This is a genomic window from Sporomusa intestinalis, assembly GCF_055383785.1.
On sequence record NZ_AP042390.1, the window covers coordinates 782,501 to 840,171 of the forward strand.

Annotated in this window: 41 protein-coding genes and 2 rRNA genes (2 of these 43 running past the window's edge); 42 read left to right on the forward strand and 1 reads right to left on the reverse strand. The window is 51.5% G+C overall.

Annotated elements, in window-relative coordinates; all coding sequences use genetic code 11:
• From ACZ481_RS03710 to ACZ481_RS03900, 39 genes are all read left to right on the forward strand, one after another.
• Positions 1-2,992: ribosomal RNA gene (locus ACZ481_RS03710) — 23S ribosomal RNA — on the forward strand (it extends 436 nt beyond the left edge of the window).
• 100 nt (positions 2,993-3,092) lie between these two features.
• Positions 3,093-3,209, forward strand: a 5S ribosomal RNA gene (gene rrf, locus ACZ481_RS03715).
• A 623-nt stretch (positions 3,210-3,832) separates the two neighbouring features.
• Positions 3,833-4,645, forward strand: coding sequence for an SDR family NAD(P)-dependent oxidoreductase (locus tag ACZ481_RS03720; protein WP_464768831.1), 813 nt, complete (start codon positions 3,833-3,835; stop codon positions 4,643-4,645).
• Between the two features lie 238 nt (positions 4,646-4,883).
• Positions 4,884-5,825, forward strand: coding sequence for an AEC family transporter (locus ACZ481_RS03725; protein ID WP_464768832.1), 942 nt, complete (start codon positions 4,884-4,886; stop codon positions 5,823-5,825).
• Between the two features lie 202 nt (positions 5,826-6,027).
• Positions 6,028-7,038 (forward strand): formimidoylglutamase, encoded by a 1,011-nt coding sequence (hutG, locus tag ACZ481_RS03730; protein ID WP_464768833.1) that lies wholly within the window; start codon positions 6,028-6,030, stop codon positions 7,036-7,038.
• A 461-nt stretch (positions 7,039-7,499) separates the two neighbouring features.
• Positions 7,500-9,164 carry a dihydroxy-acid dehydratase gene (ilvD, locus tag ACZ481_RS03735; protein WP_464768834.1) on the forward strand — a complete coding sequence of 555 codons (1,665 nt, stop codon included), beginning with the start codon at positions 7,500-7,502 and terminating at the stop codon, positions 9,162-9,164.
• Positions 9,165-9,206: 42 nt separating this feature from the next.
• Entirely contained in the window at positions 9,207-10,040 is an 834-nt protein-coding gene (gene panB / locus ACZ481_RS03740) for a 3-methyl-2-oxobutanoate hydroxymethyltransferase (RefSeq protein ID WP_464768835.1), read from the forward strand.
• Between the two features lie 50 nt (positions 10,041-10,090).
• Complete coding sequence (gene panB, locus ACZ481_RS03745) at positions 10,091-10,945, forward strand: 3-methyl-2-oxobutanoate hydroxymethyltransferase (RefSeq protein ID WP_464768836.1); 855 nt, start codon at positions 10,091-10,093, stop codon at positions 10,943-10,945.
• A 320-nt stretch (positions 10,946-11,265) separates the two neighbouring features.
• A complete protein-coding gene (locus tag ACZ481_RS03750) occupies positions 11,266-12,525 on the forward strand; it encodes a four-carbon acid sugar kinase family protein (RefSeq protein WP_464768837.1) in 1,260 nt (419 codons plus the stop codon).
• 4 nt (positions 12,526-12,529) lie between these two features.
• Positions 12,530-13,540, forward strand: coding sequence for a 4-hydroxythreonine-4-phosphate dehydrogenase PdxA (gene pdxA, locus ACZ481_RS03755; protein ID WP_464768838.1), 1,011 nt, complete (start codon positions 12,530-12,532; stop codon positions 13,538-13,540).
• A gap of 47 nt (positions 13,541-13,587) precedes the next feature.
• Complete coding sequence (locus tag ACZ481_RS03760; RefSeq protein WP_464768839.1) at positions 13,588-14,868, forward strand: nickel-dependent lactate racemase family protein; 1,281 nt, start codon at positions 13,588-13,590, stop codon at positions 14,866-14,868.
• 33 nt (positions 14,869-14,901) lie between these two features.
• On the forward strand, positions 14,902-16,197 hold the full coding sequence (larAH10, locus tag ACZ481_RS03765; RefSeq protein ID WP_464768840.1) for an NPN-dependent 2-hydroxyacid racemase, LarAH10 family: 1,296 nt from the start codon (positions 14,902-14,904) through the stop codon (positions 16,195-16,197).
• Positions 16,198-16,493: 296 nt separating this feature from the next.
• Positions 16,494-18,062 carry a histidine kinase gene (locus ACZ481_RS03770; RefSeq protein ID WP_464768841.1) on the forward strand — a complete coding sequence of 523 codons (1,569 nt, stop codon included), beginning with the start codon at positions 16,494-16,496 and terminating at the stop codon, positions 18,060-18,062.
• A gap of 40 nt (positions 18,063-18,102) precedes the next feature.
• Positions 18,103-19,668: a response regulator transcription factor gene (locus tag ACZ481_RS03775; protein WP_464768842.1), complete on the forward strand. Its 1,566-nt coding sequence runs from the start codon at positions 18,103-18,105 to the stop codon at positions 19,666-19,668.
• A gap of 39 nt (positions 19,669-19,707) precedes the next feature.
• Entirely contained in the window at positions 19,708-20,601 is an 894-nt protein-coding gene (locus tag ACZ481_RS03780; protein ID WP_464768843.1) for a dihydrodipicolinate synthase family protein, read from the forward strand.
• A 140-nt stretch (positions 20,602-20,741) separates the two neighbouring features.
• Entirely contained in the window at positions 20,742-21,527 is a 786-nt protein-coding gene (locus ACZ481_RS03785; protein WP_464768844.1) for an IclR family transcriptional regulator, read from the forward strand.
• A gap of 94 nt (positions 21,528-21,621) precedes the next feature.
• Positions 21,622-22,503, forward strand: a complete 882-nt coding sequence (locus ACZ481_RS03790) for an acetaldehyde dehydrogenase (acetylating) (protein WP_464768845.1) — start codon at positions 21,622-21,624, stop codon at positions 22,501-22,503.
• Positions 22,503-23,516 carry a 4-hydroxy-2-oxovalerate aldolase gene (gene dmpG, locus ACZ481_RS03795; protein ID WP_464768846.1) on the forward strand — a complete coding sequence of 338 codons (1,014 nt, stop codon included), beginning with the start codon at positions 22,503-22,505 and terminating at the stop codon, positions 23,514-23,516. Before ACZ481_RS03790 ends, dmpG begins: the two co-directional genes overlap by 1 nt.
• Positions 23,517-23,540: 24 nt before the next feature.
• Positions 23,541-25,220, forward strand: coding sequence for a dihydroxy-acid dehydratase (gene ilvD / locus ACZ481_RS03800; protein WP_464768847.1), 1,680 nt, complete (start codon positions 23,541-23,543; stop codon positions 25,218-25,220).
• Positions 25,221-25,264: 44 nt separating this feature from the next.
• Positions 25,265-27,193, forward strand: coding sequence for a sigma-54 interaction domain-containing protein (locus ACZ481_RS03805; protein ID WP_464768848.1), 1,929 nt, complete (start codon positions 25,265-25,267; stop codon positions 27,191-27,193).
• Between the two features lie 217 nt (positions 27,194-27,410).
• Positions 27,411-28,673 (forward strand): four-carbon acid sugar kinase family protein, encoded by a 1,263-nt coding sequence (locus tag ACZ481_RS03810; RefSeq protein ID WP_464768849.1) that lies wholly within the window; start codon positions 27,411-27,413, stop codon positions 28,671-28,673.
• A gap of 38 nt (positions 28,674-28,711) precedes the next feature.
• Positions 28,712-30,442, forward strand: coding sequence for a dihydroxy-acid dehydratase (ilvD, locus tag ACZ481_RS03815; RefSeq protein ID WP_464768850.1), 1,731 nt, complete (start codon positions 28,712-28,714; stop codon positions 30,440-30,442).
• 45 nt (positions 30,443-30,487) lie between these two features.
• On the forward strand, positions 30,488-31,339 hold the full coding sequence (gene panB / locus ACZ481_RS03820; RefSeq protein ID WP_464768851.1) for a 3-methyl-2-oxobutanoate hydroxymethyltransferase: 852 nt from the start codon (positions 30,488-30,490) through the stop codon (positions 31,337-31,339).
• A 299-nt stretch (positions 31,340-31,638) separates the two neighbouring features.
• Complete coding sequence (locus ACZ481_RS03825) at positions 31,639-32,967, forward strand: MFS transporter (RefSeq protein ID WP_464768852.1); 1,329 nt, start codon at positions 31,639-31,641, stop codon at positions 32,965-32,967.
• Positions 32,968-33,039: 72 nt separating this feature from the next.
• A complete protein-coding gene (locus ACZ481_RS03830; RefSeq protein WP_464768853.1) occupies positions 33,040-33,813 on the forward strand; it encodes an SDR family NAD(P)-dependent oxidoreductase in 774 nt (257 codons plus the stop codon).
• Positions 33,814-33,839: 26 nt separating this feature from the next.
• Positions 33,840-35,159: a nickel pincer cofactor-dependent isomerase, group 22 gene (locus tag ACZ481_RS03835; RefSeq protein ID WP_464770570.1), complete on the forward strand. Its 1,320-nt coding sequence runs from the start codon at positions 33,840-33,842 to the stop codon at positions 35,157-35,159.
• A 201-nt stretch (positions 35,160-35,360) separates the two neighbouring features.
• Positions 35,361-36,629, forward strand: coding sequence for a TolC family protein (locus ACZ481_RS03840; protein ID WP_464768854.1), 1,269 nt, complete (start codon positions 35,361-35,363; stop codon positions 36,627-36,629).
• A gap of 21 nt (positions 36,630-36,650) precedes the next feature.
• The gene (locus ACZ481_RS03845) at positions 36,651-37,748 is read left to right on the forward strand and encodes an efflux RND transporter periplasmic adaptor subunit (RefSeq protein ID WP_464768855.1); all 1,098 of its coding nucleotides are present in this window, start codon (positions 36,651-36,653) and stop codon (positions 37,746-37,748) included.
• Between the two features lie 31 nt (positions 37,749-37,779).
• Positions 37,780-38,463, forward strand: coding sequence for an ABC transporter ATP-binding protein (locus ACZ481_RS03850; RefSeq protein WP_464768856.1), 684 nt, complete (start codon positions 37,780-37,782; stop codon positions 38,461-38,463).
• A 1-nt stretch (position 38,464) separates the two neighbouring features.
• A complete protein-coding gene (locus ACZ481_RS03855) occupies positions 38,465-39,682 on the forward strand; it encodes an ABC transporter permease (protein ID WP_464770571.1) in 1,218 nt (405 codons plus the stop codon).
• A gap of 350 nt (positions 39,683-40,032) precedes the next feature.
• Positions 40,033-41,901 carry a sigma 54-interacting transcriptional regulator gene (locus tag ACZ481_RS03860; protein WP_464768857.1) on the forward strand — a complete coding sequence of 623 codons (1,869 nt, stop codon included), beginning with the start codon at positions 40,033-40,035 and terminating at the stop codon, positions 41,899-41,901.
• Positions 41,902-42,276: 375 nt separating this feature from the next.
• A complete protein-coding gene (locus tag ACZ481_RS03865; RefSeq protein WP_464768858.1) occupies positions 42,277-43,680 on the forward strand; it encodes an FAD-binding oxidoreductase in 1,404 nt (467 codons plus the stop codon).
• Between the two features lie 16 nt (positions 43,681-43,696).
• On the forward strand, positions 43,697-45,001 hold the full coding sequence (locus ACZ481_RS03870; protein WP_464768859.1) for a (Fe-S)-binding protein: 1,305 nt from the start codon (positions 43,697-43,699) through the stop codon (positions 44,999-45,001).
• 35 nt (positions 45,002-45,036) lie between these two features.
• Entirely contained in the window at positions 45,037-46,302 is a 1,266-nt protein-coding gene (locus ACZ481_RS03875; protein ID WP_464768860.1) for an SLC13 family permease, read from the forward strand.
• A gap of 29 nt (positions 46,303-46,331) precedes the next feature.
• Positions 46,332-47,099, forward strand: coding sequence for a sugar phosphate isomerase/epimerase family protein (locus ACZ481_RS03880; RefSeq protein WP_464768861.1), 768 nt, complete (start codon positions 46,332-46,334; stop codon positions 47,097-47,099).
• A gap of 185 nt (positions 47,100-47,284) precedes the next feature.
• Positions 47,285-48,274 carry a GGDEF domain-containing protein gene (locus tag ACZ481_RS03885; RefSeq protein ID WP_464768862.1) on the forward strand — a complete coding sequence of 330 codons (990 nt, stop codon included), beginning with the start codon at positions 47,285-47,287 and terminating at the stop codon, positions 48,272-48,274.
• A complete protein-coding gene (locus ACZ481_RS03890) occupies positions 48,274-49,101 on the forward strand; it encodes an HD domain-containing phosphohydrolase (protein WP_464768863.1) in 828 nt (275 codons plus the stop codon). Before ACZ481_RS03885 ends, ACZ481_RS03890 begins: the two co-directional genes overlap by 1 nt.
• Positions 49,098-51,119, forward strand: a complete 2,022-nt coding sequence (feoB, locus tag ACZ481_RS03895; RefSeq protein ID WP_464768864.1) for a ferrous iron transport protein B — start codon at positions 49,098-49,100, stop codon at positions 51,117-51,119. The genes ACZ481_RS03890 and feoB overlap by 4 nt, the downstream gene beginning before the upstream one ends.
• A 199-nt stretch (positions 51,120-51,318) precedes the next feature.
• Positions 51,319-52,455 (forward strand): cation:proton antiporter, encoded by a 1,137-nt coding sequence (locus tag ACZ481_RS03900; RefSeq protein ID WP_464768865.1) that lies wholly within the window; start codon positions 51,319-51,321, stop codon positions 52,453-52,455.
• Between the two features lie 278 nt (positions 52,456-52,733).
• On the opposite strand, the gene ACZ481_RS03905 is transcribed toward ACZ481_RS03900, so the two are convergent.
• Entirely contained in the window at positions 52,734-54,119 is a 1,386-nt protein-coding gene (locus ACZ481_RS03905; RefSeq protein ID WP_464768866.1) for an NAD(P)/FAD-dependent oxidoreductase, read from the reverse strand.
• 274 nt (positions 54,120-54,393) lie between these two features.
• Here ACZ481_RS03905 and ACZ481_RS03910 point away from each other — a divergent pair, with 274 nt between their 5' ends.
• The 3 genes from ACZ481_RS03910 to ACZ481_RS03920 all read left to right on the forward strand — a co-directional run.
• Entirely contained in the window at positions 54,394-54,873 is a 480-nt protein-coding gene (locus tag ACZ481_RS03910; RefSeq protein ID WP_464768867.1) for an ATP-binding protein, read from the forward strand.
• Between the two features lie 315 nt (positions 54,874-55,188).
• Positions 55,189-55,950, forward strand: a complete 762-nt coding sequence (locus tag ACZ481_RS03915; RefSeq protein WP_464768868.1) for a redox-sensing transcriptional repressor Rex — start codon at positions 55,189-55,191, stop codon at positions 55,948-55,950.
• 358 nt (positions 55,951-56,308) lie between these two features.
• Positions 56,309-57,671: the 5' portion of a TonB-dependent receptor plug domain-containing protein gene (locus ACZ481_RS03920; protein WP_464768869.1), read on the forward strand. The gene runs 665 nt beyond the window's last position; only the first 1,363 of its 2,028 coding nucleotides appear in the window; its start codon is at positions 56,309-56,311; its stop codon lies beyond the right edge, outside the window.

Sequence of the window (57,671 nt, forward strand, 5' to 3'; positions counted from 1 at the left end):
AGAAGGTAACAGCCCTGTAAGCGAAAGGCAGAGCGAAATGGCCGGAATCCAGAGTACCACGGGACACGAGGAACCCTGTGGGAAGCAGGGGGGACCACCCTCCAAGGCAAAATACTCGAGGCGACCGATAGCGCATAGTACCGTGAGGGAAAGGTGAAAAGCACCCCGGGAGGGGAGTGAAAAAGAACCTGAAACCGTATGCCTACAAGCAGTCGAAGGCCCGTAGGAGGCTGACGGCGTGCCTATTGAAGAATGAACCGGCGAGTTACAATATCCAGCAAGGTTAAGTGGAAGACACGGAGCCGAAGCGAAAGCGAGTCTAAAAAGGGCGAAAGTTGGATAGTGTAGACCCGAAACCGCAGTGATCTATCCATGGCCAGGTTGAAGCGCAGGTAAAAATGCGTGGAGGACCGAACCCGTGAGCGTTGAAAAGCTTTGGGATGAGTTGTGGATAGGGGTGAAATGCCAATCGAACGCGGAGATAGCTGGTTCTCCCCGAAATAGCTTTAGGGCTAGCCTCAGGAAGTAAGTACAGGCGGTAGAGCACTGATAGGGCTAGGGGCCTAATGGGTTACTGAACCTTGTCAAACTACGAATGCCTGTAGTGGAATCCTGGGAGTCAGACTACGAGTGATAAGACCCGTGGTCAAGAGGGAAACAGCCCAGACCATCAGCTAAGGTCCCCAATGCCGTACTAAGTGGCAAAGGATGTGGAGATACAAAAACAACCAGGATGTTGGCTTAGAAGCAGCCACCATTAAAAGAGTGCGTAATAGCTCACTGGTCGAGTGTCGCTGCGCCGAAGATGTCCGGGGCTAAAGTACGGAACCGAAGCTATGGCTTTTCGACAGTCGACTTTTGACGTTCGACATTCGATAGGAGTGTGAATGATGTCTGGATATAAAGACTTAGCGATATATCAAAAGTCATATGATGCATCACTAAGGATTCATAGATTGACGATCACATTTCCAAAACATGAAATGTATGAACTAGGTAGCCAAATGCGTAGAGCAGCTATTTCCATACCGCTAAATATAGCAGAAGGATATGGGCGAAAAATACATCAAAATGATTTTAAATCATTTTTGATAAACGCATTAGGCTCCTGTAATGAAATGCAAGTTCTACTGGAAATGATTAGAGATCTTGGTTATATTGGCCAAGAATATGATGAATTAGAAGATATATACGATCATTTAGGTAGACAAATAACGAAGTTTATACAAGTCATGCAATAATCGAAAGTCGGAAATCGAGAGTCGACTGTCGAGAGGGGTAGGGGAGCGTTCTATACCCAGAGAAGGTATACCGTAAGGAGTGCTGGAGAGTATAGAAGTGAGAATGCCGGTATGAGTAGCGAAAAGACAAGTGAGAATCTTGTCCACCGAAAGCCTAAGGATTTCTGAGGAAGGATCGTCCGCTCAGAGTCAGTCGGGCCCTAAGCCGAGGCAAAAAGCGTAGGCGATGGACAACTGGTAAATATTCCAGTACCACCTAGGATCGTTTGAGCGAAGGAGTGACACAGGAGGGCAGGCAAGCGCGAGGATGGAAAATCGCGTCTAAGCTTGTAGGGTGTATCACAGGCAAATCCGTGATACTGGAACCTGAGGAGTGATGGGTAGCTGTTAGAGATAATGGCGAAATTGCTGATCCCAGACTGTCAAGAAAAGCTTCTAGTGAGAGACTAGGTGCCCGTACCGTAAACCGACACAGGTAGGCGGGGAGAGAATCCTAAGGTGCGCGGGAGAACCCTCGTTAAGGAACTCGGCAAAATGTCCCCGTAACTTCGGGAAAAGGGGAGCTTGTAGACCGTGTAGACCAGAAGCGGTCGAAGCGGGAATGAGTTGCAAAAAAGAGGCCCAAGCGACTGTTTACCACAAACACAGGTGCCTGCTAAAGCGAAAGCTGACGTATAGGTGCTGACACCTGCCCGGTGCCGGAAGGTTAAGAGGAGAGCTTAGCGCAAGCGAAGGTTTGAATTGAAGCCCCGGTAAACGGCGGCCGTAACTATAACGGTCCTAAGGTAGCGAAATTCCTTGTCGGGTAAGTTCCGACCCGCACGAAAGGTGTAACGACTTGGGCACTGTCTCAACGAGGGACCCGGTGAAATTGAAATACCTGTGAAGATGCAGGTTACCCGCGACTGGACAGAAAGACCCCATGGAGCTTTACTGCAACCTGACATTGAGTTTTGGTAAATGATGTACAGGATAGGTGGGAGACTGGGAAGATGGGACGCAAGTCTCATTGGAGTCAATGTTGGGATACCACCCTTTATTTACTGGAGTTCTAACTCAAGGAGTAACGAAACTGAGGACAGTGTCAGGCGGGCAGTTTGACTGGGGCGGTCGCCTCCGAAAGAGTAACGGAGGCGCCCAAAGGTTCCCTCAGCGCGGATGGAAATCGCGCGAAGAGTGTAAAGGCAGAAGGGAGCTTGACTGCAAGACAGACAAGTCGAGCAGGGACGAAAGTCGGGCTTAGTGATCCGGTGGTACCGAGTGGAAGGGCCATCGCTCAACGGATAAAAGCTACCCTGGGGATAACAGGCTAATCTCTCCCAAGAGTCCATATCGACGGGGAGGTTTGGCACCTCGATGTCGGCTCATCACATCCTGGGGCTGAAGTAGGTCCCAAGGGTTGGGCTGTTCGCCCATTAAAGTGGTACGTGAGCTGGGTTCAGAACGTCGTGAGACAGTTCGGTCCCTATCCATCGCGGGCGTAAGAGACTTGAAGGGAACTGCTCCTAGTACGAGAGGACCGGAGTGGACGGACCGCTGGTGTACCAGTTATCCCGCCAGGGGTAGAGCTGGGTAGCTACGTCCGGAAAGGATAAACGCTGAAAGCATCTAAGCGTGAAACCAGCCTTAAGATGAGGTCTGTCATTCGCAAGAAGTAAGGCCCCTTGGAGAAGACAAGGTTGATAGGCCAGGAGTGGAAGTGGAGTGATCCATGGAGCGGACTGGTACTAATAGGCCGAGGACTTGACTTACACCTCGTTTGCATGAAGTGCAAACATCGATGACTAATGCGCAAATCTTTCTTCTGTGAAGTTTTCAGGGAACATACTCTAACGAGATGTTCACCTAGTATCCAGTGACGATAGCTGTGGGGCTCCACCTGTTCCCATACCGAACACAGCAGTTAAGCCCACAAACGCCGAAGGTACTTGGCTGGAAACGGCCCGGGAGATTAGGAAGTTGCTGGTTAACAAATAGCACTCACGCCAGTGAGTGTTTTTTATTTATGGAAAGCGACAGGCTTAGACCGTTCAGAGTGCCCCAGCTGCGAGGCGGAGCGAGGACGTCGCCGTAGTCGTACTGGGAAGTACGTCGGAGGTGGTGCCCGCAGTGACAACGAAGCAGGTGGGGTGCTATGGACGGTCGTAGGAGCCGAAGGTACTTGGCTGGATGGGCCCGGGAGATTAGGAAGTTGCTGGTTAGAACAAAGCACTCACTTTTTGTGAGTGTTTTTTTTATTTACTGTGCGGCTTTGCCTGGCAGACAGATATTTTATGGCTGTTACACTTTGTCTCTGGTTTGTAGCAGCTTGCTTATTTATTATGGGACAGTATAAAACAAATACGCAACCCCGTCTGTTTTATCCTATTTAATTACATACCCTTTTGTGGGCTTTTATGTTGAATTATAGTTTTTTTACAGCAGATGTTCAGGGATTTTAGTCAAAACCTATTTTGAACCGAGCGATTTTATTATTTGATGACTTGGCACGCTACTTGCTCTGTTTAAACAGAGAAAAGGAGGACAGCAAATTACGGAGGCTTCAATGGGTGGCAGGAAGACACTATTTCAACAAGAAAGGGGTTTTTAGCATGTCGTTGCAAGGAAAGGTTGCCTTAGTTACCGGGGGCGGAACTGGTATCGGCAAAGGGGTGGTGGCGGCTTTGGCGCGGGAAGGGGCGCTAATCGCTATTGCGGCAGTGGATTTCGTCGATTCCAGCGCCAATCAATATGGAACTAAACATATTGGCGGGTATACGGCAGCCCGGAAATTGGCTGGTGAATTGCAGGCCCAAGGCGCTGAGGTTATCGTTATTGACGCCAATATCACAAAAACGGCGGACATGGAGCAGGCAGTTAAAGCTACAGTAGAACGTTTTGGCAAACTAGATATTCTGGTCAATGTTGCCGGTCTCATAACCTGTAAGCAGGTGGTAGACTTAACAGAAGACGACTGGGATTCTGTTGTTGATACCAATGCCAAAGGTACTTTTGTTACTAATAAAGCAGTGCTGCCGCAAATGAAAAAACAGGGCGGCGGCAGGATAATAAACTTTACGTCGATAGCAGGCAAAACCGGTTACCCCGGTCTGGCTCATTATTGCGCCTCCAAGTTTGCGGTAATAGGTTTTACGAACGCATTGGCAAAAGAATTGGTGAATGATAACATAACCGTTAATGCCGTTGCTCCCGGCATTGTTGCCACGGAAATGTGGGTTAATCTCCGCCAGGCATGGGCACTGCCAGGAGAAACGGAGGCAGAAAGCTATAAGCGTTGTGTAACCAGCATGATTCCTCAAGGTGTGGACCAAACCCCGGAAGACATGGCGAAAGCCGTACTGTTCTTTATTGACAACCCCTGTGTTACCGGACAGACTCTACATGTTGACGGAGGCTGCGCTTAGCATAAATCCTGTTTTTTACAGGAGCCTGAAAAAATAAATTTTACAGAGAGTTAAAAATGAGCACCGCCAAAAAGCCGGTATTCATGCTGAAATTTCTGCATGATTGCCGGCTTTTTAGCATAACAGCCTAAATAAGTCGGTATTTTCTTCTTTTGCATAACGGTAATTTTAATGTTAAACTAGGAAACATACGGAAAAATTGCTATATATTAATCCTTGCAAAGAAGAGAAGGTATATATGGATCTTAAAGTAAAATTAGCTTATTTTTTTATCGATTTATTAGTCCCCCTGGGTGTGGGCTATTGGCTGCGCATTAAACCTATATTTGGTGAAGGTTTTTTTGTCAGTATGGCCAACTATAACATGCTGCTGCTGTACCCGGCTCTTTCCGTATTGAGTTTTTGGGTTTTGCCGTTTAGCTGGGAATTAATATGGTTACCGTTATTCGGCATCATTCTTTGCATTATTCCCGGCTTGGCCGCTTATTTGATTTCAACTAACAAATATAGCAGCATGCTTGATACGGGGAGCTATATTTTGTCGGCCATATTATCCAATATTGGCACATTAGGCGGCTTGTGCGTCTATATTTTGTATGGTGAAACTGGCTTTGCCTATACACAGCTGGTAGTGTTGCTGCAAGTGGCGGTAATTTTTTTAATCTGTTATCCTTTAGCCCAGTATTATTACCGACGAGCACAGGCGGCAAGTATGGAAAAAGTATCTTTTACGAAACTGTTTTTAAACCGGAACCAAGTGCCTGTATTGGCTTTGGCAATTGGTTTTGCCTTGTATTATTTCAATATACCGCGCCCGGTCATACTAGGTCAGCTGTTTGATCCGCTGGTCCATATCGCGGCCTGGACTGCATTGATGCCAGTAGGCCATTCCCTTGATTTTTCAGCAATCCGGAAGTATTATCTGAGTACGTTTGACCTGGTCCCGATAAAATTCCTTGTTACCCCGCTGGTGGTCTATATCATCGCCAGGCTGGTATTTGATGATCCGAAAATAATCAATACGGTATTGATTCTGGCCAGCATGCCAACGGCGATCAGTGCGGTTATTGTTGTAAAGATCCATCATTTGAATATTCATATCGCCAATGCCTCTTTCATCCTGACCACGGCTTTGTTTCTCCTGGTCGTATACCCTCTGCTTTTTTGGGGCTTACAATGAGCTAGATGTGTAGTACAGGCGGAACGGCGGATAGCGCCGGGGAAAGTCGCATAAACAAGGCTCCCGGCCCAACCGGTGTTGCCGACCGGCTGGGCCAGGAGTCTTGTTGTTTGGCCGGGCAAGTGGTTTGACGTTTAGTTGACGCCAATATGGTACATTGTTTGCTAAAGTTACCAGATAAATTGAGAGGCTTGGTAAAGAGATGAATAATCAGTATAAACCTGCAGATATGGCGCTGTGGGCAGGGCGCACTGACAGCCAGGAGAATTATGATGCTTTCAGATGGCATCAGTGGATGCGGGAGCTGAACCTTAACCGTACCGGCAGCTTGCTGTTGGAGGGCAAGCTGGGGTTTGCCCTGCTGGGTTTTTGCTGTGATGAGGGTGTGAGACGCAATCATGGCCGGACAGGGGCCGCGAAGGGTCCTGAGGCTATCCGCCGGGAGCTGGCTAATCTGCCCTGTACCTTTACGCCGGAGGTTGCCCTGTTTGATGCCGGCAATATTACCTGTACCGATGGCAATCTGGAAGCAAGCCAGGCTGCCCTGGCGCGGGCGGTAACCCAAATCCGCCGGTTCGGTTTGTTTCCTTTAGTATTGGGAGGAGGCCATGAGCTGGCCTTGGGGCATTACCGCGGCCACCGGGATTATATGCTGGCGGGTGAGCAAATACCGGATATCGGTATTATTAATTTTGATGCGCATTTTGACCTCCGGCCGTTTGCCGGCGGCAGCAGTTCAGGCACAATGTTCAGGCAGATTGCCGAGGAGGCCGCCGATTCGGGCTGGCCATTCCGTTACCTATGTATAGGGATTCAACGGTTCAGCAACACGCTGGAGCTTTTTAAAACAGCCGCGCAATATGGGGTGGTTCATATACCGGCGGCAGAGGTGATTGGCCAAGGCGACCGGCATGTGATCGAAAAGCTAGATGCATTCATGAAATCAACCAAGCATATTTACTTAACCATATGTGCCGATGTTTTTTCCACAGCCTTCGCCCCCGGCGTCAGCGCCGCCCAGCCGCTGGGCCTGCATCCTGAAGCTGTTTTGCAATATCTTAAACATATCTTACGCTCGGAAAAGGTAATTGGTTTTGACATTGCCGAAGTATCACCCAGGTTTGACCATGACAGCACAACGGCCAGTCTGGCCAAAGTGCTGATCTTCTCGGTAGTAAATACCATTTGCAGTAGGAAAGGGCTTGCCCGCTAATCAGGCCGGCGGGTCTTGGCAAACAAGGGGGCATTTCCCTGTGGCCGCCAGCGGCTGCGCATAGCCGGTTCAAACTATCGCGGGTGGCCAACGGCTGGCCGCGGCGATTTTTTATCCGGCAGGAAAGCATAATTTTCCTACCGGCTGAGGCAAACATCGGTTTGTGCCTGCGTTAAGGCTCGGCGCAACTGATGTTTTTATATTTTCCCGGCCTCCAGCGGGCCAGCCCGCAGGGGGCGGCGACTGAATTTCTCTGCCGGCGGCAGGGGATGTCTCCCCGGGCGAGGCATGAACCTGCTAAAAGGACAAGATTCCTCATGGCAATGTCAAAAAATTCAGAAGGTAAAAACAGCGTTTTCAAGGAATTGCTTAGTTAAGATTAAAGAACCCCAGTCCTGGAGCTGGGTTGAGTGTGGCATCATTGCAGAATCGACAATAAACAAGAGGAGGCAGAATTTACTATGAGGAGCCATATTACCACAAGGGGATTAGAGCGGGCAACACACCGCGCCTTATATTACTCTATGGGACATTTGCCGGAAGATCTGGATAAGCCGTTGGTGGCTATTGTCAATACCCAGAATGAGACAATGCCCGGCCATATGCATTTGGACAGTATCGCCAAAGCTGTCCGGGAAGGGGTTATTGCCGCCGGCGGTACGCCGATAGAGTTTCCGACAATCGGTCTTTGCGACGGTATTGCCCAGGGGAACTATGGCATGCATTACCCCCTGGCCAGCCGGGAGTTAATTTGCGATTCAGTGGAATGTATGGTCAACGGCCATCAATATGACGCCATGGTGCTGATTACCAACTGTGATAAGATTACCCCGGGCCTGTTGATGGCTGCGGTCCGCCTGAATATTCCGGCCATCATGATCAGTGGCGGCCCTATGGCTACCGGCTGTGTTGACGGTCAGGAAATCGGCTATACAGACCTGATGGCCGCGCAGGGGGATGTGGCCAGGGGGATTATCACCCGCGAAGAATTGTCAAAGAGGGAAAGAGATGCCTTGCCGGGCTGTGGCGCCTGTAATCTGCTGGGAACAGCCAATACGATGAATTTCCTGACAGAAGCCCTGGGCATGTGTCTGCCGGGTTCCACCTGTCTGGCCGGAACCGGCCGGCGGCTGGCGCTGGCCAAGCAAACCGGGATGAAGATTATGGAACTATACAATAAATCGATTCTGCCCCGCCAGATTGTAACGAAAGAAGCCATCGAAAATACAATTACCGTTGATTTGGCTATCGGCGGCTCAACGAATACTATCTTGCACTTAACTGCTTTAGCCAAAACCGCCGATATTGATTTTGATATTAATTGCTTTGCTGAACTGGCGAAAAAGGTTCCCCATTTGGTAAAAATCAGGCCGGCCAACAATGGCCATTACCCGGCCGATGTTCATAATGCCGGCGGTATAACCGCATTAATGGGGCAGTTATGCCAGGATGGATTATTGCACAAGGATGTGTTAACCGTTACCGGCCAGACCGTCGCGGAGAATGTACGTGATGCGAAAGTAATTAATAACACGGTTATCCGGCCGCTGGACAATCCTTACTCGGCCCAGGGCGGCCTGCAATTGCTGTATGGCAATCTGGCGCCGGAGGGCTCGGTGTGCAAGAGTGCGGCGGTTGTGCCGGAGATGCATCACCACAAAGGCCCGGCGAGAATTTTTAATCAGGAAGAGCCGGCGGTGGCTGCCATCTATGGGGGGCAGATCAAACCCGGTGATGTAGTCGTAGTGCGGTACGAAGGCCCGAAAGGCGGCCCCGGCATGCGGGAAATGCTCACAGCTACCGCCGCTATTGTTGGGATGGGGCTGTCCAAAGAGGTGGCACTGGTCACTGACGGCCGTTTCTCGGGGGCTACTGCCGGTGCTGCGGTAGGCCATGTTTCGCCTGAAGCCGCAGAAGGCGGTCCTATTGCCTTGATTGAGGAAGGGGATATGATTGAGATCAATATTCCTGAAGGCAAAATTCACCTGCATGTAACCGAGGAGGAGCTGGCTCGCCGGCAAGCGGCCTGGCAGCCGGCAGCACAGGATCATGTAATTAAGGGCAGCTATCTTGACCGCTATGCGAAGATGGTGTCATCCGCTATGGCTGGTGCTGTTTTCAAATAGAAGACTAAGATAAACATCAAAAAACAGGAGGGAATATAATTAATGGCAAAAGTGAAAATTACAATCCCGGAAATTCTTGCAACCAAGCATAATGGTAAAAAGTTCAAAATGATCACAGTCTATGATTTTCCGATGGCAGGCATTGTTGACCGCTCCGATGCGGAACTGATCCTGGTTGGTGATTCTCTGGGCATGGTTATCCAGGGGCATGACGGCACAATCCCGGTAAATCTCGAAGATATATTATATCATCTCAAGCTTGTCCGCCGGGGCGCTCCCAATACCTTTGTTGTCGGTGACATGCCGTTCCTGTCCTATCAGGTCAACCGGGACGAAGCGATCCGCAATGCCGGCACCCTGCTTAAAGCCGGCGCTGACTGCGTGAAGATGGAAGGGGATATTAAGATCGCGGCCACGGTTAAAGCCGTAGTCGATGCCGGCATTCCGGTTATGGGCCATATCGGCTTAACCCCGCAAACAGCGGCGCAGATGGGCGGGTTTAAGGTCCAGGGCAAGAGTGCCGAAGCGGCTGAAAAGCTGCTGGAAGCGGCAATTGCCATTGACAATGCCGGTGTATTTGCCATGGTCTTAGAGTGCATGCCGGCTTCCTTATGCAAGCTGATCACAGAGCGCGTCAAATGCGCTACCATCAGCGTCGGCGGCGGCAAGGACTGCAACGGCCATAACCTGAATGCCTACGATCTTGTCGGTATTTTTGATAAATTCGTGCCGAAGTTTGTTAAGCAATATGCCCAAATGGGGCCGCAAATGGTCGAAGCGTTTAATACCTGGTGCAAAGAGATTGATGACGGCACCTTCCCGGAAGAGAAGCATTGCTTTACGATGAACGATGAGGACCTGAAACGTTTATACTAATCTATTTATATTAATTTACTCTAATTTATTGAAAAAAGAGGTGCTGGAAAATGGCAAGAAAAACAATTAACGATTTTGCCCAAATGGTGAGCAAAGGGGAGAAAATCGTATACCTTACCGCTTATGATTACCTTACTGCCAAGATGCAGGAAAAAGCGGGCGTCGATATGATTCTGGTCGGCGATTCGCTGGGGATGGTTACTCTGGGGTATGATACCACTTTCCCGGTTACCATGGATGATATGGTCCGCCATTGCCAGGCTGTGCGGCGCGGCGCCCCTAATACCTTTATTGTCGGCGATATGCCCTATATGTCCTATCAGACTTCCAATGAACAGGCCATTGCCAATGCCGGGCGGCTGATTAAAGAGGCTGATGTTGACGCTATCAAGCTCGAAGGCGGCGGCCCCATGATTGCCGAACGGATCAAAGCGATTCAGCAGGCCGGAATCCTGGTTATGGGTCACATTGGTCTGACCCCGCAGCTTTCGGGCCAGATCGGCGGCTACAAAGCGCAGGGCCGCAGCGCGGCGGCAGCGATGAAGATCGTTAATCAGGCTAAAGCGGTTGAGGAAGCGGGGGCCTTCAGCATTCTGGTTGAAGGTGTGCCTGCCGCTGTGGGCAAGGCCATCACCGAAAGAGCCGGTATCCCCATCCTGGGGATTGGCGCCGGTTCCTATACCCATGGCCAGCTGCTCATATATGCCGATATGGTAGGCATGTATGATAACTTTACCCCGAAATTTGTTAAGAAGTATGCCAATGTGGGCGAGGTTTTGACTAAGGCCTTTAAAGAGTATGCGGATGAAGTCCGGGCGGCTCAGTTCCCGGTGGACGCCGAGCATACGTATGGTATGAAGGAAGCCGATGTAAAAGAGTTTCTGGCTGCTCTGGACAAAGAATAGAAAGCAGGAATTCTCCTGACTGGTTGCATATTTCTCTGCCAATGGGTATAATATAAGAAACAATTTATAATCGAAGCAATTAATTTCAGCCTCCCGGCTTTGCCGGCAGGCTTTTTTTCATGGTGGGAAAATAAAGATAACCAATTGCAGCTACTATAAAATTATTTTATATTAGCCGGGTTACTTGCCCTGGCTGCTGCGTTGCCTGTACAATAATTTTATGGTGCAAGTCAATAAATTCAGCAGGAATTGAGAGATAATTTAAAAAAATAATACTAATATGAAACTTAGGAAAAGGGGTGCAGGCGCTGAACTCAGTTATGGAGTCGATTGTGGTCATTGCTGATGATTTGACTGGGGCCAATGACACGGGCTTACAATTTGCACGCACAGGTCTTCGCACCGAGGTTATTCTGGCCGGGGCCAAGCCGACCGCTTTGCCCGGCAGTGCAGTTGTTATCGATACCGGTACCAGGGCGTATCCGCCCGGAGAAGCTTACAATAAAGTACAGGCGGCAGCAAAGCTGGCTTATGCTGCCGGCTTTCAGCATTTCTATAAAAAGCTTGATTCTACCCTTAGGGGCAACATTGGCGGTGAATTAGCCGCTATTTTGGATTTGGGGCGGCACGATTTTGCGTTTGTCATGCCGGCTTACCTGAAAAGCGGCCGCTCGACCGTAGGCGGACACCACCTTGTGCAGGGAGTTCCGCTGGCCGCCACCGAGATTGCCCGGGACCCGAAATGCCCTGTACAGGAAACAATACTCCCGGTGTTATTGGCAGCCCAGGCCGGCTGCCAGGTAGGCCATATTGGCATTAAGGAGCTTTGTGAAGGCGAAGCAGCGATTGTTGTCTCGCTTCAGCGGCATTTGACGGGCGGCTGCCGGATTATCAGCTGCGACGCCTGGCTGGAAGAGCATTTTTCCCTGGCAGTACAGGCTGTCCTGCGTACAGGCAGGAAGGTTTTGTGGTCCGGTTCGGCCGGTCTGGCCGAGTATTTGCCGCCATTGCTGGGGTTGAGCCGTATTGACCGGCAGCAGCCGTCCCTGGTTGTTGCCGGCAGTGTCAGCTCGGTAACCAGGGGCCAGCTGCAACGGCTTGTGGAGCATGGCTATAGATTAATTGAGGTTGAAATAGAGCAATTTCCCTGGACAAGGGAGCAGTTTCAGCCCTGTTTGCAAGCGGCGGTTGCCGCTATAACTGAGGGGCACAATGTGATTATTGCCTCAGGCTATCGCCCGGAGGCCGTGGCGCGCACGCAGCAGGCTGGGGCTGCTTTGGGGCTGACGGCAGCGCAAACCAGCGAAGCCGTGGCAGACAGCCTGGGCTGGCTGGGCGCGGCCGTACTCAAGCGATGCGAGGTTGACAGCGTGGTTCTTACCGGCGGCGATACCGCTGCCGCTGTCTGCCAGGCGCTGGGGGTAACCGGTATCCGGATCAGCGAAGAGCTGGCGCCGGCCATACCGCTGGGAGAAATGACAACCGCCCAGGGAAAAACGCTGCGTGTTATTACCAAAGCAGGCGCATTCGGGAGTGCGGACGTATTGGTGACGGTAATGGAGCGAATGCAAAGGAGATGAAGTAATGGAACAACGTCCAATCCTGGCCATTACAATGGGGGATGCGGCCGGCTGCGGGCCGGAAATCATTGTGAAAGCCCTAGACGACAAGAATATCTATCACCTGTGCCGCCCGCTGGTTTTTGGTGATGCCGGGCGCATTCAACTGGCGGCCGACTGTGTCAAAAGTCAAATTAAAATAAATCGCGTCACTGATCCTCAAAGCGGCGGTTATCAGCCGGGAACCATAGATGTCCTCGACTTTGCCAATATCCCGGCCAATCTTCCTTTCGGCCGGGTGGATGCCCGGGCCGGCCATGGGGCTTATGTATATGTGGAGGCGGCAATAAAGCAGGCCATGGACAATACGGTTGCTGCTGTCGTTACTGCCCCGTTAAATAAAGAAGCGTTGCATCTGGGCGGGCATCATTTTCCCGGGCATACGGAGATTTTCGCCCAGCTCAGCGGTACGGAAGATTATGCGATGATGCTGGCCGGAGAAGCATTAAAGGTTATTCATGTTACTACTCATGTCTCGATGCGGGCTGCAGCCGATCTGATCACTAAAGACCGGGTTCTGCAGATCATCCGCCTTGCCGACCGTACCTTACGGCTATTGGGCCTGGAGCAGCCGCGCATCGCTGTTGCCGGTTTTAATGCCCATGCCGGGGAAAATGGCTTATTCGGCCGGGAAGACATAGATGAGATTGCACCGGCAGTCAAAGCGGCCCAAAGCCTGGGGCTTAATGCGAGCGGCCCTGTGCCGCCGGATACCGTGTTCTTTCGGGCGGTGTGCCGCAAAGAATTCGATATTGTTGTTGTAATGTATCATGATCAGGGACATATACCCATTAAGCTGCTGGGATTTGAAGATGGCATCAATGTTACGGTGGGACTGCCGTTTCTGCGGACCTCTGTGGATCACGGAACCGCCTTTGATATTGCCGGCAAAGGGATTGCCGACAGCCGCAGTATGACCGCAGCGATTGAATTTGCCGCCCGGGCCGCCGCCGGCGCCCGGCAGCAACAGGCATAGGCGCAGGTATAGTGTCTGCAGGCAGGACTTAGAAAGGATGGTAGCTTGTGCAAAATATCGCAGTTGAATTGCCTTATGGCCAGGAGACGGTCAGGGTAACGGTTCCCCCAAATAATCTGATCGGTGTATTTTCGCCGCAGGATGTAGCGGTTGTAACAGATATCAGGCAGGAGATCATGCGGGCCCTCCATAACCCGATCGGCAGCAAGAGCCTGCGGGAGCTGGTCAAGGGCGCGAAAAAGGTGGTTATTGTCGCCGACGACAATACCCGGTTAACCCCAACACAGGAAATTATTCCTCTCTTGCTTGATGAAATGAACGTTGCCGGCATTGCCGATGCGCAGATAACGATTATTATTGCGCTGGGTACGCACCGGTTTATGACAGAGGCAGAAATACTCGCTAAATTCGGTGAGGCGGTTGTGAAGCGGGTTGCAATTAAGAATCATGATTTTAAGAATCCCGCTGCGCTTGTTGACCTGGGCCGGACCCCGAACGGGACCAGTGTCTGGGTGAACCGCGAGGCTTATGAGGCTGACTTTAAAATTGGGGTTGGCAGTATCGTGCCTCACCATATTCCCGGCTTTGCCGGCGGGGCCAAAATTGTTCAGCCCGGTATTTCCGGGGAACACACTACGGCTGAAACCCATTTGCTCAGTGTCCGGGCGCCGCGCTCCTATTTGGGCGTGGAAGACAATCCGGTACGGCGGGAGTTAAATATGATAGCAGGCAAAATTGGCCTGCATACCATTTTCAATACGGTGTTAAACCGGCACGGTCAGGTAGTGGGGGCTTTTTTCGGCGATGTGGAGGAGGCTTTCCGGCAGGGCGTGGCCTTGGCCAGGGAGGTATATGCGGTAGAGATTCCGGCAGCAGCCGACATCGTGATCGCCGGCTCCCATCCCTGTGACATTGAATTCTGGCAGGCCCATAAAACGCTATATCCTTCGGATCTGGCCGTAAAGGCAGGGGGGACCATTATTCTGGTTACGCCCTGTTATGAAGGTGTGGCCGTCACCCATGGCGATATGCTGGATATTACCTGCCATACAGCTGATTGTTTAAAGAAAATGGTAACCGCTAAGCAGGTGCCAGATGAAGTGGCCGCGGCCTTAGCCATTGCCTGGGCCCAGGTGAAAGAACGGGAGGCCGTATTTATCGTTTCTGACGGTATTGTATCGGCCGATGCCAGGCGTCTTGGGTTTACCCCGTTTGCCACCGTGCAAAACGCCTTGGACGCCGCGTTCGCCAAACATGGCAAGGATGCCAGGGTAACGGTTCTAACCCATGCGCCGGACATGCTGCCGATTATTAAACCAGGATGTTGAGTACAGTAATTTGTAGAGAAAGGGTGTTTAACGGTGAGAGAATTTACTTTGAAGTACGGTACCGGAGAACTAAGCTTTTCCATCCCTAAGGAGCAGGTCGTGCATGAGATTATTGGCAAGGAATATCCGCCTGTAGCCGATATCCCCCAGGCTGTGCGGACGGCGCTGGCAGCGGCTATTGATTCACCGCCCCTGAGCGAGATTGTAAAGCCAGGCGAGAAAGTAGTGATTTCTGTCAGTGATATTACCCGCTCCTGGCAGCAAATGCCGCTGGTATTGCCTGAGATTATTGAGACGCTGAATAAAGCCGGTGTGCCTGATGATAATATTACGATTATTATTGCGGTAGGCGGCCACCGTCAAAACACCGAGGAGGAGTTTATCCAGCTGTGCGGCCAGGAAACCTGTCACCGCATCAGAGTCATCAATCATGATGCCTGGGATACGGAGAATATGGTCTATCTGGGAAAAACCAGCCGGGGAACAGAGGTTGCCATCAACAAGCTGGCCTATGAGGCCGACCGGCTTATTTTGACAGGCGGCATCGTGTATCATTACATGGCAGGCTACGGCGGCGGGCGCAAGAGTATTGTTCCCGGGATCAGTTCGATCAAGACAATCAGACAAAATCATCTCTGGGGGCTGGGGCCCGTAGAAGGGGCCGGCTCCAACCCGAATGCGGCCTCCCGGAAAACAAAAGGCAATGAATTGCATGAGGATATGATGGAGATTGCCGGTTTTGTGCAGCCGGATTTTATTATCAATATGGTGCCCACGCCGGACGGGGAGTTCGGGGGGATTTTTGCCGGCAACTGGGTATCGGCCTGGACCGAAGGCTGCAAATTGGTTGATAAGCTGTACGGCGTTGAGATTGATGAGTTAGCCGATATTGTGGTTTCCACCGCCGGCGGGTTCCCCAAAGATATTAATCTCTACCAGACCGGTAAAACCATGGACAATGCCTACTATGCCGTGAAAAGAGGCGGGGCCGTAATCATTTTAAGCGAGTGCTCGGATATTTATGAGCCGCAGGAGTTCTCCCGCTGGTTCCAGTTTGACGACAAACTGGCAATGGAGAAAGCGCTGCGCAAATCCTTCGGCATACCTGGCTGGGTGGCGTTAAAAGAGGTGGAATGCAGCAACTATGCCACATATATCCTGGTAACCAGGGCCGAAAATGCCGAGTTTCTGGCTAAAACCAGCATGATCCCGGCAACTACCATGGAAGAGGCCCTGCGGATTGCCCGGGAAAAATGCGGCACAGACAAGCCGACCTATACGGTGATGCCGCAGGGGGCGAATACCCTGCCGATTTTACGGCAAGGTTGATTGGTTACATCAAGCCAATATTGCGTGTTTACGGGCTTGGCAACATCCCGGGAAAACATAATATAGCCTAAAAGGCTGGGAGGGTGACCTCACAGCCTTTTAGGCTTCGGCCTTGCTTAATTTGTGAAAATTATTATTTGACAAATAAAGGCAGGCAAATTTTACAGAATAGTTGAAGGATTTTTACGACAGGATGAATAAGTATAGGAGTAATTATATACCCTTTTAGATAACATTCTGCGGCTGGCTGAATATTTTCAGTTTTTATACTGGCAGTAAGGTATGAGGGATTTATAATGATAACAGATGTGATGAATAAAATACGAGATTTATTTCAACTGGATATTATTGGCGACCAGTATTATGACTGGGGCGAGCAGCACTGGCTGCAATTAGACCCTGACAACCCGGAGATTCAGCCGATTGTATCAGTCGCGACCGTATATCCCGGCGAAACGCAGCTGCCTCACGTGCATTCAGGGTATATTGAAATTATCATCGGCCTGGAGGGGATGACTACCCATTGGTGCAATGACCGGGAAATTAAACTGAGCAAAGGCAAGCTGGGGTATATCAGCGAGGGGGGCAAGCACCGGCATATTAACACCTCGGATAAACCGGCCTCTTTTATCAGCATTGTCTATTCGACAATTCCCAAGACACTGAAGGAATTATCGACCGGTGCCGACATGGAGCTTATGGAAATGGCCAAGGTAATTAATCTGGATGCCATTGCCGAAAAATTCGCGCAAACTGTCAATATGACGGTTACCCTTATTGATGTGGCCGGCAATTTCCTGACAGAAAAGAAGAACCTGCCGGAGCTATGCCTGCTTTGCTTCCGGGAAAAATGCGGCAATTGTGTCCTCCATTGCGCCTCGCCGCAGTGGCCCTATGCAGAGAAAAAGGTATTTCGCTGTAAGTTCGGCGTATCGTCTATCCAAAGCCCTGTTGTTGTAAATGACCGGATATTAGGCTATCTCGGCTGTGGCTACGGGCGAATGTCGATTGTTATTCCCCAGACGGAGTTAACGGCGCTGGATAAACGCAAGGCCCAGGCCGCTTATTTGAATCTTATTTTTATGACCCGGAACCAATTGATTTCTGTGGCGGAAACGCTGTCGCTGGTTAGTGCTTCGCTTGTGCAGCTGATGGATAATTCGTTGAAAGAAAAAGAGTTAAGCAGTTACCGGGTCAGTTTGTCGCAGGAGCGGGAAATGCAGGCCCGGCTGCATAATTCCCTGAGTCAGGCCAAGCTTAAATTTTTGGAATCGCAGGTCAATCCTCATTTTTTATTCAATACTCTCAATACAATCGCCCAGCAGGCCGAGATGGACGGGGCGGGCACACTGGCGTCACTGACGTATTCCCTTTCCAATTTACTGCGTTTAAGCCTGGGGAAGGCGGAGTCGCTTGTAACCCTGGAAGAGGAATTAAGCTATATCAAAGATTATTTGTTTATTCAAAAGACCCGCTTCCCCGGCAAATTTGCGGTCGACATCGGGATGGACCCTGATACGCTGCAGCTTAAGATCCCGTTCATGACCGTCATGGTGTTAATAGAAAACTCAATTCTCCATGGCTTCCGGGATATTCGCCAGCAGGGCCGGCTGTTTGTCAGCAGTTATAAAGAGGGGCAGTCGGGGATTATTGAAGTGCGTGACAATGGTTGCGGTATCCCCGAACCCATTGCCGCGGCCGTAAAGGAATTGCCTCATACTGATTATGATCCTCCCAGCCTGAAGGGAATTGGCATCAAAAATATTTTTCTGAGATTGAAGCACTATTACGGCGACTCATTTGCGTTAACGCTCACCCGGCTGGAGACTGGAGGGACCCTGGCCCGGATTACCCTGCCGCTGTAGCTTTGTTTTCGACTCTAAGCAAGAGGGGGGAGAACAAACAATGTATAAAATGATTATTGCCGATGATGAGCCTGCCGTACGCCAATACCTCCGTTATATTGTCAAGCAGCACAATCTGCCTTTTCACATCTGCGCCGAGGCCGAGGACGGCGAGCAGGCTGTCCAGCTGACAGAAGTGCATAAGCCGGAGTTTGTCATTCTGGATATCAATATGCCGTTTCTTAACGGTCTGGAGGCGGCCAAACAGATTAGAGAAAAATACCGGGATACGGTAATCTATATCCTGACGGCTTACAGCCAATTTGAGTATGCCCATCAGGCGGTCCAGACCCAGGTAGCCGGTTATTTGCTCAAGCCGATAAAGCCGGCTGAACTGGCCGAGGCACTCAAAAAAGGTATTGCCAGTGTTCTCAGCCAGCGGCTGGCAGCCCAGCGGCTGCAGCGTATGGAGTGGCAAATAGCAAAAGACAGGCCTGTTGTTTGCAAGCAAAAATTATTTGAGCTGTTAAAAAATGATAAAGATAGTCCGGCGGCCTTACCTCTGTTGCAGGGGCTGGCTAAACAGGAAAACTTTTATCCGGCCGCCATCATTTCCGCTTCCTACTGGCCGGCCGATAATGCACCGGCCATTGACGGACTGGAAGAACGGCTTAACCGGGAGTGTGCCTGCCGGTTTGGCGATGATGCCATTGTGACCGCTTTTAGCCATGAATTAGTGATTATTTTCGGCCAGTGGGATAATGAGCAGCGCTGTGGACTGCAGACGCAGCTGGAAGAATGGGAGCAGCAGTATAACATCACCTTTTGCGCCGGGATAAGCCTGGTCGGCGAGCCGGCGCGCATCGGCCGCGATTATCGCAATGCAGCGAAAAAGCGGGAGGTGGGGCTTTTCTGGCAGCAGCAGGGCCTTTTGGTTTCTGACAGTTCTATGGCCGGACGTACTGATATCGCATGCGAGACTGTGCAAAAACAAATCCAGGATTGCCTGCTGGAACGCCGGGCTGATCAGGCGAAAGCAATTTTGCAGCAGTTTTTGAGTGCGTCAATGCAGACTGTCTGCCAGCCCGAATATATTTATGCCGCTGTTATTAAGATTGCCAATACCATGCTTGCGAAATATGCGGAATATCTTATTTCCGCCGCGGAGGCCGGCCAGTACCGACAGGATTTTATCAGCCAGTTAAATAAAACCTCTTCCGCCGCTGAACTGGAACAGTGCTTATACGAACTGATTGATAAGCTGGAAAGCAATACCTGCACAGCTGAGCAGAATCAGGCCGAACAGTCGGTAAAATGGGCCATTGAGTATATAAATAATAATTATCATAAAGACCTTACGCTGGAGCAATTTGCGGAAAAGCTGTTTATGAGCACAGGCTACTTCTGCCGGAGTTTCAAAAAATACGCCGGCGAAGGCTATGCCGCTTATCTGACTAAAATCAGACTGAAAAAGGCCAGGGAAAGATTGCTGAGCGGCAAGTATACGGTGGCTGAGGTGGCCCGGATGGTGGGCTTTCGCGATGCGAGTTATTTCAGCAGTGTTTTTAAGAAGCATTACAAACAATCACCCAGTAATCTGGCGGCGACAACGCGGCAAAGCGGCTGATGCAGCGTGCGGTCGCTGAAAAATGGATGGAGGTACGACATGTTCCGAGGAATACTATCCCCTGTTGTTACAATTTTTGATGAAAATGGCAATTTAGACCTGCCCGGCAATGCAGTGGTGATTAACCGATTGATTGACCAGGGGATTAACGGGCTGCTGTTTCTTGGCAGTATTGGCGAGTTTTTTGCTCTCTCAACGGCCGAAAAGGAGGAATTTATCCGCTTTGCGGTTAAAACAGTGGCGAAAAGGGTCCCGGTACTTGTCGGGACAGGAGGAACCGTACAGGCGGAGGTCATTGAGCTTACCCGGTTTGCCGAACAGGCCGGCGCTGACGGCGCGGTGGTTATCTCGCCTTATTATTTCAAGCTTGAGCCTGAGACTATTTACCGTTATTATGCCAGTGTGGCCCGGAGCACGGCCCTGCCGATCATGCTCTATAATTTTCCCGACCGGACGGCGGCGGATTTAGGGCCGGAGCTGGTTCGGCGTCTAGCCACAGAGTTTAAGCATATTGTCGCGATCAAAGATACGGTGGATAATATCAGCCATACCCGGCGGCTGATCCAGGCGGTCAAGGCCGAACGGCCTGATTTCTGTGTATTGTCAGGTTTTGATGAATATCTGATACCCAATTTAATGGCCGGCGGTGACGGTATTCTTGGCGGCTTGACCAATGTTGCCCCCCGGGTTTTCGCCAGCCTGATGCAAGCCTATGCGGCCGGTGATCTTACAGGGGTGGCGGCAGCGCAGAATAAAATATCGGTGTTGATGAACCTGTATGATGTGACCCAGCCCTTTGTGGCTGCAATTAAAGGCGCTGTTGCCCAGATGGGGGTGCAGATTGTTCCCAAAGTCAAGGCGCCGGCAGCTGATATCACAAGCCAGCAGCTGCAGAGGATTCAACAGCTGTTAATCCAAGCGGACGTTCTCTAACGTTCGCTGACAGGCAGCAAAGTACCATCTCTAGATTAAGTAGCTTATTTTGGCTGGCAGCAGGAAAATCCACTATCAGAGTAAGATTTTCCCAATAAATACAAACAGTGTTTGATAATATAAAACAAAGGAGCGGTGCTATGACTGGACAAGCTGGCAGTGACAGTGAGAGAATGATTCAATCCGTATTCCGGGCTGTTAAAATATTGGAATATGTTGCCGACCGCCGGGGGGTTGCCGGCCTGACTGAGATCAGCAAAGGGCTTGGCATCCATAAAAGCACCGCCCATGGTCTGATTGCCACTCTGGAGAAATGCGGCTATATGCAGCAGGACCCGAAAACCGGAAAATACGCGCTGGGGATCAGGGTCTTTGAAATGGGGCAGGCCTATATTGCCAATCTTGATTTGCGGGAAATTGCTTTAGCCTGCCTTAAAGAGCTGTCCCTGACCTATCAGGAAACAGTTCATCTGGCGATACTTTCCGCCGAAGAGATAGTCTATATCGATAAAGTGGACGGTTCCCGCTCCATCGGCATCAGGTCTCAGGTCGGCGGCCGCAACCCGGCGTATTGCACCGGCGTCGGCAAGGTACTGCTGGCAGGTCTTGACGAGCAGCGGATTAAAAAGATATATGCCGGTAAAACCTTGCGGAAATATACGCCGAATACACTCGCCGATCTGCCGGAACTGCTCTCTCAGATCCGGCAGGTGCGCGGGCAGGGATATGCGCTTGACCTGGAAGAATTTGAACTTGACCTGCGCTGTATTGCAGCCCCGGTAAAAGACAGCACAGGCGCTATTATCGCCGCGATTAGCCTTTCCGGACCGGCCCACCGCCTATTGGACACGGCTATACCTGCTATTGCCGCCAAGGTAATGGAAACTGCCGGGAAAATCTCTGTTCGTCTAGGCTATAAGCAGTAATAAGACTGGTCATGGCTCTGAAACATGCCTAGATATCAAAACACAGTTTGATAATATAGAACAAAACGAAAATGGTACGGAAGGATGATGAAAGTTGACGCAACAAAAACTACGGGCTGCCATTATTGGCCCAGGCAACATTGGTATTGACCTAATGTTGAAATTAAGGAAGAGTAACGTGCTGGAGCTAGTGCTGATGGCTGGTATCGTACCGGATTCGCAGGGCTTGAAAATGGCGGCAGCGGCGGGTATTGCCACAACTACAGCCGGGATTGACGGGGTACTGGCCTTTGGCGGTCTGGATATTGTGTTTGATGCCACCGGGGCCGCACCTCATCTGCGCCATGCCCCGCTGCTGAAGGCGGCCGGTATTTTTGCCGTGGATATGACGCCGGCGGCTGTCGGGCCGTATATCGTGCCGGCGGTGGGGATGGATGCCCAACTGCTGAAAGAAGCCAATGTCAATATGGTGACCTGCGGCGGCCAGGCGACAGTGCCGATTGTTTATGCGATTAATCAGGTTACGCCGGTGGAGTACGCAGAAATTGTGGCTACCATCAGCAGCCGCAGTGCCGGGCCCGGCACACGGCAGAATATTGACGAGTTTACCCAGACTACCCGGAATGCCTTGATTAAGGTGGGCGGGGCCCAGGCCGGCAAAGCCCTGATTATTTTAAACCCTGCCGACCCGCCGATTTTAATGCGCAACACGATTTATACCCAATGTGACTCCAGCCGGATTGAGGCAATTATCCATTCAGTCAATGATATGGTAAGCAGGCTGCAGCAATATGTTCCCGGTTACCGGCTTAAGGTTTCTCCTTATGCGGACGGAGCAAGGGTTGTGACGATGGTTGAAGTCGAAGGGGCCGGGGATTATCTGCCGAAATATTCGGGCAATCTGGATATTATCACGGCTGCGGCCGTGGCTGTGGGCGAACGTTACGCCGCATTAAAGCAGGAGGGGGCGAGCTAATGAAGTCGATCCGCATGTTAGACAGTACGTTACGGGACGGGATGCATGCCGTAAGCCATCAGTTAACGCCCGCGGAGATGGCCATAGTAGCGGCAAAGCTGGATGAAGCAGGTGTGGACAGCCTTGAGGTCGGCCATGGCGACGGCCTGGGCGGCTCGTCCTTTCAATATGGTTTTTCCCGGGCCCATGAGACTGAGTATTATCAGGCTGTTGCCCGGGTGTTGAAAAAAACCAGGCTGGCTGTTTTATTGATCCCGGGGATCGGCACGGTGGAAGATCTGGAAATGGCTATGGCCTATGGGGTAAAAACGGTGCGGGTTGCCACTCATGTCACTGAGGCTGATACGGGGGAACAGCACATCAAATTTGCCAAAGCCCATGGTCTGGAGGCAATTGGCTTTTTGATGATGTCCCATATGGCGCCGCCGGCCAAAGTGCTGGAGCAGGCCAAGCTATTTGCCGGTTATGGCGCTGATATTGTGTATGTAACTGATTCGGCCGGGGCGATGCTGCCGGCCGATGTAGCCGCCAGAATCAGTCTTGTCGCCGGGGAACTGTCAATACCGGTTGGCTTTCATGCCCATAATAATCTGGGGTTGGCGGTCGGCAATACGCTGGCCGCGATTGAGGCCGGCGCGACAATGGTTGATGCCTCGGTTTGCGGGCTGGGAGCCGGGGCCGGCAATACCCAGCTTGAGGTGCTGACAGCCGTGCTGGACAAAGCCGGGTATCAAACCGGGGTTGATTTGTACAAGGTAATGGATTTGGCCAAAGATGTTGTGGAAAAGCTGATGCACCGGCCGCAAACGGTAAATACCGATGCGCTGGCCATTGGCTATGCCGGCGCCTATGGCAGTTTCCTGCTGCACAGCCGCCGCGCCGCCGAACGCTTCGGTGTTGATTCCCGGGATATCCTGATGGAGCTGGGGCGGCGCAAAACCGTTGGCGGGCAGGAGGACTTAATTATTGATGTTGCCATTGAACTGGCCAAACAAAGAAATACTTCAGTATAATAAGTAATGAAGGGAGCAGTCACCATGGAACAACGGAGCAGTACCATTTTACGCAAGCCCGACTGGAGCTTTAACCGGAGTGTTTTCAAATCTGTGGGTTACTCTGATGATGACCTGAACCGGCCGGTTATTGGCATCGCCAACTCCTGGAACGAGCTGGTGCCCGGCCATGCCAACCTGCGGCAGGTTGCCGAGCATGTCCGCAAAGGGATCTACCGGGCCGGCGGCACGGTAGCCGAATTTGGTGTTATTGCCGCCTGCGACGGCACCGCCCAGGGGCATGCCGGTATGCACTATATCCTGCCGTCGCGGGACCTGATTGCCAACGATATTGAAGTAATGGTAGAGGCCCACCGCCTGGACGGCATTGTTCTGCTTGGCTCGTGCGACAAGATTGTGCCGGGGATGCTGATGGCGGCAGCCAGGCTGAAAATTCCGGCCATCTTCCTGCCCGGCGGGCCGATGCTGGGCGGCGTGGCCTTTGATGGCCGCAAGTCTGATTTAACGACAATGTCGGAAGCGTTAGGGATGCTCAAAAGTGATAAGATTGACGAAGCGGCTTATGAGCAGTTGGAGGAGCTTTGTGGTCCAACCTGCGGTTCCTGTGCGTTTTACGGCACTGCCAATACGATGTGCTGCATGGCGGAAGCGCTGGGGATGTCCCTGCCGGGAGCCGCGCTGGTGCCGGCGGTCTATGCCGACAGGCTGCGGCTGGGGGAAGAGACCGGCAAGGCAATTGTTGCCTTGGTAAACAGCCAGCTAAGCGCCGAAAAAATTATAACCTACCAGTCCCTGGAAAATGCCGTCCGGGTGTTAATGGCTACAGGCGGTTCAACCAATGCGGTGCTGCACCTTTCGGCGGTCGCGGCCGAGCTGGGGATAGCGGCGGAAAGAATGATGGCTGCTTACGACAGCCTCAGCCGGTCAACCCCGCAAATTGCCAAAGTAAATCCTGCCTCCCGTTACGATATGGAGGATTTTCACCGGGCGGGGGGGATTCCGCGGGTGATGCGGGAGATCAGCTCACTGCTGCACGCGGAGTGTATCACGGTGACCGGGAATACGGTCGGACAGAATATCGAGGCCTACCGGTTTAAGTACCCGCCTGATGCCAATGTCATCAGCAGCCTGGACAAGCCGTTCAGCCAGCAGAAGGGATTAGCCATCCTGCGGGGCAATCTGGCGCCCGCTACGGCAGTAACCAAGCCGGCGGCGATTGCGCCGGAGATGCATGTATTTACAGGCAGGGCCAGGGTCTTTGACTGCGAGGAGGCAGCCGAGGCGGCAATCCTCAAGGGCGATATCAAGGCAGGCGATGTTGTCGTTATCCGCTATGAAGGTCCTAAAGGCGGTCCCGGCATGCGCGAAATGTATAAGGCTATGAAATATTTGTACGGTATGGGTCTGGCGAAAAAGACGGCGCTGATTACGGACGGGCGTTTTTCCGGCACGAATAACGGCTGCTTTGTCGGACACATTTCACCGGAGGCCGCTGAGGGCGGGCCTTTGGCCGCTGTCAGGGACGGGGACCGGATTACGATCGATATTCCCGCAGGGAACCTGCAGCTGCACCTGCCAGACGAGGAGATCCGCACCAGGCTGGAAGCCTGGCAAAGACCGGCGGCGAAGTTTACCCGCGGCTATTTGGGGGTATACTCCAAACTGGCAAGCTCTGCTGCCGAAGGTGCAGTTATCAAGCTATAGCCGGACCGAATCAATTTTGCAAGCAACAATAAGGGGGGCTGACCTTGCAGGCAGATAAAATCGCATTGATTGCTCCCAATAATGATTTTACTTTACAGGCGCTGGCGTTATTCAGTGAATGGGGCGAGAAAATTCATGTGGCGCTGGCTACGAAAGAGGATGTTATCGGCATTGCCCGGCAGCTTGATGAAATCGGGGCAGATGCGCTTATTTGCTATGCCCCCTTTGCTGAAGCAGTAAAAACCACAGTCACCATGCCGACCATTCCCCTGCAGCCAGGCGCGTTGGATGTCCTGGCAGGCCTGCAGGCGGTAAAAGCCTGGCTGGCAGACAAGCAAGCCCCTGCGGCTGCCGATGGGCAGTATATCGGGGTCTGGGGCGAAGCCATCATTAATAATGCAGTGATTATTGCCGGCACACTAGGCATTAACCTTAAGGTGCTGACGGCAACCGAGGGGGCGGAACTGGCCGGGGTGGCAGCAGTGCTGGCGGAAGCACCGGCAATTGCCGGCAAGGAAGGCATTTGCCCGGTGCCGCTTCCCGGCGGGGTGCCCTGTTTTCCGGTTGCAATCGGCCGGGAAGCCCTGCTCAGAGCTGTGCAGCATGCCCGGGAACTGTTGTTTGCCGGCCGCGGCAACCGGGTGAAGCTGGAACAGTGTAAAGCCATTATGGACTTTTTGGGCGAAGGAATTGTGGCTGTCGATTGCCAGCAGCGGATTACCTATATGAATGATACGGCAGAAAAGCTGCTGAAAAAGGGGAAAGATCAGCTGGTGGGGCAGCTGGCAGCCGGGATTTTGCGGGAGGTAAATCTTGACGACACCCTGCGGTATGGGCAGACCCGCAATACCGCCATTACTGATGGAGCGGAACAGACTTTTGCCTGCCGGATTGTGCCGATGATCATCGGCGGGCAGACAATTGGCGCCGTGATAACGATCAGCGATTCTCCTTTTCCTTATAAAGACAAGACCGGCAGGACCCAGGGGGAAAGGGGCTGTAAAGCCGGCTACCATTTCGACGATTTTATTACCGTCAATCCAGCCATGCTGGCTGCTTTGGAAGCCGCAAAAAGTTACGCCGGTGTAGATTCGACCATCTTAATTCATGGTGAAACCGGGACCGGCAAGGAGATTATTGCCCAAAGCATTCATAATTACAGCCGGCGCTGCCAGGGGCCTTTTGTTGCCGTCAATTGTGCCGCCCTGCCGGAAAGCCTGCTGGAAAGCGAGCTGTTTGGCTACGAATACGGCGCTTTTACCGGGGCCCGTAAAAACGGCAAGAAAGGCTTGTTTGAACAGGCTGATCAGGGAACCATTTTTCTCGACGAGATCGGTGATATTTCCTTAGGCATGCAGGCCCGGCTGCTCAGGGTCATACAGCAGCGGGAGATTATGCGGATTGGCGGTGATAAGGTCATTCCCGTCGATGTGGGCATCATTGCCGCCACACACCGAAACTTGCCTGAACTCATAGAAAAAGGGCTGTTCCGCCGCGATCTGTATCACCGGCTGAGCATCCTGCAGCTAAAGCTGCTGCCCTTGTCCGCGAGAAAAGACGATATCCCCTGTCTGGTAGAAAGTATCGGCAAAAAAATTGCGGCAAAGCTGGGCAAAGCGCCGCTGCAATTCGGCGCACCGGCCATGAGTATCCTGTCCGGCTATCGCTGGCCGGGCAATGTAAGGGAACTGGAGGGGGTTGTTGAGCGGCTGCGGATTCTTAAAAAAGACAACACCGTAACGGCCGAGGACGTGCGGCAGGTGCTTGATATTGCGGGCGACGGGCAGAATCAGGGGATTATGCAGGTGCCGAAAGGCACAATGGAAGAAATTGAAAGAGCGATTATCCTGCAGGTTCTGCGGGAAACAGGCAATCAGGACCAAACCGCCAAGGTTTTAGGTATTAGTACAACAACGATTTGGCGCAAATTAAAAACATTGCAAAATGAAAGAACTGATTTCAATTTGCAATAGCGACATGAACTCAAATGTTTTAAGGAGAAATAGTCGGATAAAGCAGGGAAAATGCTTTATCCGGCTTTCATTTTGCAATTATTATAGTTATGTGTATAATTTAAAATAGTAAGGCTATTTGGAAAATAACCCTGCAATTACTGGCCGGATAGGGCTAAAGTCAGCTTTTTCCGCAGGTTGGCATAAAAAATGCAATATTAAGATTATAGAAAAGAGGATGGAGATTACGTTCATGGAACGGCTGGCAATCATTGCGGATAACCTGGTTGGGGCCAATGATGCGGGGGTGCAATTCCGGAAGTTTGGTTTTACAACCCAGGTAGTATTGGATCAATCGAATTTAGTGAACCAATGGGAAAGCGCAGATATAATAGCGATCAGTACTAATTCGCGGTCGATTCCGGCTGAAGCCGCCTACAGGAGTGTTTATCAGGCCGGCGAATTGTTGCGTACGCTTGGTTTTCAGCGCTTTTACAAAAAAATTGACTCAACCCTGCGGGGCAATATTGCCGAAGAGGTACAGGCAATGATGGATTCCCTGTCCCTGCCCCTGGCGGTTATAGCCCCTTCTTATCCCGCTCATGGCCGGGTTGTGGAAAATGGCTATCTGCAGCTTGTTAAAGAGTGGGGCGACAGCAGCGTGCCTGTGCCAATCTGTTATATCCCGTCAGTGGTAAAAACAGCCCCCGGCATGCCGGTAGCTGTTATCGGCCTGCATGACGTCCGGCAGGGGGAAGAAAAGCTTGCCCAGAAAATGGCTGGTCTTCATACCGCCGGTATCCGGTTAATTGCGGCAGATGCCGTAACTGATGCCGATTTGCGGGTCATTGCTGTCGCCGTCAACAAATTGCCTGTTCCCTGCCTGGCGGTAGGGTCGGCCGGCTTGGCCGGCAATCTGCCAATTGCCTGGAAGGCTGTAGACCGGGAGCATTTGGGCCTGCGGGAAGGATCAATGATTATTGCCGGCACCCTGAATCAGGTTACGGCCGAGCAGATTACGGAGGTATTGGGTAATCCCGGCACAGAGTTGATTGCTATTGCCGCCGATGTTATCTATGAAGGCCGGGTAGAGGAGGAATTTGCCAGAGTTATGGCCGCCATAGCGGCAGCGCTGGCCGGCGGCAGGATTCCGGTGGTTGTCACCGATACCCTGCTTAAGAACCGCAATGCCATGGATGCCTTAAGCCTGTCCGTCCAGGTGCATAAACACGGACCCGTCGTAACGGCACTGCTGGGCCGGATCGCCAGGGAAACAGCCGGAAAACATGGACTGCGCAATCTGGTCATAACCGGCGGCGGCACAGCAGCCAGTATTTGTCAGCTGCTGGAGGTTGCGATTATTGACCTGGAACGGGAACTGCTGCCCGGTGTGCCTGTGGGCAAAGCCATTGGCGGCAGCTGCAGCGGCTTGTATTTAATTACTAAAGCCGGCGGCTTTGGCCGGCGGGATTCCTTGCAGAAAGTACTGGAACTGCTATAAAGCAGAAATAAAAGCGAAGAGACTAGGGGGATTGCTAAATGAGTTGTGGTTGCAGTCGCAGTCAATATTTACGGACAGTTAATTATCAGGGAGACGGTCTCCGGGCCGGTATGCAATGGGATGACGCGGATCTTGGCAAGATGCAGATTCTCATTGATACCGTTCATGGTGACAGCCATCCGGGCAGCAGCCATTTAGGCGCGCTGGCGGATGAGGCCAAGATCGGGGTATATGAAGCGCAGGGCAAACCGGCAGTATATGCAGTTACCGATATCTGCGACGGTATTGCCATGGCCCATGACGGTATGAACTATTCGCTGGCAAGCCGGGAGATCATGTCCTTTATGTTTGAGATCCATGCCCTGGCATCACCTTATGACGGCAGTATCTTTATGTCCTCCTGTGATAAATCGGTGCCGGCCCAATTAATGACCATGCTGCGTCTGGACATGGCGACCCTGCATGTCTGCGGCGGTTCCATGCTCAGTGGTCCGAATTATATGTCCTCGGAGATTCTGTATGGGGCGGGGGATAAATATACCCAGGGCGAACTCAGCGAACAGGAGCTGATGTACTATTCCCGGAACTGTTGTCCCAGTGCCGGCGCCTGCCAGTTTATCGGCACAGCCAGCACCATGCAGTGTATGTCGGAGGCGCTGGGCCTGGCGTTGCCTGGCAATGCCCTGGCGGCGGCCTATACCACCCATCTGACCCGGTTTGCCCGCCGGGCGGGACGGCAGATTGCGGAAAACGTGAAAAATGCCGTGATTCCCCGGCAGTTTATCAGCAAAAAGAATTTTATCAATGCCTTGATGGTTCATGCCGCTGTGGGGGGATCAACCAATGCGCTGCTGCACTTGCCGGCGATTGCCCGGGAAGTGGGAATTACTATTGAGCAGCAGGAATTTGACGCAATCAACCGGGAAATCCCGGTGCTGGTCAGCCTGAAAACAGGCGGACACTGGCCGACCGACCTGTTCTGGTATGCCGGCGGCGTACCGGCCATCATGCGGGAACTCAAAGATTTACTGTATCTTGATGCCATGACGGTGACCGGCAGGACGGTCGGGGAAAACCTTGAGCAGCTGGAGATGGCAGGCTGGTTTGGAGAAGTGAACAGCTATCTGACGAATTATAAATTGTCGGCCGGCGATATTGTAAAAACCCGGCAAGACCCGGTGAAACCGCAGGGAAATATTAAAGTCCTCAAAGGCAACCTGGCGCCGGAAGGTGCTGTAATCAAGCTGTCCGGGGTTGACGAGGCCATCCACAACTTTACCGGCACAGCGCGCGTTTACGACTCCGAAGAAGCGGCGGTCGCCGACCTGCTGAGCGGGAAAATCGGTCCCCAAACGGCTATTTTTATCCGCTTTGAAGGACCCAAAGGCTCGGGTATGCCGGAGATGTTAAGAACAACAGAGGCCCTGTGGAATATGCCGGAGCTGTCCAACAGTGTGGCGCTGTTCACCGACGGCCGTTTTTCCGGGGCCACCCGGGGGCCGGCAGTAGGCCATATTGCGCCTGAAGGCATGGAAGGCGGCCCGATCGCTTACCTTGAAGACAACGACATAATCAAAATGGATGTGGCGGCCCGGACGCTGGATATTGTCGGCCTGAACGGCAAGCCGGCCACCCCGGCCGAGGTTGCGGCCGCACTCGAAGCCCGGAAGCAGACCAAGGTGTTCCCGGTGAAGGAGGCCACACCTTTACTCAAATTATATAAAAAACTGGCCCGTACCTGTACCGAGGGAGCAGGCCTGGATATCTAAGCAGACAGCATCATTTATATAAAAATAAAAAAGGCGGTGCTATTAGTGGCAAAAAAAACGATTAACGACTTTGCACAAATGGTGGAAAAAGGAGAAAAAATAGTCTATCTGACAGCATACGACTATCTTACAGCCAAAATGCAGGAAAAGGCCGGCGTCGACATGATTCTGGTCGGCGATTCGCTGGGCATGGTCAGTCTTGGCTATGACACCACGTTTCCGGTAACAATGGATGATATGGTCCGCCATTGCCAGGCTGTGCGGCGCGGCGCTCCCAATACCTTTATTGTTGGCGATATGCCGTATATGTCTTATCAGAAATCGGACGAGGACGCTGTCGCCAATGCGGGACGGCTGGTGAAAGAGGCCCTGGTGGACTGCATTAAGCTGGAAGGCGGCGGAGAAATGATTGCCAGCCGGGTCAAGGCAATCCAGCAGGCCGGGATCTTAGTCATGGGGCATATTGGCCTGACGCCGCAATTTATGGGTCAGATCGGCGGCTATAAAGCCCAGGGCCGCAGTGCCGCTGCGGCTATGAAAATCGTGGACCAGGCCAAGGTTATTGAAGCAGCCGGTGCTTTCAGCATCCTGGTCGAGGGTGTGCCGACGGCAGTGGGCAAGGCGATAACCGAGCGGGCCGGCATTCCTATTCTGGGGATTGGCGCCGGTTCTTATACCCATGGCCAGCTCTTGATTTACGCCGATATGGTGGGGATGTACGATAACTTTACCCCGAAATTTGTCAAAAAATATGCCAATGTCGGTGAAGTGCTGACAAACGCATTTAAAGAATATACCGAGGAGGTAAGAAAGGGCCAGTTCCCCGTTGATGCCGAGCATACCTACAAGATGAGCGAGGCAGAGGAAAAGGAGTTTTTAGCAGCGTTAGAGCAGTAAGCACGATTGTAGGCAAGCAGGCCATTGCCCGGGGGCGATGGCCCTTGCCCGGAATTTGCCCTGTCCGGAACGGCTGTGAGCTATGCTGGTCAGTTGTGGGCAATAAATTTATGATGGATGTAAATAAAATCCGGAGGTAATAAACCAAATTGCTAGAATTGATAGAATTGTTAGAAGAAATTGTAGAAGGAGGGCGATTATTAAAGAATTTTGCAGAATTATAAAAAACAGAATATTTGAAAACACACTATCTGTAAAAGTAATCGCATGTTAGGCAAATTAAATGGAGGTGTAGTTGATTGACAACCGTAAAATTTTCTGAAGAACGCGAAAATCAGCTCATGAGCAAAATACGGTGGCATCTTGTCCCCTACGTTATGCTGCTGTATATTGTGGCCATGCTAGACCGGGTTAATATCGGTTTTGCCGCCCTGCAAATGAACAAGGACCTGGGGATCAGTGCCAGTATGTTTGGTATGCTGGCAGGCATTTTCTTTATAACGTATTTCTTTTTTGAGGTTCCCAGTAATGTTATTATGCACAAAGTCGGCGCCCGGAAGTGGATTGCCAGGATTCTTGTCAGCTGGGGCCTGGTGACGGTCTTCATGGCCTGGGCCCAGAACGCAACCCATGTTGCTATCCTCCGGGGGCTGCTTGGCGCCGCGGAAGCCGGATTTTATCCTTGTATTATCCTGTATTTTACCTTCTGGTTTCCAACGAAGCATTTTGCCAAAACCATGTCGCTGTTTATGTGCGGGATGGCGCTGGCCAATATCATCGTTGGTCCCATATCGTCCTGGATCATGGAGAATATATCCTGGATGGGGATGGCCGGCTGGCGCTGGATGTTCATCCTGGAAGGACTCCCGGCAGTCATCCTGGGTTTTGTCACCCTGTTTACCATGGTGGACCGGCCTGATCAGGCCAAGTTCCTGACCGCGGAAGAAAAGCAATGGCTGCTGGCCGAGTTGGAGCGCGAGCATGTGGCCAAGCAATTGAAAGTTAAAGTTGCCAATAAGTGGGAAGTATTTAAAAACAGCCGTGTATGGCATCTGTCCTTCTGCTATCTGTGTTATGTGCTGGCCCTCTATGGCCTGGGCATGTGGATGCCGCAAATCCTGAAAAACCTGGCGCAGGCTATGAGCTTGTCAAGTATTGGCCTGATCTCCACAATCCCTTATATGTGCGCTATTGTCGCGATGGTGTATGTTGCCAGACGTTCTGATGCCACACAGGAGCGCCGGTATCATACGGCTCTGCCGATCGGACTGGCATTTTTCGGGCTAATCGGTTTGACCATGACCAGTAATCTGGTGGTGTCCATGCTGCTGTTATGTTTAAGTCAGGCTGCTATTTACTCGTTTGTCGGTACTTTCTGGTCCCTGCCGAACATGTATTTGTCGGAAGCGACGGCCGCAGTCGGCATCGCTATTATCAACTCGGTCGGCAACCTGGGTGGCTTCTTCGGCCCCTATATGGTCGGGTTCCTGAAAGACATGACTGGTTCCACGAACTTCGGTATGTACTTCTTAGCCTCTTTTGCGATTTTGGGCACTATTTCCGTGCTGTTGATTCCCAAAAAGGAAACATCGGCAGAATCTTTGAAATCGCCTGGCATAAAGGCTTAACGCGGGGAAAGGCTGTGGGAAATCTCACAGCCTTTTCACTATCAGTCAGACTACAAGGGGAGGTTGGGGAGTATGGATTTAAACCTGGCAGGGAAAGTAGCGGTCATTACAGGCGGGGCGGCAGGGATCGGTGCAGCCTGCGTCCTGGCCTTTCTGCAGGAAAATTGCAGGGTCGCGGTTTGCGGCCGCAGCCGGGACAAACTGGAACAGCTAAAAATGAATATGGCTGCCCAGGGGTACGAGATTTACATTCAGCCGGCTGATGTTTCCCGGCAGCAGGAGATCAAAGCTTTTGCGCAGGCCGTGTATGAGCATTACGGTAAAATTGACATATGGGTCAATAATGCCGGGATTGCCGCCAAGGCCAGGCTGATTGAGATGTCCGAGCAAGACTGGGATCTGGTGCTAAATACCAATCTTAAATCGGTTTTTCTTGGTTCCCAGGTGGCCGCTCAGTATATGGTTAAGGGCGGGGGCGGGGTCATTTTAAATGCTTCCTCCTATGCCGCTGTCATTCCCTCGGCCGGCAGCGGCGCCTATGGAGCCGCCAAGGCCGCTGTTTCTAATTTGACGCGGACCCTGGCCGCCGAGCTTGCACCCAGCCATATCCGGGTCAACGGCTATATACCCGGCGTAATCGACACGCAGATGAACACCAGGCGTCTGGCTGAGCAGGGCCCGGACACAATCGGCCAGATCGCCCTCCGGCGGGCGGGGGCCGCGCAAGAGGTTGCCGCCGGTATTGTTTTTCTGGCTTCTGATGCCGCCAGTTATGTTACCGGGGCAGAGCTGGAGATCAGCGGCGGGAAATTTGCCGTTCAGTTGCCTGGCGATTGCTGGGAGTGATTACTAAACGGGAGGGATGATGGTTGATGTTTGGCAATTTGCTGGCTACCCCATTTCCCCGGATGGTCACCGTGCGGCAGAAGTTTGCCGCCCTGCAGGTGCAGGATGTCCAGGCGGAGGTTGCCGGCCAGGTAAGCAGGGAGGAGATTGCCCGCTTAGTCAGGCCGGGATCGCGGATCGCCATTCTGGCCGGCAGCCGGGGCATTGCCAGGATTGATGAGATTATTGCTGCTTTGGTACAGGAACTGAAAAAGTTGGGAGCAGTGCCTTTCCTTGTTCCGGCCATGGGCAGCCATGGCGGGGCAACTGCCGCAGGGCAAGTGGAAGTATTGCATAGCCTGGGGATCACGGAAGCCACAGTGGGGGCCCCGATTATTTCCTCCATGGAAACGGTAGCTGTTGGCACAGCCTCGGCCGGATCTACGATTTATTTTGACCGCAACGCCTATTATGCCGACGGAATCATCCCGGTTGCCCGGGTAAAGCCCCATACGGCTTTTCGCTTTGCCCATGAAAGCGGCTTAATTAAGATGATGACAATCGGCGGCGGCAAACAGCAAGGGGCGGAGGCACTGCATTCTCAGTTTGTTATTGACAGGTTCGGACCGCTGCTGCTGGAATGTTTCCAGGCTATAGCCAAGAAGGCGCCGCTTTTGTTCGGGTTCGCGATTGTGGAAAATGCGTATGAACAGCCGGCGATTATTGAAGCGGTGCCGGCCGGCAGTATGATTGAGAGAGACAAAGCCCTGCTGATTAAGGCGCGGGAACTGATGCCCAAGCTCTTGTTGGACCGGTTTGATGTCCTGATTATCGACCAGATTGGCAAAAATATCAGCGGTGACGGCGCCGACCCCAATATTACCGGCCGCTATGCCACTGCCATGAAGGGGGGACCGGTCTATCAGCGGCTGGCTATACTGGATCTCACGCCGGAAACCCAGGGCAATGCGCTGGGAATCGGCATGGCCGATATTACGACCAGGCGGTTGGTGGAAAAAATTGATTATGCCAAAGGCTATATGAATGCCTTAACGTCGAAAATGGTGCTGGACTTTGTAAAAGTGCCGCTGACGCTGGCGACAGACCAGGAGGCGATTGCGGCGGCTCTCAGGACCTGCACCTGTGTGGCCGCAGGCTCCGAAAAGGTGATCCGGATAAAAACAACGTTGGAGTTGGGTCTGATTGAAATATCAGAGTCACTGCTGCCGGCGGCGTTGCTGCAACCGGCTATTGAAGTAGTTGGCGCCCCTTATCCCCTGCAATTTGATACTGACGGCAACCTCGGCCCGCTAGCCCCGCATTACCATGGCTCGGCAGCCGGCGCCCTAATTGAGAATAATGAGTAGGAAAACAAAGCACTTGCCGGGAGCAAGTGTTTTGTTTTATATTTATGTTTATTTAAGGAGATCTAAAAGTTATAATGCTTAGTAGGAATTTTTTTTGTTTTTGCCTGTGTTTCCCGGCTTAGCCGGATTAAATCTAAGGAAATTCAAAAAGAAAATGATTAGAATAATATTTGATTAAATTACTTAGGAGGCAACAATATCATGCCATGCTTTAAAAATAAGGCTGTATTACTTACCGCCGGTTTACTTTTCTTGCAGAACACATTTGTCTTCGCTGCTCCTGTGGAGCTTACTTTAGAACAAAGTGTTGATATTGCCCTGAAAAATAACCCGTCAATCCAGATCGCTGCCGAAGACAGGGCGCGTTCCGTATGGGAGGTTGATACGGCTAAAGCCGGGAAAAAGCCAAGTGTTTCCCTGGGCAGCCGCTATAGCTATCAGGGGCAGGGCCAAAGCCAGGAGCAGGATAGTTTCAGCAACAGTATAAGCATGAACTGGCAGCTCTATAGCGGCGGTCAGACAGAGGCCCAGATTGATCAGGCCAAGCTTGGCGTTATGACTGCCGATTTGGATGTGCTCAAAGCAAGACAGCAATTAAAGCAAGAGACTACAACCGGTTACTACAGTGTCCTGGAAGCGCAGAATATGGTTGCGGTCAATGAAGAAAGTGTCAGTAATCTGCAAACTCATTTAGCGATCGTTCAGGCCAAATACGAGGCCGGGGTTGTGGCCAAGTCGGAGGTGCTGCGGTCGGAAGTGGAGCTTGCCAACGCGGAACAAAATCTGATAAAAGCACAAAACCAGTATGAGTTGGCTGTGTCCAGTTTACTTAACACCATGAATATGGATGGCGATACGGAAATCCGGCTGGCGGGCGAGCTGAATTACGAGACCGATGCCCGGACTCTGGCGGAGGCAATTTCCCAGGCCAGGGAGAACCGGCCCGAGATTGCCCAGGCGAAAATAAGTGTTGACAGTGCTGCCAAGGGCATTACAATTGCCGAAAGCAATAAGCGGCCGTCTGTTTCGCTGTCGGCTTCCACCGGCTGGGATGACACGCTGCTGCCCAATGATGATCAGAACTGGTCGATCGGGGCTTCGGCCAGCTGGAATATTTTTGACGCCGGTGTGACCAAGTCGAAGATTAATCAGGCGCAGGCTGCCCTGAATAAGGCCAAGTTGCAGTCTGAGCAAACCGAGGATGCGGTTGAGCAGGAGGTGCGTCAAAGCTACCTTAGTATGAGAGAAGCGGAAAAACGTCTGCAAACCACCGAAGTGGCTGCCAATAAGGCCAAAGAGGATTTGTATATTGCCCAGGAGACCTACCGGGCCGGTGTCGGCACCAACCTGGATGTCCTTGATGCGCAGCTGGCGCTTAATCAGGCTATGACGAATCATGTCCAGGCCCTCTATGACTACAATGTAAACAAAGCCAGTCTGGATAAAGCGATAGGCTTGCAGGCCGAGTAGATAAATGGTGGAGGTAGAATAATGCAGAACCTGTGGTTGAAAGCAAATGCGAAACGCTTATGGATTGGTATTTTTGTTCTAGCTGCGGTGGGGGCCGGCGGCTATTACTTGTATAGTAAAAATACGGCAACGTCGGCCGTACCGCAGCAGTCTGTCCGGGTGGAACGGCGTGATATCAGCTCGGTTGTAGCCGCAACCGGTACAATTCAGCCAGTAAACATGGTGGATATCAGTTCGAAAATTACGGCCCAGCTCAAAGAGGTTAAGGTCAAAGAAAATGAACTGGTAACAGCCGGGCAGGTGTTGGTGATTTTAGAGGACACCGGCCTGCAGGCTCAGGTCACCCAGGCCAAGGAAAAACTGGATAATGCTGCTGTTAAGTACCAAAGAACGGCGAGACTTAACACGATTGGCGGCACGTCCAACGAAGAGCTTGATAACGCCAGCATGGATTATAATATTGCCAAGGCCAATTATACGGAAGTCATGTCTAAATTAAATGATACAGTTATCGCTGCGCCCATTGACGGCATGGTTATCGGCAAACCGCTTTCCGCCGGTGAGCTGGTGGCGCAGGGCGTCAATAATCCCACCGTCATATTAACCGTGGCCGATATGTCCACCATGCAGATTCAAGCCGATGTGGACCAAACAGATATCGGCAAGATCAAGCTGGACCAGCAGGTGGTGTTTACGGTTGACGCCTACCCTGGCAAGGAGTTTACCGGTACGGTCACTACGATTTCCCGGAAGCCTACGGTGGAACAGAATGTTACTTATTATCCGGTGACAATTGATGTTAATAATGCCGAGAACCTGCTCAACCCGGGGATGGTGGCCAGGGTAACTGTTACTATCAGCCAAAGTCAGAATGTGCTGACCCTGCCGCTTGCGGCCATACGGACAGATAAAACCGGTAAGTATGTCGTTGTTGCCGGCGCAAACGGACAAACCAGCAATGTCCCTATCACTACCGGCACTACCGGTGATGACCGCGTTGAGATTACAAGCGGGCTTAACGAGGGCGACAGAGTTATCGTTGCCCAGCCCAAAACCCAGAGCCAAACAGGCAGCTCAGGTGGTCTGGGCGGCCCGGGCGGCGGCCGCCGGATGTTCTAGGCAGGGATGTGGTGTATAAGGGGGCTAATATATGACAATAGCATTGTCTGATGTCAAAAAGATCTATCAGATGGGTGACACGCAGGTTGCGGCCTTGGCGGGAGTCACGCTGACCATCGGTGCCGGTGAATTTACCGCCATTATGGGGCCGTCGGGCTCGGGTAAGTCGACTTTAATGAACATTCTGGGCTGCCTGGACCGCCCCAGCAGTGGTTCCTACCTGCTGGACGGTCAGGAGGTGTCGACCTTAACTGACGACGAACTGGCATTAACACGCAATAAAAAAATAGGCTTCGTTTTTCAAAACTTTAATCTGCTGCCACGGATTACAGCCCTCGATAATGTAGCCCTGCCGCTTGTTTATGCCGGTGTCGAGCTAAAAGAACGCAAGCGGCGGGCCGCGGCGGCCCTGGCTGCGGTGGGGCTGGAGAACAGAATGGATCATGTGCCGAACGAATTGTCCGGCGGGCAGCGCCAGCGGGTTGCCATAGCCAGGGCGCTGGTTAACGAGCCGACGATTATTATGGCCGATGAACCGACAGGGGCCTTGGACACTAAGTCCGGCAACGAGGTAATGGAAATATTCAAGAACCTTAATCAGGCCGGCCGGACAATTATCCTCGTAACCCACGAACCGGATATTGCCGCCCATGCCAAACGGGTGATTCATGTCCGCGACGGGCTTATTGTCCGGGACACAGAAAGGGATGAGTAATGTGTTTTGGGAAAGTGTGAAAATCGCCTTAGATGCATTAGTCTCCAACAAGCTCCGGTCAATCCTTACCATGCTCGGTATTATTATCGGGGTTGGCGCGGTGATTGCCATGGTTTCCATCGGTATGGGCGTGCGGGATAAAGTGCAAACCTCGATTGCCAGTCTGGGCAGTAATCTGATCATTGTTACCCCGGGGGCGGCCTCCACTTCCGGTGTAAGGCAGGCAGCGGGGACCAATATCACCCTGACGCTGAAAGATGCCCAGGCCATGGCCCGGGAGGTAGACGGCATCGGAGCTGTGGCTCCCAGTGTGGGCAAGCAGTATCAGCTTGTTGCCGGCAATATGAACTGGACGACAAGTATACAGGGCACAACCCCTGAGTTTATGGAGGTCCGGAATTTAAGTGTGCAAAGCGGCAGCTTTATTACTGATGATGATATTGAGAGCAGAAACCGGGTTGCCGTCCTCGGCTCAACGGTAGCCGGCAACTTGTTTGACAGCAGCATAAACCCGGTGGGGCAACAGGTTCGTATTGGCAATGCTCCTTTTACTGTCATTGGTATCCTGGACAGCAAAGGCCAGTCCGCAGGCGGACAGGATCAGGATGATCTGGTGGTTGTCCCCATAACCACAGCCCAGGAGCGCATGATGGGAATTGATTATGTGCAGACAATTAGTGTGCAGGCCGCCAACTCTGAGGTCGTCAATGATGTTCAGGATGGCATCACCACTTTGCTGCGGTCACGCCATGGCATTACCGGTGACAAAGCAGATGATTTCACGGTGCGCAATCTGGCCAGTGTGATGGCGACAGCCCAGGAAACAACTGCCACCATCACCATGCTGCTTGGCAGCATCGCCGCTATTTCCCTGCTGGTTGGCGGTATCGGCATTATGAATATTATGCTTGTATCTGTGACTGAGCGGACCCGGGAGATCGGAATCCGCAAAGCCCTGGGGGCCAGGTATGCCAATATCCTGATGCAGTTCCTGATCGAAGCGGTTGTTATCGGCGTAATCGGCGGCGCCATTGGTATTGCTTTCGGTATCGGCAGCTCCTATCTGATTTCTTCTTTTGCCGGCTGGAATACCGTTATCACTCCTCTGCCCATTCTGGTTTCATTCGCCTTTTCCGTGGGTATCGGCCTGTTCTTTGGCTTGTATCCGGCGCGCAAAGCAGCGCTGCTAAATCCGATTGATGCCCTGCGATATGAATAACTCTATGAAAAGCGACTTGGCGGCATAGCTGACAAGTCGCTTTTTGGTGAGAGGACTGTAATTTCCGTGAGGATAGTCTGGAGTAATTCCATTTCACTTGCCATACTGTCACGCTCCTTTGTACAGCCTAATATTATTATACCGTATATTGGACGTTGCGGCTGCCAATAGGATAATTTCTATTGGTGGTTTATTTAGAGGAAAGCGGCAGCAGGAATCGAAATAGAGATATAATCAGGGTAAGCGGTTGCATGGCCTGGTCATAATAGGGAAAATTAAAATGCTTCCGGTATGGGTATAATGCATAACAGCCCAGCCGGGTTATTTAGAAACAGCAGGAGAAGGGTTACATGTCAGATATCGTATTTGTTTCCCCCAGCCGTGAGGCGGCGGCTTTGGCGGTAAGGATGACAGCCCAGCCGAATGATATTACGATTGTTGCCGCCCGGCTTAATGAAGGCGTTAAGGCGGCCAGGGCGGCGGTGGAAAACGGGGCGCGGGTGCTCATTAGCCGGGGGTTTACCCATCACATGATTTCGGAGAATATGCCCCACATCCCCCTGGTTGAGGTCGAGTTTAGCGGTTATGATATTCTGCGGGCTTACCTTGAGGCGCGGAAAGCCGCCCAACCGATAGCTATCGTCGATTCCCGGGCTATTATTGAGGGGGTTGCCAGCATTGAGGAGATTCTTGGTATTGCTGAGAAAAGCCTGAAAGTGATTATCGACAATTATCAGGACTATACCCTGGGGATCGAGCGGGCCGCCGCCGCCGGGGCAGTCTGTATTGTCGGCAATCAGGCCGTGGGACAGCAGGCTACTGCCCGGGGGCTGTGCGGTGTTGTTATCAGTTCAGGACAGGAGGCCCTAAACCGGGCTTTTATGACGGCCAGGCACCTGTTGGCGGTTGAACGTTTACGGGATGCCAACGTGCAGCAGATTGCAACCATTATTAATTCCGTCGATTACGGCATTTTAGCGATTAATAAAGAAGCAGGCATTACCGCCGTAAACAGTGAGGCTGAGCGGATACTCAGCCTGGCCCGGGCGGACAGTGCCGCCCGGGAGAATCTGATTGCCCGGCTGCGCCAATGTATGAATGCCGGGGACCGGCAGTTTGGCGTTATCGAAAAATTTGCCCCCGGGGTGGAGGTGGTAGCCAATTACCAATCGATTATTTCCAATGGTGAAGTTATTGGCGGTGTGGCTACCCTCCAGGAACTGCGGCATTTTCAGGCGGTGGAGCGAAAAACAAGAGAAGAGCTGGCGCGCCGGGGCCGGGTGGCCAAATACAATTTTTTTGACATTAAGTCTGCCTCGCCGGCCATGCTTACGGCCATTGCCGATGCCAAACATTTTGCCAAGTATGATGCGACGGTGCTGGTGTTAGGCGAGACCGGGGTCGGCAAAGAATATTTTGCTCATGCTATTCATCTGGCCAGCAGCCGGAAAAGCGGTCCCTTTGTGGTTGTCAACTGCGCCGCTATCCCTGAGAATATTTTGGAAAGTGAGCTGTTCGGTTATACCGAGGGTGCCTTTACCGGCGCCAAGAAAGGCGGGAAAATCGGTTTGTTTGAACAGGCTCACGGCGGCACGATATTTTTGGATGAAATCGGCGAGATGTCGGAAAATCTGCAGGCCCGGCTGCTCAGGGTATTGCAGGAGCATGAGGTCTACCGGCTGGGCGATGAGCGGGTAACGCCGATTGATATCCGCGTGATTGCAGCTACCAACCGGGATTTGCACGAGATGGTGCAGAAGGGGAAGTTTCGGGAGGACCTGTATTACCGGCTGGATGTCCTGACGGTCGAGATTCCGGCCCTGCGGGAACGCAAGGAGGATATCGAAGCTTTTGTGCAGCTGTTTATTGCTGAGTTTAACGCCAAATACCGTACCTCAGTCGAGGGGATTGCCCCGGCAGGTTTGCAGCAGCTGCAGCAGTACGACTGGCCGGGGAATATTCGCGAATTGCATAATATTATCGGCAGGCTGTCGGCCCGGGCTGCCGCTGCCACTATTTCCGAAAGCGACGTGAAAAGGGTGCTAAAATACCGCTTGCGCCAGCCGCTGCCTGGCGAAGTGAGTCCGGCCGCGCGTGCTGTTGAGGAAGCAGACATCAGAGAGGCATTAGCCAAAACCGGGGGCAACAAGCAAAAAGCGGCTGAATTGCTTGGGATCGGCAGGGCGACTCTGTGGCGCAAGCTTAAAAATATGCCCTAGTGTCATGACCACATTATCTTTTTAGTTTGATGACGGCCAAAATGGCCAATGGCGGCGTCAGCCCCTCCTAGCAGACCCCTTCCAGTATGCGTCGTCGGTGCTTCCTTGCCCTTTGCCATTTTGCCTCGCCCTAAAACTAAATATAATATGGCCAAGACACTAATGTATCAATTGGTGAAAAGGGAAACTGTTTCATTTGAAACGGTTTCCCTTTTTTGCTGTTGGCCGTTTGCCGGACCAAATAGGTGTACGTTCAGAATTTATCATAGTTTTTAGGTGCAGTAAATGGTTTTTTATACCAGGACAATAGTTGGCATGAGATTTGCGTTACAGAATAATGAAAGACTTTTCTAACTAAAACGGGAGGTAGCTGCTTTGAACAAAAGTCATATTGAGCAACTAATAAAAATTGCCGGACAGGACAGAATCTGTACCGACCAGGCTGACCTGATGTGTTATGCCTATGATTCCTCTTTGGATTCCCAGTTGCATAAGTATATGCCTGCTGCCGTTTTCACACCAAAAAACGCAGCCGATGTTTCCCCGGTGTTAAAGTATTGCAATGAGCATAATATCGCTGTTACTGCCAGAGGGGCAGGAACCGGGCAATGTGGCGGTTCGGTCACCACTGGCGGTGGCCTTGTTATTGACCTGTCGGCCCTTAACCGCATTGTTGAGATCGATACCGACAACCTGCAGGTGATTGTTGAAACCGGTGTTGTCCACGCCGAGCTCAATCAGAAGCTGGCTGCCCTTGGGTTTTCCTTTCCCCCCGATCCCGGCAGCACCAAGATGGCCACAATCGGCGGTATGATTTCCTACAATGCCAGCGGGATGCGGGCTATGAAGTATGGTACGACCCGCGAGTATGTCCTGGGGCTGGAGGTGGTGATGGCTGACGGCCAGGTGATTACTACCGGCGGCATGAATTGCCGGTCGCTCAAAACAGCCTCCGGCTATGAACTGACGAAATTGTTTGTCGGTGCAGAAGGCACCCTGGGGCTTATTACCAAGGCCCGTTTGAAAATTATGCCATTGCCGGAGAAGAAAGGGATTGCAGTGGCCTCTTTTGCTAAGCTGGGCGATGCCGGGAAGGCGGTGGTCGAGGTATTCCGCAATAAGATTGTCCCTTCGGCCATCGAAATTCTTGATAAGTCGGCAATTAAGGCCGCTACTTTATACAAACCGTCGATCAAGCTGCCGTCAGACGCCGCTGCCGTACTGTTTTTTGAGGTCGATGGCCCGCCGCCGGGAGTTACGTATCAGGCCCAGAAAATCGCCGCGGTATGTAAATCGATTGCTATCGAAGTAAACTGGACTGATGAGCCGGCGCAGGTAAAAACCCTGTGGGAAGCCCGCAGTGTTGTCGGTGCCGCCAGCGGCCGGGTGCGCCCCGGAGCTACCAGGGTATATATCGGCGAGGACATTTGTGTGCCGATAACTAATGTCGGCGCAGCGCTGGAGGGCATTCAGGAAATTGGTGAAAAATACAACACGATTATTGTAACCTATGGTCATGTGGCTGATGGTAATTTCCACTCGGCGCCGGTTATCGACCTGGACAGCCCGGAAGAAATTGAAAGGGTGAAGAAAGTCGGTGATGAAATCCATGAAATGGCTCTGCGGCTGCATGGCACAGTTACCGGCGAGCACGGAGTCGGTATTGTCAGAGCCAAGTATATGGAGAGAGAGCATGGTCCGGCCCTTGCTGTCATGCGGATAATCAAAAAGGCCCTTGACCCCAACAATATTTTAAACCCCGGTAAGATGGGACTATAAAAAGGAGGTGAAACATATGAACGCGGATGCATTACGCAAGCTTGTCAACCAATGTGTGCGCTGCGGCCAATGCCGGTCGGCGTGTCCTGTGTTCCAGGAAATCAGCGTAGAGTCGGGCGTTGCCCGGGGGAAGCTGGCACTGCTGCGGAGTTTCCTTGAGGGCAAAGAAGTGCCGGAGGAAGAACTGCAGGGGATGCTGAGCAAGTGTTTATTGTGCAAGACCTGTGGTTCCCAGTGCCCCAGCGGGGTGGCCGCCGATGAGCTGATTCTGGCCGGGCGTGAACTTATGGCCCAGAGGAAGGGGCTTTCGCCTGTTAAAAAAGCCGTGTTTTCTGTACTCAAAAACCGGCAGGTTTTCGACTTTTGCCTGAGTATGGCTTCGCTTGGTCAGGATTTTGGCATCAAGCGCCTGCCGGGAAAACGGCTTGGCGCTATTTCACGGTTTCCGATGCCGGGACTGGCCAGACGCCGGGTTATTCCGCCGTTTGCCAGTAAATCACTCCGCAAACAGTATCCTGAGGTTATTAAGGTAAATCAGCCCCAGGCAAGGGTAGCCTTTTTCACAGGCTGTATGGCTAATTATATCTATACCGGTTCAGGCAAAGCGGCAATTGATGTATTGGTTGCCAATCACATCGAGGTTGTACTGCCTAAAAAGCAGCATTGCTGCGGCTATCCGGTCTTTACCGCCGGTGACGCTGAAGACGGCCGCCTGCTGGCCAGGCATAATATTGATATCTTTTCCGAGGTAACAGTAGATGCCGTGATTACGGTCTGCGGGTCCTGCGGCAGCGCCTGGCGCCACGAGTATCAGCGCCTGTTGGCCGATGATCCGGTATATGTGAAGAAGCTGGAGGCTATAGCCAGGAAAACCTATGATATTGCCGAATATCTGACGGAAATCAGGCCGATTAATAATAAGGATTTAGGGGAAGTGAACGCCCACATTACTATCCATGATCCCTGCCATCTGGGGGCCAGAGGCATGGGGGTAACCAAACAGGTTCGCCAGTTGCTGTCAGCAATTCCCGGTGTTACAATCTCGGAGATGAAGGAACCGGGCCGCTGCTGCGGCTCAGGGGGAAGTTTTAATCTTGGCTACTATGATATATCCCGGGGAATCAATGACAATAAAGTAGCCGACATCGCCCAGACCGGCGCCGATATGGTTGTTACCGGCTGCGGTTCCTGCCGGATGCATCTCATTGACGGTCTGGTGCAAAATCAACAGGAGCAAAATGTAATGCACACGATTGAACTGCTGGCCCAGTCTTATGCCGCTAAGCAGGACGGCGGCAAAACCAAGAAAAATATTTCCTGAGGATTGTAGCAATATAAATAATGGAGGGTTAAATAGTGGATGTATCTGTATTGTCATTAGTAGCATTGCTCATTGCTATCATCGTTAGCTGCATTTCACCCAAGAACATTGGTATTATGGCCATTGGTCTGGCGTTTATTGTCGGTCATGTTATGGGCGGTATTAAGCCGGATAAGATTATTGCCGGCTTTCCGCTCGGCTTGTTTATGACGTTGGCCGGGGTGACCTATTTGTTTGGTATTGCCCAGGTCAACGGCACCATTGACAAAATTACCAAGTATGCTGTTAAAGCAGTGCGTGGAAATGTCGCCCTTCTGCCTATTGTTTTATTCTTTGTGGCCTTTGCCTTGTCGGCTATCGGTCCGGGCCATATTTCCATCATTGCTCTTATGGCGCCGGCAGCCATGCTGCTGGCTGAAGAAGTTGGCATATCGCCCTTCCTTATGGCGCTGATGGTTGGTAACGGCGGTCAGGCCGGTGCGCTGTCGCCCATTGCGCCGGCCGGTGTCATCGCCAACGGCCTGTCAGCTGACCTGGGCTTTACCGGTATCGCTTTCCCGGTATTTTTTAATACCTTCCTGGGCCATTTTGCCGTAGCTATGCTGGCTTATGTAATGTTTGGCGGTCTTAAGCTGTGGAAACAAGGGGCTGCAGGTCAGGGCAATGCCAGCGCCCTTGCTAATATCAGGGTTGACGCTTTCACCAAACAACAGCTCATGACCCTTACCGGTATTGGTGTGCTCATGGTATTGGCTTTAGGATTCAAATTTGATGTTGGTCTCACCGGGTTTACGATTGGCGCTATTTTGACAATTCTTAATGCCGGCGATGAGAATCAGGCCGTAAAAAGCATGCCCTGGAATACAATCCTGATGGTCTGCGGGGTAACCGTACTTGTCGGCCTGATGAAAAATGTTGGCGGCATGGAGTTGTTCTCCAACATTATTGCTGAGTTTTCCACCCCGAACACCGCGACGCTGGTGGTTGGTTTTGTTGCCGCCGTTATTTCGGCTTATGCCAGCACCTCCGGTGTTATTATGCCGGCTTTCATTCCCCTGGTGCCTGATCTTGTTGCTAAAATGGGCGGTGGCGATCCGCTGGCTATTATTTACAGTATCATATTGGCCGGTCACCTGGTTGATGTCAGCCCGTTGTCCACAACCGGCGCCCTGCTTATTGGCGCTGCCGGTCCGAAAGCGGATAAACAGAAACTGTTCCGCAGCATGCTCATCTGGGGTTTTGCAATGGCTGTTGTCGGTTCGATATTAAGCTGGCTGTTCTTTACGGTGCTGAAGGTCTAATTTGTGAATAACTGACGGAGGTAATATCAATGACGCTCATTATCAGTGCTGCAACCTGGGATAAGGAACTAAAATCAGGTATGCGGCAGGCAGAATTAATCCTGCTGGCCCGCGAGGCCGGCTGCGCCGGGGTTGAATTCCGCCCCTACTGGCAAAATCTTGAGGAAGAGGTGCCGTTAATCAGAGAAGTCTTACGGCAGTATGGCATGGTGTGTACCTATGCTTCGAATGAGGCCTTGCTGGCCGGAACCCAGGCCGAAACGCTGCAGGCAATCGAAGCACTGCAGTCCGCTCTGCAGCTTGCCGATCGCCTTGGCGCCAAGGTTTTGCGGTTTAATGTTGCCGGTGGCGCGTATGATGCAGGCTTTGTGCAGACCGACTGGTGGGCGGCAGCCATGAAACCGGTGCTGGCGTCGGCTCAAGCGCTGGGGATTGTGCTTGCTGTGGAAAACGGGCCTGATGCCGCCAAAGGCAACCCGCAGATCTTTAAAGAACTCTTTGCTGTATTGCCTGAACTGGCTTTAACCTATGACACTGCTAACTGGCTTTATGCCAATACCAAACCGGAAGAGGCCCTGGACTGGTTTCTGCCCCGGGTGGGTTATGTTCACCTGAAGGATATTATCTGCGAGAATGCGACCTTGAAACACGGTCACCCAGGCGCCGGCCTTGTTGATGTAAAAGGGTTGAAAGAGCGGATTCAGGCCAGTGGCTATACCGGCATTTTTGCCCTCGAATTTCCCGGTGGCGGCAAGCCTATGGAACGTATTTTTAAAACGCTGGCCTACCTGGGTTAGGGCTGAACCCCCGGCCGCCTTAGGGCGGCCGGGGGTTTATAACAAAAAAACATTGACAAAAAAGACCAGTTAAAATAAAATAATTATGAAAACCATTATTAAATGTACTGGCTTGGTGCCGGTACTTTTTTTAGAACTCAAATTGATAACCATTCTCAAAGTATCTGAAGTTTGGAGGTTATCGGGTGAAAATAACTACAAAGCTGCAATTGTTGATGACTGTGGCGGCAGAAGTGCCTGTTATAGTCATTATATTTATGGATCAGGCGGTTGCTGCCGGGGCGGGCGTAGCCGCACTTGTTGGTTTACTGGGGCCGTATGTGACTGCCCGCTGGCTGGTAACCAAGGATTTAGGCGCTATCAGGGCCTTATGCAAGCAGGTCAAGGAAGGCAAATACCGGGTTCACACTGCGCTGCCTAATGAAGCGGCAGACAACGGGGAGGAGAATGAATTCGTTTCCGTGATGCGGGATATGAACTGGATGGCCCGCGAGATTAAACTGCGGGAAGGGCAACTGAACGAGGCGATTAATGAACTGGACAGGGCTCAGCAGGAGCTGCTTGAACAGAAACAGGCGCTGGAAGAGGCCAATAAGCGCTTAAACGAGATGGCCATGACTGATTCTTTAACCGGATTGTCTAACAGGCGGCATTTTTTTGACCATCTGGACCAGGAGATCTGCCGGGCGAATCGCAGCGAGCGGCCGCTGTCCTTATTTATCCTTGATATTGATTATTTTAAACAGGTAAACGACACCTATGGACATCAGGCCGGGGATGTTGTCCTCAAAGCCATTGCCTATATTTTGCGCAACCGGTTGCGGCGCAGCGATATGGTCGCCCGGATTGGCGGCGAAGAATTTGCCGTTTTGCTCTCAGACACGAATCTGACGCAAACACTGGAACTGGCGGAACAAATTCGTCATTGTATCAAAGAGTATCTGTTTCAAACCTGCGATGGCAAGAGTATAAACATTACCTGCTCGATCGGGGCCTTCAGCGGTGACAGGCCCGATTATACCAAGGCGGAATTATTGTACAAATATGCTGATAAGGCCCTCTATGCGGCGAAGAATTCCGGACGGGACAAGGTCGCTTATTTTGACTGTGCCCAACAAGGACAGGACAATGGTGAATTGTTTGCTCAACTGGGGCCAAGAGGGGTGGCTCACTAATGGAAGCATTGCTGCAAAATGCCGGTGTGCATGAATTTGTTGAGGCTTTTACGGCTGCACTTGACGCCAAAAACACCTATACGCGGGGACATTCCGACCGGGTGGCCGAGATAGCGGCGGCCGTGGCCCGGCAGCTGGGCATGAGCCGGTCCAATCAGGATACGATTCATGTTGCCGCCCATTTGCACGATATCGGCAAAATTGGCATACCGGATCACATCCTCCTAAAGCCTGACAGGCTGACTGCCGAAGAATTTGAAGTAATTAAAAGTCATCCGCAGGTGGGTTATGATATCCTTAATAAAGTAACGATGCTGAGGCCGATTGCGAAGATGGTCCGCTACCACCATGAACGGTGGGACGGCCGGGGTTATCCGGCGGGGCTGGCAGGCACCGCCATTCCGCTAGGGGCCAGAATTATTGCCCTGGCTGATGCGTTTGATGCGATGACCAGCGAACGCTCCTACCGGCCCTGCATGTCGCAGGAGGAGGCAGTGCAGGAGGTGCTGCGCTGCCGGGGAACGCAATTTGATCCTGCGATTGCCGATGCTTTTGTCAGGCTTTGTCAGGAAGGGAAGCTGCCCGGAGACACCGAGTCGGTAAAATGGCTGAGTGAAATGCTGCCAGGCGAGCAAGGCCGGGTAACAAAAGTAACCGGCAGGGGCTCGGTGAAACAACGTCTGGTCGATATGGGCATCATCACCGGTACGCGCGTAGCCGTACAAAAATTTGCCCCCCTGGGAGATCCTATGGAGATTAAAGTGAAGGGGTTTAATTTGTCTTTACGAAAAAAAGAAGCCCGGTTAATTGAGGTGGCGTTAGGGTGACGAATTCGCAACTGACCCTTGCTCTCGCCGGCAACCCCAATTCTGGCAAGACAACCATATTTAATAACCTTACAGGTTCTAAACAGCATGTGGGCAATTATCCGGGGGTTACGGTAGAGAAGCGGGAGGGGTTCAGAAAATACCAGGACAAGGAGTTTATTGTCGTGGATTTGCCTGGCACTTATGGGTTAATGGCGCATTCAACCGATGAACTGGTAGCCCGCCGTTTTATTGTGCACGATAAACCCGATATTATTGTTAATGTTGTCGATGCGGCCAACCTGGAGCGTAACCTGTATCTGACCCTGCAGCTATTAGAGCTGCAAAGGCCGGTGGTTATTGCGCTGAATATGGTTGATGCGGCGGCCGGCAAAGGGATACAAATTGACGACAGGCGGCTGGCACAGGTTCTGCATACGCCGGTAGTGCGTTGTGTCGGCAGGCAGAATCAGGGAACTGAGGATATTCTGGCCGTGGCGGCGGCAACGGCGGAATATGGACAACCGGGGGGGTTTGTTCTTCTTTATGACGGTAAAATTGAAGAAGCAATCGACCGGATCAGTAAGGAACTGACTCAGATCAGGAGCGGAGTGCGGTTTCCCCGGCGCTGGCTGGCCTTAAAGCTTCTGGAAGGCGACAGTGAAGCAACACGGTATTTAACAGGTATTCCCGGCAGCGAACCGGCGGCTGAGGCGGCGCGGTTATGCCGGGAGGAGTTGTTTGAGCAACTGGGGGACCCGGCCCTGCTTATTGCTGAGCAACGGCACCGGTTTGTGGCCGCCATATATGCCCATGCGGTAACCATTCCGGCCAATGAGGGCTTGTCCGTCTCGGATAAACTGGATGTCATCCTGACGGGAAAGTTTTCCGGTTTGCCGATTTTTCTGGGCCTGATGTGGCTGTTGTTTAATCTGGTGTTTACCATTGGTGCCTATCCCCAGGCCTGGATCGAGGCTGGCGTCGGCAGTTTGTCGGAATTGGCCGGTGCCTATCTGGCCGACGGTGAATTGCGCTCCTTTATCATTGACGGCATTGTAGGCGGCGTCGGCAGTGTCATCGTTTTTTTACCAAACATCCTGATTTTATTTCTCGGCATTGCCTTTATGGAAGATACCGGCTATATGGCGCGGGCCGCTTTTATTATGGACAGGGTTATGCGGGCTGTCGGCCTTCACGGCAAATCCTTTATCCCGCTTTTACTGGGCTTTGGCTGCAGTGTTCCCGCTATTATGGGCGCCCGGACGCTGGAAAACCCACGGGACCGGCTTGTCACGATTTTAGTGGCCCCATTTATGAGCTGCAGTGCCAGGCTGCCGGTATATACAGTGCTGATTGCGGCTTTCTTTGCGGACAATATCGCCGGCACAGTCCTGTTTTCTATTTATTTCCTGGGTATATTGCTGGCTGTTCTGCTGGCCAGCGCGTTCCGGGCGCTGATTTTCAAAGGGGAGAGCGAGCCCTTTGTGATGGAGATGCCGCCTTACCGCTGGCCGACGCTGAAAAGCATGCTCATCCATATGTGGGAACGGAGCCTGCTTTATTTGCGCAAAGCCGGTACGATCATTCTGTCGGTTTCGATTTTAGTGTGGTTTCTGGTGAATTATCCGGCCACAGATAACATTGCGGAAAGTTATGCCGGTCAAATAGGCAAGCTGGTGGAGCCCTGGATTGCGCCGCTCGGTTTTGACTGGAAAATTGGCGTGGGGCTGGTGTCGGCCTTTACCGCCAAGGAAGTGCTTATCAGTACCCTGGGGACGATCTACCATATTGACCAGACCGGGGAGACGGCAGTTGCCCTGCAGGCGGCTATCAGCAATGATCCGGTTTTCAGCCCGCTTGTCGCTTATTCCTTGATGGTCTTTGTTTTGGTATATTCGCCCTGCCTGGCGGCAATCGCCGTCACCAAACGGGAAACCGGCTCCTGGCAGTGGGCATTGTTCAGCCCTGTTTATACAACCGGCTTAGCCTGGCTGCTGTCTTTTATCGTATTTCAGGTGGGTACTCTGCTGGGGTACTAGTACTTTTGTAAAAAACAATATGTCAGCTATAATTATTGATCGGCGACTTGACATTGGCCGCAGCTTTGTTTAATATATACTTACAAATAAATATGTGTGTTTTTTAGGAGGAGCCTGTCACCAAGGGTTCCTCCTATCTATTTTTAAAGCCGATCAATGTAAACTACAAAGGAGAATGCTCATGTTCCTATTCCTGCAGATGTTAATTATTTTGCTGACAACCAAAGTAGCCGGGGAACTAAGTATCAGATTAGGGCAGCCCGCCGTACTGGGAAAACTGATAAGCGGGATTCTGATTGGTCCGGCCGTGCTGGGCTGGATTGATAAATCAGAGACGATCATGCAAATCAGTGAAATCGGCGTATTGCTGTTAATGTTTCTGGCCGGTCTGGAAACGGATATTCAGGCTCTTAATAAAAACAGTAACTCCTGTATTGCCGTAGCCGTGGGCGGGGTTATCCTGCCGTTGACATTTGGTTATTTTGCGGGCTTAAGCATCGGGCTGGAGTCATCGCATTCGTTGTTTTTAGGTCTGATACTTTCGGCTACGTCAGTTAGTATTTCTGCCCAGACTCTCAAAGAGCTAGGCCAGTTAAAAAGCCGTGAGTGTACAACCATCTTGGGCGCAGCGGTACTTGATGATGTTTTGGTGGTAATCATACTGGCCGTCATGATGAGTTTTCTTACGGGGGCGCAAGTCAGTCTTAGCCTGCTCATTGGCCAGAAAATCCTGTTTTTTGCGGTAATTGGATTCTTAGGCTGGAAGGCTGTGCCATGGCTATTGAAAAAATTTGCGCCTTTGCGTGTTTCCGAGCCGGTAACAAGCGCAGCAGTATTGATTTGTTTCTTTTTTGCCTATCTGGCCGAATCACTGGGCGTAGCGGGAATCATTGGCGCCTTTGCCGCCGGGCTTGCTATTTCGCAAACAAAGTTTAAGCAGCAGGTGGAGCAAAAAATCGAGCCTATGGCCTATGCTTTTTTCGTACCCGTATTCTTTGTCAGTATTGGTCTTTCTGTTTCGTTTGCCGGGACCGGCAGTCAAATTGGGTTCATAGTAGGGCTTACCGTAATTGCCATATTAACCAAACTATTTGGCTCTGGGATTGGCGCCAGAATAACAGGCTGTAATAATAGATCTTCGTTGCGGATCGGGGCCGGGATGATATCACGGGGCGAAGTTGCGTTAATTATTGCGGCTATTGGACTGGAAGCAAATTTATTAAAAGCCGAGTTGTTCACGGCTGTCATTATTGTCGTGATTCTCACAACCTTAGTGACCCCGCCTCTGTTGAAAGCACTATTTGCGGGTCAAAACTGCGAGAACCAGGAGTTATAGTGTATGGAAGAACCCGCCAAAACCTTAGGCAGGTTTTGGCGGGTTCGCTAGTACCTCATCTTTCTTAAAAGCGAGGGAATAGTTTGCGTAGATTTTTTCGCAATGCAAGGCGGAGGACGCTAACTGATTCAGTAAGATCTGCTTTAATTAGGCCGGTAGGTGATGGGTCTCTTATTACTTGCGCGGGCCGCACATATCGGACATATGTAAGGCGACGACAACGAAGCAGGGCGGGAAAAGATGCGCAAACTATCCTTGGTTTTAGGGGAGATGAAGTACTAGTTGCGTTTCAGCCGGGCAGTGATGATTCTGGCGGCATGGACCCCGCTGGCGCTGGCCTGGGATAAACCGCGGGTAATGCCGGCCCCGTCGCCAATGGCAAACATGTTTTCAATCTCTGTTTCCAGTTCGCCTGTTAATTTCAGGCGTGAGCTATAAAACTTGACTTCAACCCCGTACAGCAGGGTGTCGTCATTGGTCATACCGGGAGCAATTTTATTAAGGGCGCAGATCATTTCCATGATGTTGTCAAGGTGGCGTTTGGGCAAAACCAGGCTTAAATCCCCCGGGGTCGCTTTGAGGGTTGGCTGGGTGAAGCTTTGGGCCAGGCGGTGCTCATTGGTGCGGCGGCCTTTTAACAGGTCTCCGAAGCGCTGCACCAGTACGCCGCCGCCCAGCATATTGGAAAAGGAAGCGATGCGCTTGCCGTATTGATGGGGTTCGGTGAAGGGCTCGGTAAATTTGTTGCTGACCAGGAGGGCAAAGTTGGTATTTTTGCTGTGCAGTTTTTCGTCCCGGTAGCTGTGACCGTTGACGGTGACAATACCGTCGGTATTTTCCGCAACGACGTAGCCCTTGGGGTTCATGCAGAAGGTCCGGACTAAGTCGCCATACTGTTTTGTCCGGTATACGAGCTTGGCTTCATATACTTCGTCGGTAATGTGCTGGAAAACCTCAGCCGGGATTTCCACGCGGACACCGACATCGACCTGATTATTGGTCAACGGCAAGCCCAGTTCACGGCACTGGTTGGCAAACCATTCCGAGCCGGCCCGCCCCGGCGCGGCAATCAGGTAGTCGCACTTCAGCCGGCCGTTCTGGGCTGTTGCCAAAATAAAGGTGTTATCCTGCTTTTTGATCGTGTTTACCATTACACCAAACAGCATAGTTATTTTATCTTGCAGATAATCATAGACAGACTCAAGGATTTTTAAATTGTTTTCTGTGCCCAGGTGCCGGACCCGGGCATCCAGCAGATGGAGGTCATGCTGTAATGCCACTTTGCCCAGACTGCTGTTTTGGGTGCTGAAGTATTCAACCGGAGCGCCGTATTGTATATTGATCTGGTCAACATAATCAATCAGGTCCAATACCTGCTGGTCTGGCAGATAGTCATTCAGCCAGCCGCCGAATTTGGTGGTAAAGTTATATTTGCCGTCAGAGAAAGCCCCGGCGCCGCCGAACCCGCGCATAATGGCACAGGGGCTGCATTTAATGCAGGAAGGAACTTTTTTATCCGAGATGGGGCAGCGCCGTGAATAAATGTCGTGTCCGGCCTCTATTAAAGCGATCTTGATATCCGGATTGTTGCTGACAAGCTCATAGGCGGCAAATATGCCGGCGGGGCCGCCGCCAATGATGCCGATGTCAAATTTTTCAGCCATGAGATAACCACCTCTCTCGATATGATTGTGGCACGAACCGTAACACATTATACTTTACCAAATAATGTTTGTAAATAGACAATCAATTGAAAAAGAGCGGTTAAAACTGTAAAATGACAGCTATGGAGATAGGCAAATCACTAGACAGTGTTTGTTGTATATGATAAAATTTTGTCAAAAGACTTATTTTCCCCACTTCACACCAGTATTCTTAGCCAGGCTCTCTACAGCGTGGTTTTTTCTGCTACCAGAAAAGCCATGTCACCTGACTAACATGGCGGCTATGCATAGCAGGCAGGGAAAAACGGAAGGCTGTATTGTAAAGGATGGGCATATGGCTGTGAATATCGAGGTTATGACACAGGAAGTAAATGGCGCCGCGGCGCTCACGGAACTCAGGCCCCGGATGCGGCAGCTGTTTACTGGGCTTGCCGGTAAAGACACCGGCAAGGTTGAGGTTATTTTTAACGAAGCCGTTAATAATGCCTTTCGCCAGGGGAGCAAGGTGCGGGTTAAGATTAGCCGCATCGGTGAGAAACTGGTCCTGCGGGTCAAAGATTCCGGCCATGGTTTTGCCGGTAATCTCTTGTTACACTCCTTGTGCAGCCAGGACCTGGATCAGCTGTTTGATGAGCGGTTGATTGACGAAAGGGGCCGGGGGCTGCTAATCATGAAAGCTATGGCTGATGAGGTTTGCTTCAACCATCAGGGCAATGAGATTATGCTGGTAATCAAGCTGGGGTATAATAACTAGACGTTCCCAAAAGTAAATATTTACAAAATACTAATAATGAGGTACAATAAAAAACATAGACGCATGTTGTGAAAACCTGCACTAATATTTTTTGATAATGATCGGCTTCAGATGAATGTAAAGGTATGAAACCGCACCCGGGATATAGTAGATCCCCTTTGCTGTTCATATCTTTTTTGTTTGCAAAAGAGGAAAGGAGGATAGCAGTGTTTGGAGGGCGGTTAAAGACGATCGCTTGTCACCGGGAGAACCGGTGTACTGTATTGGTTATGGGTCATCTGCCGGTAAAAGAATTAGGATGAACAAAGCGTAGGTATGAAACCGACGGTAGTTTGCCGGCGTTTCATGCCTTTTTATTTTAAGGGGGAGAGTGAACTCGTTGTGATAAAAGCCAGGGAAGAAGTATCGAAATTAACAGTCGCCAGATTGGCAGTTTATTATAGTACATTAAAAAAAATGCTGGATGAAAGCGAACAGCTCTGTTCATCGAGTCAGTTAGGTAAGAGAACAGGCATTCCTTCGTCGGTGATCCGCAGGGATTTGGCTTATTTTGGCGGTTTCGGCACTAAAGGGGTCGGGTACGAAATCGAGTATTTATTATCCTGGGTTAGTGAGATTCTGGGGTACAATGGTGTATGGAATGCGGTACTGGCCGGCAGGGGGATCCCTTTCACCGGTGTTAGTAATTATGCCGGTCTGCTGCCGCCCGGCTTTAAGATTGCCGCCGTAATCGATTGGGATAAAAGGAACCATGGTTACAAAATCCCCGGCCTGGAATTGACAGTAAATCCGCCGGGGAATCTAGCCAACTTAATAAAATCGCAGGCCATAGCCATTGGCTTAATCACCGTGCCGGTAAAGGAAGCCCAAAAAGTGGCGAACTCTATGGTTAAAGCTGGCATAAGAGGAATTGCTAACTTTTCCCCTGTATCGGTATGTGTGCCTGATGGTATTTCATTAAGTCAGATTAATGTAGCATCCTGTCTTAGCCAGCTTTCGTATAATCTGAATAACGGCTTATCGGAGAGCAGCGCTCAATCTCAGCCCATAAATCCATTTGCGTATGCTCTTGGATAATATTTGACAAAATAATTGATTGTACTTGGCAACTGCAGCTTTCTGGATTAGTGAAAGCACGATTTTAATTGGCGTATTATAAAAACATGAATTTTTAGTTATGTTGTTGAGTAGTGATTTTTTGTGTTGCCAAAGTACTGATATAATGTTATTATTTAACAAGCACAGCCAAGAAGGCTGATAATTTTGACTGTTATGTATTATAGCTGAATAATGAGACTAGGGCCATGAAGGTTATAACGGTATGAATACCCGTTACCTTTATGGCCTTTATTTTTGAGGGAGGGGTGTACCCAAAATAAGGAAAAAATTCACAAAGGGTAAAGCCATACACAGATCGTAAAGAGGTGGGAGAAAAATGGCAAACAGGAAACTGCTGGCGGCCGTCATTGCCGCCGGCATACTAATGGCCGGGATGCCGGCGGCGGCGGAGGTTCCGGTATTCAACCTGGAGGAAATAGTGATTCAGGCCGATAGTGTAAAGCAGGAGCAGGCGGACACTACCGTCAATGTCAAAACAGTCAGTCCGGGCAAGGCGTCTACCATACCGGAGCTTTTACGGAATTCGGCCGGTATTGATATTCAGCAGCGGGCCGGCGCCGGTGACAACCAGGATGGCACGGTCAAGCTGCGGGGCTTTGATGCCAGGCGGTATACGGTGCTGTTGAACGGACGGCAAATCAATGCGGCCGGGGTTATGGGCGGTCAGTATGTGGATTGGACAACCATCCCCTTAAACACAGTGGAAAAAATTCAAATCATTAAAGGCGGCAAATCAGCTGCCCATGGCAATACCCTGGGCGGGGTCATTAATATTATCACCCGGGAAAAAGGTATTGACGGGGGTGAGATTAACCTGTTGTCAGGCAGCAACGGCCGCTATGATTATTTATTTAATTATGGCGGCTCTGCAGAAAAACTAAGTTTTAACATTATCGCCAATAAAACCGGGACTGACGCATTTTTGCGGAATAACGACTATGATGCCAAGCAGTACGGGCTGCGGTTGAATTATGATATTACACCCGCGGATAACATTGCTGTTGGTGTTAATAAGACTGAAACCAGGCGTGGTTTTATTATTGCCAATACACCGGGGCCGAATTTTGATCCAAGATTTCCAATTAGTGATGGGGAGTCGCTATCTCCGGGTTTTTCGCCGACTTATCAGTTAAACCCGGGTGCCTACTGGGAAAAAAATAATACTTATTATGATTTTGCCTATAACCATAAAACGGCGAGCGGCTTTTGGAAAGTGGATTACTGGAAAAATGATGAAAAACGGCGCGAAGTCAATTATAATGCAGCCGGTACTGCCATTGAACTGGATCGTACGATTGTGAGCGATCAGTCCGATAATTTTGGTTTGGCCGGTCAGACGGAAATTAACGGCCATACCATCGGCTACGGCGGGGAATATAAACGCTTGCGGTACGGGGCCGGCTATTATGATAAGCGGGCCGGCAACACTGACGCAATATATCCTTCTCAGAAGATGGATGTATGGGGCGCCTATGTTGATGATACGTTTAAACTGGATGACCGCTGGTCGGCTTATCTGGGACTGCGCTACGATAAGCTGTCAGCCAGGCAGGATGATGCGCGGGCCACGGCTATGCGCGATTATGACGCCGATGCATTCTCACCGAAAATGAGCCTGTCTTTCCGGAATAATGAGGCCACTACTACCTTTATATCGGTCAACAGGCTGTGGCGGGCCC

Coding starts and splice junctions, on each gene's coding strand:
- ACZ481_RS03905 (WP_464768866.1), bottom strand. CDS start 54,119: ATGGCTGAAAAATTTGACATCGGCATCATTGGCGGCGGCCCCGCCGGC.
- hutG (WP_464768833.1), top strand. CDS start 6,028: ATGAATAATCAGTATAAACCTGCAGATATGGCGCTGTGGGCAGGGCGC.
- ACZ481_RS03890 (WP_464768863.1), top strand. CDS start 48,274: ATGGAAGCATTGCTGCAAAATGCCGGTGTGCATGAATTTGTTGAGGCT.
- dmpG (WP_464768846.1), top strand. CDS start 22,503: ATGAAGTCGATCCGCATGTTAGACAGTACGTTACGGGACGGGATGCAT.
- pdxA (WP_464768838.1), top strand. CDS start 12,530: ATGGAACAACGTCCAATCCTGGCCATTACAATGGGGGATGCGGCCGGC.
- ACZ481_RS03770 (WP_464768841.1), top strand. CDS start 16,494: ATGATAACAGATGTGATGAATAAAATACGAGATTTATTTCAACTGGAT.
- ilvD (WP_464768850.1), top strand. CDS start 28,712: ATGAGTTGTGGTTGCAGTCGCAGTCAATATTTACGGACAGTTAATTAT.
- ACZ481_RS03750 (WP_464768837.1), top strand. CDS start 11,266: ATGGAGTCGATTGTGGTCATTGCTGATGATTTGACTGGGGCCAATGAC.
- ACZ481_RS03775 (WP_464768842.1), top strand. CDS start 18,103: ATGTATAAAATGATTATTGCCGATGATGAGCCTGCCGTACGCCAATAC.
- ACZ481_RS03850 (WP_464768856.1), top strand. CDS start 37,780: ATGACAATAGCATTGTCTGATGTCAAAAAGATCTATCAGATGGGTGAC.
- panB (WP_464768836.1), top strand. CDS start 10,091: ATGGCAAGAAAAACAATTAACGATTTTGCCCAAATGGTGAGCAAAGGG.
- ACZ481_RS03720 (WP_464768831.1), top strand. CDS start 3,833: ATGTCGTTGCAAGGAAAGGTTGCCTTAGTTACCGGGGGCGGAACTGGT.
- ACZ481_RS03860 (WP_464768857.1), top strand. CDS start 40,033: ATGTCAGATATCGTATTTGTTTCCCCCAGCCGTGAGGCGGCGGCTTTG.
- ilvD (WP_464768834.1), top strand. CDS start 7,500: ATGAGGAGCCATATTACCACAAGGGGATTAGAGCGGGCAACACACCGC.
- ACZ481_RS03785 (WP_464768844.1), top strand. CDS start 20,742: ATGACTGGACAAGCTGGCAGTGACAGTGAGAGAATGATTCAATCCGTA.
- ACZ481_RS03725 (WP_464768832.1), top strand. CDS start 4,884: ATGGATCTTAAAGTAAAATTAGCTTATTTTTTTATCGATTTATTAGTC.
- panB (WP_464768835.1), top strand. CDS start 9,207: ATGGCAAAAGTGAAAATTACAATCCCGGAAATTCTTGCAACCAAGCAT.
- ACZ481_RS03830 (WP_464768853.1), top strand. CDS start 33,040: ATGGATTTAAACCTGGCAGGGAAAGTAGCGGTCATTACAGGCGGGGCG.
- ACZ481_RS03880 (WP_464768861.1), top strand. CDS start 46,332: ATGACGCTCATTATCAGTGCTGCAACCTGGGATAAGGAACTAAAATCA.
- ACZ481_RS03810 (WP_464768849.1), top strand. CDS start 27,411: ATGGAGATTACGTTCATGGAACGGCTGGCAATCATTGCGGATAACCTG.
- ACZ481_RS03910 (WP_464768867.1), top strand. CDS start 54,394: ATGGCGGCTATGCATAGCAGGCAGGGAAAAACGGAAGGCTGTATTGTA.
- ACZ481_RS03900 (WP_464768865.1), top strand. CDS start 51,319: ATGTTAATTATTTTGCTGACAACCAAAGTAGCCGGGGAACTAAGTATC.
- ACZ481_RS03915 (WP_464768868.1), top strand. CDS start 55,189: ATGAAACCGACGGTAGTTTGCCGGCGTTTCATGCCTTTTTATTTTAAG.
- ACZ481_RS03840 (WP_464768854.1), top strand. CDS start 35,361: ATGCCATGCTTTAAAAATAAGGCTGTATTACTTACCGCCGGTTTACTT.
- ACZ481_RS03845 (WP_464768855.1), top strand. CDS start 36,651: ATGCAGAACCTGTGGTTGAAAGCAAATGCGAAACGCTTATGGATTGGT.
- ACZ481_RS03780 (WP_464768843.1), top strand. CDS start 19,708: ATGTTCCGAGGAATACTATCCCCTGTTGTTACAATTTTTGATGAAAAT.
- ACZ481_RS03835 (WP_464770570.1), top strand. CDS start 33,840: ATGTTTGGCAATTTGCTGGCTACCCCATTTCCCCGGATGGTCACCGTG.
- ACZ481_RS03870 (WP_464768859.1), top strand. CDS start 43,697: ATGAACGCGGATGCATTACGCAAGCTTGTCAACCAATGTGTGCGCTGC.
- ilvD (WP_464768847.1), top strand. CDS start 23,541: ATGGAACAACGGAGCAGTACCATTTTACGCAAGCCCGACTGGAGCTTT.